At 60.7% G+C, this 56,374-nt stretch carries 55 protein-coding genes and 3 tRNA genes (2 of these 58 cut by a window edge); 39 read left to right on the top strand and 19 right to left on the bottom strand.

Annotation, left to right across the window (positions count from 1 at the left end):
• The 3 genes in view from ftsH to glmM are tightly spaced (at most 49 nt apart) and all read left to right on the top strand, a layout consistent with a single transcriptional unit that may run on beyond the window.
• Positions 1-985, top strand: partial view of an ATP-dependent zinc metalloprotease FtsH gene (gene ftsH, locus V7714_RS03220; RefSeq protein WP_335388063.1) — the 3' portion only. Its footprint begins 923 nt before the window's first position; only the last 985 of its 1,908 coding nucleotides appear in the window; its start codon lies off the left edge, out of view; it ends in the stop codon at positions 983-985.
• Positions 986-1,034: 49 nt separating this feature from the next.
• Entirely contained in the window at positions 1,035-1,883 is an 849-nt protein-coding gene (gene folP, locus V7714_RS03215; protein WP_335388060.1) for a dihydropteroate synthase, read from the top strand.
• Between the two features lie 43 nt (positions 1,884-1,926).
• Complete coding sequence (gene glmM, locus V7714_RS03210) at positions 1,927-3,276, top strand: phosphoglucosamine mutase (RefSeq protein ID WP_335388058.1); 1,350 nt, start codon at positions 1,927-1,929, stop codon at positions 3,274-3,276.
• A 94-nt stretch (positions 3,277-3,370) separates the two neighbouring features.
• Here glmM and pstB read toward each other — a convergent pair whose 3' ends face one another.
• The 4 genes from pstB to pstS form a co-directional block, all read right to left on the bottom strand.
• Complete coding sequence (gene pstB, locus V7714_RS03205; protein WP_284194705.1) at positions 3,371-4,141, bottom strand: phosphate ABC transporter ATP-binding protein PstB; 771 nt, start codon at positions 4,139-4,141, stop codon at positions 3,371-3,373.
• Between the two features lie 38 nt (positions 4,142-4,179).
• Entirely contained in the window at positions 4,180-5,025 is an 846-nt protein-coding gene (gene pstA, locus V7714_RS03200; RefSeq protein WP_284194704.1) for a phosphate ABC transporter permease PstA, read from the bottom strand.
• Positions 5,026-5,042: 17 nt separating this feature from the next.
• Positions 5,043-6,041 (bottom strand): phosphate ABC transporter permease subunit PstC, encoded by a 999-nt coding sequence (pstC, locus tag V7714_RS03195; protein WP_335388055.1) that lies wholly within the window; start codon positions 6,039-6,041, stop codon positions 5,043-5,045.
• A 106-nt stretch (positions 6,042-6,147) separates the two neighbouring features.
• Positions 6,148-7,185 (bottom strand): phosphate ABC transporter substrate-binding protein PstS, encoded by a 1,038-nt coding sequence (pstS, locus tag V7714_RS03190; protein ID WP_335388051.1) that lies wholly within the window; start codon positions 7,183-7,185, stop codon positions 6,148-6,150.
• Positions 7,186-7,418: 233 nt separating this feature from the next.
• Between pstS and tpiA the strand changes: the two genes are divergently transcribed.
• The 28 genes from tpiA (at position 7,419) to V7714_RS03050 (ending at position 31,685) form a co-directional block, all read left to right on the top strand.
• Positions 7,419-8,144, top strand: a complete 726-nt coding sequence (gene tpiA, locus V7714_RS03185) for a triose-phosphate isomerase (protein WP_335388048.1) — start codon at positions 7,419-7,421, stop codon at positions 8,142-8,144.
• A 6-nt stretch (positions 8,145-8,150) separates the two neighbouring features.
• Entirely contained in the window at positions 8,151-8,519 is a 369-nt protein-coding gene (gene secG / locus V7714_RS03180; protein WP_335388045.1) for a preprotein translocase subunit SecG, read from the top strand.
• 39 nt (positions 8,520-8,558) lie between these two features.
• Positions 8,559-8,643 (top strand) — tRNA-Leu (locus V7714_RS03175).
• A gap of 106 nt (positions 8,644-8,749) precedes the next feature.
• Positions 8,750-9,118 (top strand): NADH-quinone oxidoreductase subunit A, encoded by a 369-nt coding sequence (locus V7714_RS03170; protein WP_284194699.1) that lies wholly within the window; start codon positions 8,750-8,752, stop codon positions 9,116-9,118.
• Positions 9,109-9,603, top strand: a complete 495-nt coding sequence (locus V7714_RS03165; protein ID WP_284194698.1) for a NuoB/complex I 20 kDa subunit family protein — start codon at positions 9,109-9,111, stop codon at positions 9,601-9,603. Before V7714_RS03170 ends, V7714_RS03165 begins: the two co-directional genes overlap by 10 nt.
• A gap of 14 nt (positions 9,604-9,617) precedes the next feature.
• Positions 9,618-10,211 (top strand): NADH-quinone oxidoreductase subunit C, encoded by a 594-nt coding sequence (locus tag V7714_RS03160; protein ID WP_335388042.1) that lies wholly within the window; start codon positions 9,618-9,620, stop codon positions 10,209-10,211.
• Positions 10,204-11,457: an NADH-quinone oxidoreductase subunit D gene (locus V7714_RS03155; RefSeq protein ID WP_335388039.1), complete on the top strand. Its 1,254-nt coding sequence runs from the start codon at positions 10,204-10,206 to the stop codon at positions 11,455-11,457. The genes V7714_RS03160 and V7714_RS03155 overlap by 8 nt, the downstream gene beginning before the upstream one ends.
• Positions 11,457-11,930: an NADH-quinone oxidoreductase subunit NuoE gene (gene nuoE / locus V7714_RS03150; RefSeq protein ID WP_335708644.1), complete on the top strand. Its 474-nt coding sequence runs from the start codon at positions 11,457-11,459 to the stop codon at positions 11,928-11,930. Before V7714_RS03155 ends, nuoE begins: the two co-directional genes overlap by 1 nt.
• A gap of 17 nt (positions 11,931-11,947) precedes the next feature.
• Positions 11,948-13,237: an NADH-quinone oxidoreductase subunit NuoF gene (gene nuoF, locus V7714_RS03145; RefSeq protein WP_335388037.1), complete on the top strand. Its 1,290-nt coding sequence runs from the start codon at positions 11,948-11,950 to the stop codon at positions 13,235-13,237.
• Between the two features lie 100 nt (positions 13,238-13,337).
• Positions 13,338-15,665: an NADH-quinone oxidoreductase subunit NuoG gene (gene nuoG, locus V7714_RS03140; RefSeq protein ID WP_335388034.1), complete on the top strand. Its 2,328-nt coding sequence runs from the start codon at positions 13,338-13,340 to the stop codon at positions 15,663-15,665.
• A 10-nt stretch (positions 15,666-15,675) separates the two neighbouring features.
• Positions 15,676-16,749: an NADH-quinone oxidoreductase subunit NuoH gene (gene nuoH, locus V7714_RS03135; protein WP_335388030.1), complete on the top strand. Its 1,074-nt coding sequence runs from the start codon at positions 15,676-15,678 to the stop codon at positions 16,747-16,749.
• A gap of 10 nt (positions 16,750-16,759) precedes the next feature.
• Positions 16,760-17,248: an NADH-quinone oxidoreductase subunit NuoI gene (nuoI, locus tag V7714_RS03130; protein WP_335388028.1), complete on the top strand. Its 489-nt coding sequence runs from the start codon at positions 16,760-16,762 to the stop codon at positions 17,246-17,248.
• 19 nt (positions 17,249-17,267) lie between these two features.
• Entirely contained in the window at positions 17,268-17,912 is a 645-nt protein-coding gene (locus V7714_RS03125) for an NADH-quinone oxidoreductase subunit J (RefSeq protein WP_335388025.1), read from the top strand.
• A 23-nt stretch (positions 17,913-17,935) separates the two neighbouring features.
• The gene (gene nuoK / locus V7714_RS03120; RefSeq protein ID WP_284194690.1) at positions 17,936-18,238 is read left to right on the top strand and encodes an NADH-quinone oxidoreductase subunit NuoK; all 303 of its coding nucleotides are present in this window, start codon (positions 17,936-17,938) and stop codon (positions 18,236-18,238) included.
• Between the two features lie 49 nt (positions 18,239-18,287).
• Complete coding sequence (gene nuoL / locus V7714_RS03115; protein ID WP_335388022.1) at positions 18,288-20,318, top strand: NADH-quinone oxidoreductase subunit L; 2,031 nt, start codon at positions 18,288-18,290, stop codon at positions 20,316-20,318.
• A gap of 48 nt (positions 20,319-20,366) precedes the next feature.
• Entirely contained in the window at positions 20,367-21,863 is a 1,497-nt protein-coding gene (locus tag V7714_RS03110) for an NADH-quinone oxidoreductase subunit M (RefSeq protein ID WP_335388019.1), read from the top strand.
• A gap of 33 nt (positions 21,864-21,896) precedes the next feature.
• Positions 21,897-23,351 (top strand): NADH-quinone oxidoreductase subunit NuoN, encoded by a 1,455-nt coding sequence (gene nuoN / locus V7714_RS03105; RefSeq protein ID WP_335388016.1) that lies wholly within the window; start codon positions 21,897-21,899, stop codon positions 23,349-23,351.
• Positions 23,348-23,650 carry a DUF2818 family protein gene (locus tag V7714_RS03100; RefSeq protein WP_284194686.1) on the top strand — a complete coding sequence of 101 codons (303 nt, stop codon included), beginning with the start codon at positions 23,348-23,350 and terminating at the stop codon, positions 23,648-23,650. Before nuoN ends, V7714_RS03100 begins: the two co-directional genes overlap by 4 nt.
• Positions 23,651-23,758: 108 nt before the next feature.
• Positions 23,759-23,835 (top strand) — tRNA-Val (locus V7714_RS03095).
• 200 nt (positions 23,836-24,035) lie between these two features.
• Positions 24,036-25,943 (top strand): threonine--tRNA ligase, encoded by a 1,908-nt coding sequence (gene thrS / locus V7714_RS03090; RefSeq protein ID WP_335388014.1) that lies wholly within the window; start codon positions 24,036-24,038, stop codon positions 25,941-25,943.
• Positions 25,944-26,006: 63 nt separating this feature from the next.
• A complete protein-coding gene (infC, locus tag V7714_RS03085; protein WP_284194684.1) occupies positions 26,007-26,543 on the top strand; it encodes a translation initiation factor IF-3 in 537 nt (178 codons plus the stop codon).
• 146 nt (positions 26,544-26,689) lie between these two features.
• Positions 26,690-26,887, top strand: a complete 198-nt coding sequence (gene rpmI / locus V7714_RS03080; protein WP_072429375.1) for a 50S ribosomal protein L35 — start codon at positions 26,690-26,692, stop codon at positions 26,885-26,887.
• Between the two features lie 23 nt (positions 26,888-26,910).
• Positions 26,911-27,270, top strand: a complete 360-nt coding sequence (gene rplT, locus V7714_RS03075) for a 50S ribosomal protein L20 (RefSeq protein ID WP_284194683.1) — start codon at positions 26,911-26,913, stop codon at positions 27,268-27,270.
• 109 nt (positions 27,271-27,379) lie between these two features.
• Positions 27,380-28,378 carry a phenylalanine--tRNA ligase subunit alpha gene (gene pheS, locus V7714_RS03070; protein ID WP_284194682.1) on the top strand — a complete coding sequence of 333 codons (999 nt, stop codon included), beginning with the start codon at positions 27,380-27,382 and terminating at the stop codon, positions 28,376-28,378.
• An 88-nt stretch (positions 28,379-28,466) separates the two neighbouring features.
• On the top strand, positions 28,467-30,830 hold the full coding sequence (gene pheT, locus V7714_RS03065; protein ID WP_335388009.1) for a phenylalanine--tRNA ligase subunit beta: 2,364 nt from the start codon (positions 28,467-28,469) through the stop codon (positions 30,828-30,830).
• A 36-nt stretch (positions 30,831-30,866) separates the two neighbouring features.
• Positions 30,867-31,181, top strand: coding sequence for an integration host factor subunit alpha (locus V7714_RS03060; RefSeq protein WP_308446991.1), 315 nt, complete (start codon positions 30,867-30,869; stop codon positions 31,179-31,181).
• A complete protein-coding gene (locus V7714_RS03055; protein WP_284194679.1) occupies positions 31,150-31,563 on the top strand; it encodes a MerR family transcriptional regulator in 414 nt (137 codons plus the stop codon). The genes V7714_RS03060 and V7714_RS03055 overlap by 32 nt, the downstream gene beginning before the upstream one ends.
• Positions 31,564-31,608: 45 nt before the next feature.
• Positions 31,609-31,685, top strand: a tRNA-Pro gene (locus tag V7714_RS03050).
• Between the two features lie 156 nt (positions 31,686-31,841).
• On the opposite strand, the gene V7714_RS03045 is transcribed toward V7714_RS03050, so the two are convergent.
• Positions 31,842-32,927 carry a DUF3616 domain-containing protein gene (locus V7714_RS03045; RefSeq protein WP_335388007.1) on the bottom strand — a complete coding sequence of 362 codons (1,086 nt, stop codon included), beginning with the start codon at positions 32,925-32,927 and terminating at the stop codon, positions 31,842-31,844.
• Between the two features lie 78 nt (positions 32,928-33,005).
• On the opposite strand from V7714_RS03045, the gene mutY reads away from it, so the two are divergent.
• A complete protein-coding gene (mutY, locus tag V7714_RS03040; protein WP_335388005.1) occupies positions 33,006-34,082 on the top strand; it encodes an A/G-specific adenine glycosylase in 1,077 nt (358 codons plus the stop codon).
• A 70-nt stretch (positions 34,083-34,152) separates the two neighbouring features.
• On the opposite strand, the gene V7714_RS03035 is transcribed toward mutY, so the two are convergent.
• Complete coding sequence (locus V7714_RS03035) at positions 34,153-35,328, bottom strand: NAD(P)/FAD-dependent oxidoreductase (RefSeq protein ID WP_335388003.1); 1,176 nt, start codon at positions 35,326-35,328, stop codon at positions 34,153-34,155.
• A gap of 238 nt (positions 35,329-35,566) precedes the next feature.
• Between V7714_RS03035 and V7714_RS03030 the strand changes: the two genes are divergently transcribed.
• The gene (locus tag V7714_RS03030; RefSeq protein ID WP_335388001.1) at positions 35,567-37,897 is read left to right on the top strand and encodes an autotransporter domain-containing protein; all 2,331 of its coding nucleotides are present in this window, start codon (positions 35,567-35,569) and stop codon (positions 37,895-37,897) included.
• A 101-nt stretch (positions 37,898-37,998) separates the two neighbouring features.
• Here the strand turns inward: V7714_RS03030 and V7714_RS03025 are convergent, their stop codons facing one another.
• Positions 37,999-40,023 (bottom strand): M3 family metallopeptidase, encoded by a 2,025-nt coding sequence (locus tag V7714_RS03025; protein WP_335387999.1) that lies wholly within the window; start codon positions 40,021-40,023, stop codon positions 37,999-38,001.
• 140 nt (positions 40,024-40,163) lie between these two features.
• Here V7714_RS03025 and V7714_RS03020 point away from each other — a divergent pair, with 140 nt between their 5' ends.
• A complete protein-coding gene (locus tag V7714_RS03020) occupies positions 40,164-40,694 on the top strand; it encodes a gamma carbonic anhydrase family protein (protein WP_290332134.1) in 531 nt (176 codons plus the stop codon).
• Positions 40,695-40,766: 72 nt separating this feature from the next.
• Positions 40,767-41,663, top strand: coding sequence for an acyltransferase (locus tag V7714_RS03015; protein WP_335387997.1), 897 nt, complete (start codon positions 40,767-40,769; stop codon positions 41,661-41,663).
• Between the two features lie 349 nt (positions 41,664-42,012).
• Here V7714_RS03015 and V7714_RS03010 read toward each other — a convergent pair whose 3' ends face one another.
• The 5 genes from V7714_RS03010 to V7714_RS02990 all read right to left on the bottom strand — a co-directional run bounded on the left by V7714_RS03010 (position 42,013) and on the right by V7714_RS02990 (position 46,579).
• Entirely contained in the window at positions 42,013-42,783 is a 771-nt protein-coding gene (locus V7714_RS03010; protein ID WP_335387995.1) for a LytR/AlgR family response regulator transcription factor, read from the bottom strand.
• A 10-nt stretch (positions 42,784-42,793) separates the two neighbouring features.
• Positions 42,794-43,855, bottom strand: coding sequence for a sensor histidine kinase (locus V7714_RS03005; protein ID WP_335387993.1), 1,062 nt, complete (start codon positions 43,853-43,855; stop codon positions 42,794-42,796).
• A 9-nt stretch (positions 43,856-43,864) separates the two neighbouring features.
• Positions 43,865-43,993, bottom strand: a complete 129-nt coding sequence (locus tag V7714_RS03000; RefSeq protein ID WP_290332131.1) for a hypothetical protein — start codon at positions 43,991-43,993, stop codon at positions 43,865-43,867.
• A 112-nt stretch (positions 43,994-44,105) separates the two neighbouring features.
• Positions 44,106-44,906: a DUF3025 domain-containing protein gene (locus V7714_RS02995; protein ID WP_335387991.1), complete on the bottom strand. Its 801-nt coding sequence runs from the start codon at positions 44,904-44,906 to the stop codon at positions 44,106-44,108.
• Positions 44,907-45,562: 656 nt separating this feature from the next.
• Positions 45,563-46,579, bottom strand: coding sequence for a zinc-binding alcohol dehydrogenase family protein (locus V7714_RS02990; RefSeq protein WP_335387989.1), 1,017 nt, complete (start codon positions 46,577-46,579; stop codon positions 45,563-45,565).
• Between the two features lie 123 nt (positions 46,580-46,702).
• Here V7714_RS02990 and V7714_RS02985 point away from each other — a divergent pair, with 123 nt between their 5' ends.
• Positions 46,703-47,653 (top strand): LysR family transcriptional regulator, encoded by a 951-nt coding sequence (locus V7714_RS02985; RefSeq protein ID WP_335387988.1) that lies wholly within the window; start codon positions 46,703-46,705, stop codon positions 47,651-47,653.
• Between the two features lie 56 nt (positions 47,654-47,709).
• Here the strand turns inward: V7714_RS02985 and tpx (V7714_RS02980) are convergent, their stop codons facing one another.
• The 7 genes from tpx (V7714_RS02980) to aroQ all read right to left on the bottom strand — a co-directional run bounded on the left by tpx (V7714_RS02980) (position 47,710) and on the right by aroQ (position 53,858).
• A complete protein-coding gene (gene tpx, locus V7714_RS02980) occupies positions 47,710-48,210 on the bottom strand; it encodes a thiol peroxidase (protein ID WP_335387986.1) in 501 nt (166 codons plus the stop codon).
• 167 nt (positions 48,211-48,377) lie between these two features.
• A complete protein-coding gene (tpx, locus tag V7714_RS02975; protein WP_290332127.1) occupies positions 48,378-48,887 on the bottom strand; it encodes a thiol peroxidase in 510 nt (169 codons plus the stop codon).
• A 112-nt stretch (positions 48,888-48,999) separates the two neighbouring features.
• Entirely contained in the window at positions 49,000-50,331 is a 1,332-nt protein-coding gene (locus tag V7714_RS02970) for a DUF3426 domain-containing protein (protein ID WP_335387983.1), read from the bottom strand.
• A gap of 88 nt (positions 50,332-50,419) precedes the next feature.
• Complete coding sequence (gene prmA / locus V7714_RS02965; RefSeq protein ID WP_335387981.1) at positions 50,420-51,304, bottom strand: 50S ribosomal protein L11 methyltransferase; 885 nt, start codon at positions 51,302-51,304, stop codon at positions 50,420-50,422.
• A 118-nt stretch (positions 51,305-51,422) separates the two neighbouring features.
• Entirely contained in the window at positions 51,423-52,772 is a 1,350-nt protein-coding gene (gene accC / locus V7714_RS02960) for an acetyl-CoA carboxylase biotin carboxylase subunit (protein WP_335387979.1), read from the bottom strand.
• Positions 52,773-52,860: 88 nt separating this feature from the next.
• On the bottom strand, positions 52,861-53,316 hold the full coding sequence (gene accB, locus V7714_RS02955) for an acetyl-CoA carboxylase biotin carboxyl carrier protein (protein ID WP_290332122.1): 456 nt from the start codon (positions 53,314-53,316) through the stop codon (positions 52,861-52,863).
• Positions 53,317-53,369: 53 nt separating this feature from the next.
• Complete coding sequence (aroQ, locus tag V7714_RS02950; RefSeq protein ID WP_335708643.1) at positions 53,370-53,858, bottom strand: type II 3-dehydroquinate dehydratase; 489 nt, start codon at positions 53,856-53,858, stop codon at positions 53,370-53,372.
• Between the two features lie 212 nt (positions 53,859-54,070).
• Here aroQ and queA point away from each other — a divergent pair, with 212 nt between their 5' ends.
• The 3 genes from queA to tgt all read left to right on the top strand — a co-directional run.
• The gene (gene queA / locus V7714_RS02945) at positions 54,071-55,087 is read left to right on the top strand and encodes a tRNA preQ1(34) S-adenosylmethionine ribosyltransferase-isomerase QueA (protein ID WP_335387976.1); all 1,017 of its coding nucleotides are present in this window, start codon (positions 54,071-54,073) and stop codon (positions 55,085-55,087) included.
• A gap of 29 nt (positions 55,088-55,116) precedes the next feature.
• Entirely contained in the window at positions 55,117-55,923 is an 807-nt protein-coding gene (locus tag V7714_RS02940; RefSeq protein ID WP_290332120.1) for a metallophosphoesterase, read from the top strand.
• 77 nt (positions 55,924-56,000) lie between these two features.
• Positions 56,001-56,374, top strand: the start of a protein-coding gene (tgt, locus tag V7714_RS02935) for a tRNA guanosine(34) transglycosylase Tgt (protein WP_335387974.1). Its footprint extends 754 nt past the window's final position; the window shows 374 of its 1,128 coding nt (coding positions 1-374); it begins with the start codon at positions 56,001-56,003; its stop codon lies beyond the right edge, outside the window.

The following is a 56,374-nucleotide window of genomic DNA, read 5'->3' as shown; positions in this document are numbered from 1 at the left end:
TGTGCTGGACCCGGCGCTGTTGCGCCCCGGCCGTTTCGATCGCCAGGTGGTGGTGCCGCTGCCCGATATCCGTGGCCGTGAGCAGATACTGGCCGTACATATGCGCAAGGTGCCTATTGCCAGCGATGTGGATGCTGCCGTGCTGGCCCGTGGTACCCCGGGCATGTCGGGTGCCGATCTGGCCAACCTGGTGAACGAGGCGGCATTGTTTGCTGCCCGTGGCAACAAGCGCCTGGTGGACATGAATGACTTCGAGCAGGCCAAGGACAAGATATTCATGGGGCCGGAGCGCCGCTCCATGGTAATGACCGAGGACGAGAAGCGTGCCACGGCCTACCATGAGTCGGGCCATGCGGTGGTTGCCAAGCTGCTGCCGGGTACCGACCCGGTACACAAGGTCACCATTGTGCCGCGTGGTCGTGCCTTGGGCTTGACCTGGCAGTTGCCTGAGCGCGATGCTATCTCGCTGTACAAGGACCAGATGCTGAGCCGCCTGGCTATTCTGTTTGGTGGCCGTATCGCCGAGGATTTGTTCGTGGGCCGTATCTCCACCGGGGCGTCCAACGACTTTGAGCGTGCCACCAGCATTGCCCGCGACATGGTTACCCGTTATGGCATGTCGGACAAGCTGGGCCCCATGGTCTATGGTGAAAACGAGGGGGAGGTGTTCCTCGGCCGCTCGGTGACTACCCACAAGAATCTGTCGGAAACCACCATGCAGCAGGTGGATTCGGAAATCCGCCGCATCATCGACGAGCAGTACGCGCTGGCGCAGCGCCTGCTGGAAGAAAACCGCGACAAGGTCGAGGCCATGACGGCAGCCCTGATGGAATGGGAAACCGTTGATGCCGAGCAGGTGGAGGACATCATGCAGGGCAAGCCACCGCGCCCGCCCCGGCCTTCGGCGGGCAGCAAGCCGCCGGCAGGCGACAGCCCTAGCGGTTCGGCCCCCCAGCCAACCACGACGCCCGCACAAGAACTCTAATACCAAGCAAATACAACAGCGGGCATGTCCCGCTGTTGTGCTTTCTGCCATGTCCACACTGCTCCACGCCGGACGCTTCCGGCTTACCCTGAACCGCCCCTTGGTCATGGGCATCGTTAATGTGACGCCTGACTCCTTCTCGGATGGTGGACGCTACGACACCTTGCCTGCCGCCTTGGCGCACGCCCGGCAATTGCTGGATGAGGGGGCGGATATCCTGGATATCGGGGGGGAATCCACCCGCCCAGGGGCGCCCCAGGTTGGCGTGGAGGCGGAGCTTGCGCGAGTGCTGCCGGTACTGCACGAGCTGGTGCAATGGCAGGTGCCACTTTCCATCGATACCCGCAAGACCGAGGTGATGCGTGCGGCGCTGGCGCTGGGGGTGGATATGGTCAACGATATCGCCGCGCTGGAGGCACCCGGTGCGCTGGCAGCGGTGGTCGACAGCGCCGCTGCAGTCTGTTTGATGCACAAGCAGGGCGAACCGCAAAGCATGCAGGCCGAGCCGCAATACCAGGATGTGGTGCAGGAAGTCAGCGACTACTTGCGTCAGCGCAGGGCGTTGGCGCTGGCAGCAGGCATGGCGCCCGAGCGTATCGTGCTGGACCCCGGTTTTGGCTTTGGCAAGACGCTGGACCACAATATTGCGCTGTTCCAGGCCCTGCCAACATTGGTGGGGCTGGGTAGCCCGCTGTTGGTGGGGGTGTCGCGCAAGTCCATGCTGGGCAAGCTACTGGGCGACAAGCCGGCCGATCAGCGCGATGCGGCCAGTGTTGCGGCGGCGCTGCTGGCCGCCCAGGTAGGCGCAGCTGTCTTGCGGGTACACGCAGTACGCGATACGGTGGATGCGCTAACGATAGCGGCGGCGCTGGCGCCCAACCCTGGCGCCCAACCATAAACCATGCCATGACGAACATGGCGGACCAAAGCAGGGAGTGAGCATGAGCAGGAAATACTTCGGCACGGATGGCGTGCGTGGCCGCGTGGGTGACTACCCGATTACCCCGGACTTTGCCATGCGGCTGGGCTATGCGGCCGGTAAGGTGCTATCTGCCCGCCGGGGCGGTGGTATCCATGCTGCGGTGCTGATAGGCAAGGACACCCGGATATCGGGTTATATGCTGGAGTCTGCGCTGCAGGCGGGCCTGTCGGCTGCCGGCGTGGATGTACATCTGACGGGGCCCTTGACTACCCCGGGCGTAGCTTACCTGACCCGCGCCCTGCGCCTTTCGGCCGGCGTGGTGATCTCGGCCTCGCACAACCCCTTCGAGGACAATGGGATCAAGTTCTTTGGTGAAGGCGGGCTCAAGCTAGACGATGCGGTGGAGCTGGAGATCGAGGCTGAGCTGGACAGGCCGCTCAACTGCGTGGCGGCTGACCAACTGGGCAAGGCGTGGCGGGTAGTGGATGCGGCAGGTCGCTACATTGAATTCTGCAAGAGCACCTTTCCCAATGACTACGACCTGCGCGGAGTCAGGATCGTGGTCGATTGCGCCCATGGCGCCGGCTACCAGATTGCGCCGCATGTGTTCGATGAGCTGGGCGCGGATGTCATTGCCATGGGCAACCAGCCCAACGGCCTCAATATCAACGAGGGCGTGGGGGCTACCGAGCCGGAGGCCATGCGCCAACGGGTGCTGGCCGAGAAAGCCGATTTCGGCATTGCCCTGGATGGTGATGGTGACCGTCTGATGATGGCAGACAGCGAGGGGCGCCTCTACGACGGCGACCAGCTGCTCTATGTGATGGCACGCTTCCGCCAGGAGCAGCAGCTGCTGCAGGGGGGCGCCGTCGGGACGCTGATGTCCAACCTGGGGCTGGAGCATGCGCTGGCACGGCTGGATATCCCGTTTGCCCGGGCCAAGGTGGGTGACCGCTATGTGCTGGAAGTGTTGAAGGAAAAAGGCTGGCAACTGGGTGGTGAGAATTCCGGCCACCTGCTGTGCCTGGACAAGCACAGCACCGGGGATGGCATAGTCTCTGCCCTGCAGGTGTTGGCTGCTGTGCGGCTGTCGGGCCGCAGTCTGGCGGAGTTCTGTGCCGATCTGACGATCTATCCGCAGATACTGCGCAATGTGAAGATACAAAAAGGCTTTGATTTCCGCGACAGCCTTACCATACAGGCTGCACTGGTCGAGGCGGAGTGTGAGTTGTCGGGTCGGGGCAGGGTGTTGCTGCGTCCTTCGGGTACTGAGCCGGTGCTACGGGTGATGGTAGAGGCTGATGATATGGCGCTGACCGAGCGCTGGGCGGAGCGCTTGTCTGAAGTGGTGGCTCAGGCTGCCTTATAGCGTGGTGCGCGGTAGCTAAATCAAAAGGCGACGGTTGCAACCGTCGCCTTTTGTTTGGCAGGGAGGGCGCAAGGCGCCCTCTGCGGCATACGGCCTAGCCGAATTTGCCGGTGATGTAGTCTTCTGTTTCCTTACGCGCCGGCTTGGTGAATATCTGGTCGGTGCCACCCACTTCGACCAGCTCGCCCAGGTACATATAGGCGGTGATATCCGAGACCCGAGCGGCCTGCTGCATATTGTGGGTCACCATGGCGATGGTGTAGTCCTGCTTGAGCTCGTGCACCAGCTCCTCGATATGGGCGGTGGAGATGGGGTCCAGCGCCGAGGTAGGTTCATCCAGTAGAAGCACTTCGGGCTTGACGGCCACGGCGCGAGCGATACAGAGGCGCTGCTGCTGACCGCCGGACAGGCCCAGGCCCGATTGCCGCAGCTTGTCCTTGACCTCGTTCCACAGCGCAGCCTTTTGCAGCGCCCATTCCACCCGGTCGTCCATCTCGGCGCGGCTCAGCTTTTCGTAGAGCTTCACGCCAAAGGCGATGTTGTCGTAGATGGACATGGGGAAGGGGGTGGGCTTCTGGAACACCATGCCGACCTTGGCACGCAACATGTTCAGATCGGTCTGGCTGTTCAGCACATTCTCGCCATTCAGCAGGATTTCCCCCTCGGCGCGGAGCTTGGGGTAGAGATCGTACATGCGATTGAAGGTGCGCAGCAGGGTGGACTTGCCGCAGCCGGAAGGGCCGATGAAGGCGGTGACTTTCTTCTCGGGGATGTCGAGATGGATGTTCTTCAGCGCATGGAAGTTGCCGTAGTAGAAGTTCAAGCTACGGACAGCCAATTTGGGCGTGGAGGAGGTCGCGGTCATGGTGTTGGACTTTCTTGCAATGTCATCAGTCGGCCGGCTTAGGCTTGGTCTTTCTTGAGCAGCACGCGGGCAATAATATTGAGCGCCAGTACTGCCAGGGTCACGATCAGGGCCGCAGCCCAGGCCAGCTTGATCCAGTTGTCGTGCGGGCTCATGGCAAAGCGGAAGATCACCACCGGCAGGTTGGCCATCGGTGCGTTCATGTCGGCGCTGAAGAACTGGTTGTTAAGCGCGGTGAACAGCAGTGGCGCGGTCTCGCCGGAGATGCGCGACACGGCCAGCAGGATGCCGGTGAGCACGCCGGCCTTGGAGGCGCGCAGGGTGACGGCAGTCACCACCTTCCAGCGCGGTGCGCCCAAGGCATAGGCGGCCTCGCGCATGCTGTGTGGCACCAGCCGCAGCATGTTTTCGGTGGTGCGCAGTACCACAGGTATCACCAGCAGGGCCAGGGCAAAGCTGCCGGCCCAGGCGGAGAAGTGGCCCACATGCTGCACATAGGCAATCCATACAAACAGACCGATCACAATGGATGGGGCTGACAGTAGGATGTCGTTGATGAAGCGGGCTGTTGGGGCCAGCCAGCCACGCTGGCCGTACTCTGCCAGGTAGATGCCGGCCATGATGCCTATCGGTGTGCCGATGGCGGTGCCGCCGGCTGCCATCATAAGGCTGCCGAAGATGGCATTGCGCAGGCCGCCGCCTTCGCTATCGGGCGCTGGAGTATCGTGCAGGAATACATCCAGATTGATGGCGGACAAGCCATTGCTGAACAGGGTAAAGAGTATCCACGACAGCCAGAACAGACCGAACAGCATGGTCAGGGTGGACATGGTGAGATTGAAGCCGTTGATGAGGCGACGGCGCAGGTAGAGTGACTGGTTCATATCTAGTATCCCCGTGCTCAGCTATGGCTGCCATCGCCCTTTTGCAGGCGCAGCAACAGCAGTTTGGAGCAGGACAGCACCACGAAGGTGATGAGGAAGAGTATCAGGCCCATCTCGATCAGCGCGCCGTAGTGGAGTGCCGCGCTGGCTTCGGCGAACTCGTTGGCCAGGATGGAGGCGATGGAGTTGCCGGGGTGGAATAGCGACTCGATGGCGTCGTAGGAGTTGCCAATGACGAAGGTGACGGCCATGGTTTCGCCTAGCGCCCGTCCCAATCCCAGCATGATGCCGCCGATGACGCCGCTACGGGTGTAGGGCAACACCACGTTCCACACTACCTCCCAGGTCGTGGCGCCCAGGCCATAAGCCGATTCCTTCAGCATGGCGGGGACGATCTCGAATACGTCGCGCATTACCGATGCAATATAGGGAATGATCATGATGGCCAGGATCAAGCCGGCCGTGAACATGCCTATGCCGAACGGTGGGCCGTCAAACAGCTTGCCGATAAGCGGAATGCCGGCCGTGGCTTCGGTCAGCCAGGGTTGTATGGGTGGTATGGTGAACAGTACAGTCTCGCCCAGCTTGATGGGCAGGCCATCCATCAGGATGGGGGCGACGACGAAGAGGCCCCAGATGCCGTAAATGATGGAGGGGATGCCCGCCAGCAGTTCGATGGCGATGCCCAGCGGGCGACGGAGCCAGGCGGGTGCCAGTTCGGTCAGGAACAGGGCAATGCCGAAGCTCACCGGCACGGCGATCAGCAGTGCGATGAAGGAGGTGATCAGGGTGCCCTGGATGGGCCGCCAGGCACCAAAGTCCTCGGCAACCGGATCCCAGGATGAGGAAAAGATGAACTTGTAGCCGAAGTGGGTAATGGAATCCCAGCTGCCATGCACCAGCGACAATATGATGCCGGTCAGCAGCGCCAGAACCAGGAAGGCTGCGCCACGGGTCAGATTGAAAAATACGGCATCAGCCAGTTGGAAGCGCGGTGGTCGGGCTTTTTCGGGCATGGGCATCTCGCGTTGTTACGAACAAAGCGGCAGGCATTGATGAACGTCATCAATCCCTGCCGTGGCTTGCGATTCCGCACCCAGGGATGCGGAAAGGGCGCTGAGTTTACTTCAGAACGATGGTTCCGGCTGTGTCGGTCATCTGCTTCCAGGAGGCCTTGATCTGGGCAACGACTTCATCCGGCATGGGGATGTAGTCCAGATCCAGGGCCATCTTGTCGGCTTCGGCGCTATAGGCCCAGTCAAAGAACTTCAGCACTTCCTGGGCGTTGGCAACCTTGTCCTGCTTCTTGTGCATCAGCACAAAGGTGGCGCCGACGATGGGCCAGGAATTCTTGCCGGGCTCATTGGTGAGGATTTCGTAGAAGCCAGGGGCGTTCTTCCAGTCTGCATAGGCGGCGGCAGCCTTGAACGACTCTTCGCTCGGGTGTACGTAGGCGCCATCCTTGTTCTGCAGGGCAACGTGGCTCAGCTTGTTCTTCTTGGCATAGGCGTACTCCACGTAGCCTATGGCGCCCTTGAGGCGCTGGACGTAGGCTGCCACCCCTTCATTGCCCTTGCCGCCAATACCGGCGGGCCAGGCCACGGCCGTGCCTTCACCGACCTTGGATTTCCAATCCGGGCTGACCTTGGACAGGTAGTTGGTGAAGATAAAGGTGGTGCCCGAACCATCTGCACGGCGGACGATGTTGATGGCCAGGGCTGGCAGGGTGACGCCCTTGTTCAGTGCGACGATGGCGGGGTCGTTCCAGGACTTGACCTTACCCAGGTAGATATCTGCCAAGACGGCCGGGGTCAGCTTGACCTGGCCGGCGGCAATGCCGGGCAGGTTGTAAACCGGTACTACGCCACCCATGACGGTGGGGAACTGCTGCAGGCCATGCTTGCTCAGCTCTTCGGGCTTCATCGGGGCGTCGGAGGCGCCAAAGTCTACGGTCTTGGCCTGTATCTGCTTGATACCACCGCCTGAACCGATGGACTGGTAGTTGAGGCCGTTGCCGGTCTTCTGCTTATAGACCTCGGCCCACTTGGAGTACAGTGGATACGGGAAGCTGGCACCGGCACCGGTGATGTCGGCAGCGTGGGCAACACCCAGGCTCATGATGGCGATGGCGACCATTTTGCGGCCAAGGGACTGGTACATGGTGACTCTCCGTTTGATTTGACTGTTCCGATAGTGCGGTAACTCGCGAAGCCGGCGGCTGGGTGAGGCCCTGTACTGCTACCTAGGCTCTGCAAACGGAAGTGATGATAATCATCGTATATTTCAGCCACATTACAACTTTTGCGGCGGGGTGGGCGATGTCGCGCCGGTTTGACGCGCTACCGGGCAGCCCTGTAGAATGCGCGGCCTTTGCTGGGTGTGGATAGGTACCGATGATGCGCAAGCAGGTGGTCGGCAACTGGAAGATGAATGGCTCGGCTGCTGTGATGGGCGAGGTCCTTGATCAGTTGTCTGTGGAGCGCTTTTCCGCCGACGTGTCGGTTTGCGTGCCGGCACCTTATCTGTCTGCTGCGGTGGATAGGTTGGCCGCATCGCCCATCCGGGTGGGGGCGCAGAATGTCAGTGAGTATGGTGATGGTGCCTACACTGGCGAGGTGTCTGCCCGCATGCTTAAGGATGTGGGCTGCAGTCTGGCGATTGTGGGTCACTCGGAGCGCCGTCGGTATTTTGCCGAGACGGATGCTGCGGTGATTACCAAGCTGGCGCGGCTGCTGGAGGTGGGCCTGTTTGGCGTATTCTGCGTGGGCGAGACCCTGGCGGAGCGCGATTCGGGCGGGGCTGAGGCAAGAATAGAATCGCAACTCGCGCAACTGCATACGTTGATGGCGCGGGGGGCGGGTCCGGAGCGGTTTTGCGTGGCTTACGAGCCGGTCTGGGCGATAGGTACGGGGCGGGCTGCTTCGAATGAGCAGATTTCGTCCATGCATGAGTTTATCAAGCGCTGCCTGGGTCCCGCGTATGCGGTGCTTTATGGTGGTAGTGTCAAGGCAAGCAATGCTGCTGACATCATGGCTCTGACGGCTGTGGATGGTGTGTTGGTGGGTGGTGCTTCGCTGGATGCAAGAGAATTCGGCGCGATATGTCGCGCTGCGGGTTGAGAGGGTATGGAAGACTTACATTTGTGGAAAAGCCTGATCCAGGTTGTCAATTTGTTGGCGGCTGTGGGCGTTATCGTGCTGGTGTTGCTGCAGCAGGGTAAGGGTGCTGATGCGGGTGCGGCTTTTGGTACTGGCTCTGCGGGTAGTTTGTTTGGCTCCAGTGGTTCGGCAAATTTCCTGAGTAGGGCTACCAAATACTGTGCTATAATCTTTTTCGCTTCTTTGATTGGTTTGGTTTTGATTGAATCCAAGCCGATGGGCAAGGCGGATGCAGGTGTGATGTCGACTGTGGTGGGTGATAAGCCTGCTGCCGACAAGCAGGCTGCGCCGGCTGCTCCAGCGCAAGACAGCAAGCAGGGTAGTATCCCGAACTGATTGTTGTTCAAAAAAGCTGTTCAAAAAATTTGGTCCGCTGCCGACATGGTGAAATTGGTAGACACGCTATCTTGAGGGGGTAGTGGCGCAAGCTGTGTGAGTTCGAGTCTCACTGTCGGCACCAAATTCAAAAATCCATGGTTAACCGTCTATTGTGGTTGCCATGGTGTCAATGGAAGCTAGACTTCCATCACGTCTAATAAACTTGTAAACCGTACCTGGGAGCTTCCATGCTCGAGAACTACTTCCCGGTCCTGCTATTCATGGTGGTGGGTCTGCTGGTTGGTGTTGCCCCTATGGCGCTGGGCAAGGTGGTTGGCCTGCTGCTGGGCACCAATCGTCCTGACTCGGAAAAGCTCTCTCCCTACGAATGCGGCTTTGAGGCGTTCGAGGATGCGCGCATGCAGTTTGATGTGCGTTACTACCTCGTGGCCATCCTGTTTATCCTGTTTGATCTTGAAGTGGCCTTCCTGCTGCCTTGGGCGGCTGTCATCAAGGAAATCGGCTTTCCCGGTTTCCTGGCGATGATGGTATTCCTCGGTATTCTGGTGGTTGGCTTCATCTATGAGTGGATGAAAGGTGCGCTGGAATGGGAGTAGCCGAGAATCCCGTCACCCAAGGGGTGATGGAAAAGGGCTTCGTGACGACCACGGTGGACACGGTGGTCAATTGGACGCGTACCGGCTCGCTCTGGCCCATGACCTTTGGTCTGGCCTGTTGCGCGGTTGAGATGATGCATGCGGGCGCGGCCCGTTATGACCTTGACCGTTTTGGTATCGTGTTCCGGCCCAGTCCGCGTCAGTCCGACCTGATGATTGTTGCGGGCACCCTCTGCAACAAGATGGCACCTGCCTTGCGCAAGGTGTACGACCAGATGCCTGAGCCCCGCTGGGTGCTCTCCATGGGCTCGTGCGCCAACGGTGGTGGCTATTATCACTATTCCTATTCCGTGGTGCGTGGTTGCGATCGCATAGTGCCGGTCGATGTCTACGTGCCGGGCTGTCCGCCGACAGCTGAGGCCTTGCTTTATGGCCTGATACAGCTCCAGAACAAGATCAAGCGCACCAATACCATCGCGCGTTAACCAAGATACGCATCATGGCGACCAAACTCGAAGCGCTGCAACAATCGCTGCAAACGGCCTTGGGTGACAAGGCCGTTTCCTTGACAGAGGCACTGGGTGAACTGACCCTGGTAGTCAAGGTGGCCGACTGGCCGGCGATTGCCCGTACCCTGTGTGATCATGAATCGCTGCAGCTCAAGAGCTGTATCGATCTTTGTGGTCTGGACTACAGCACCTATAAGGAGGGTGGCTGGGATGGCGCACGCTTTGCTGTCGTCTACCATCTGCTGTCGCTGGTGCATAACGTGCGCCTGCGCGTCCGCGTCTTTTGTGGCGACGACGAGCTGCCGGTGATGCCTTCCATGATTGATGTCTGGCCTGGCCTCAACTGGTTTGAGCGCGAAGCGTTCGACCTGTACGGCATCGTCTTCACCGGCCATCCGGACCTGCGCCGCATTCTGACTGACTATGGTTTCGTCGGTCATCCCTTCCGCAAGGATTTCCCCCTGTCCGGTCACGTCGAGATGCGCTACGACCCGACCCAGGGGCGGGTGATCTACCAGCCTGTGACCATCGAGCCGCGCGAAATCACGCCGCGCATCATCCGCGAGGAGAACTACGGTGGCTGAGATCAAGAACTACACGCTGAACTTCGGTCCCCAGCATCCTGCCGCGCACGGCGTGTTGCGCCTGGTGCTAGAGCTGGATGGTGAAGTGGTGCAGCGTGCCGACCCGCATATCGGCCTGCTCCATCGCGCTACCGAGAAGTTGGCCGAACACAAGACTTTCATCCAGTCGGTGCCGTATATGGACCGTCTGGACTATGTGTCCATGATGTGCAACGAGCACGCCTATGTCATGGCCATAGAGAAGCTGATGGGCATAGAGGTGCCTATCCGTGCCCAGTATATCCGCGTCATGTTCGACGAGATCACGCGTGTGCTTAACCACCTGATGTGGATAGGCGCGCACGGTCTGGATTGTGGCGCCATGACGGTGTTCCTGTATGCGTTCCGCGAGCGGGAAGACCTGATGGATTGCTATGAGGCGGTGTCTGGCGCCCGTATGCATGCGGCCTATTACCGCCCCGGTGGCGTGTATCGCGATCTGCCCGAGACCATGCCGCAGTACCAGGCATCCAAGGTGCGCAACGCGGCGGCCATCAAGCGGTTGAACGAAAACCGCCAGGGTTCGCTGCTGGATTTCATCGAGGACTTCACTCGGCGTTTCCCCACCTATGTGGATGAATACGAGACCCTGTTGACCGACAACCGTATCTGGAAGCAGCGTACGGTAGGTATCGGCGTGGTGTCGCCTGAGCGTGCCGTGCAACTGGGCCTGACCGGCGCCATGCTGCGTGGCTCCGGCGTGGAATGGGACCTGCGCAAGAAGCAGCCCTATGAGGTCTACGACAAGCTTGATTTTGATATTCCGGTGGGTGTCAACGGCGATTGCTACGACCGTTACCTGTGCCGTGTCGAGGAAATGCGTCAGTCCAACCGCATCATCAAGCAGTGCGTGGACTGGTTGCGTAAGCATCCTGGCCCGGTCATCACCGACAACCATAAGGTGGCGCCGCCCAGCCGTGTCGACATGAAGTCGAACATGGAAGAGCTGATCCACCACTTCAAGCTGTTTACCGAGGGCATGCATGTGCCTGAGGGCGAAGCCTATGCTGCAGTCGAGCATCCCAAGGGGGAGTTCGGCATTTATCTGGTGTCGGATGGGGCCAACAAGCCCTACCGTCTGAAGATACGCGCACCAGGTTTCGTGCACTTGTCCGCGCTCGACGAAATGGCGCGCGGCCATATGATTTCGGATGTCGTGGCCATTATTGGTACGCAGGACATCGTGTTTGGGGAGATAGACCGATGATGTTGACGCCGGAATCCCTCGCGCAGATAGATCGCGAAGTGGCCAAGTATCCCGCCGACCAGAAGCGTTCCGCAACGATGTCCGCCCTGCGCATCGCCCAGGTGGAAAAAGGTTGGTTGTCGTCCGATACCATCAAGTTCGTGGCCGAATACCTGGGTATAGCGCCCATGGCCGCCCACGAAGTGGCGACCTTCTACAACATGTATGACCGTGCCCCGGTGGGCAAGTACAAGATCACCGTCTGTACCAACCTGCCGTGCGCGCTGTCTGGTGGTGTCGATGCCGGTGAGTACCTGCAGAAGAAGTTGGGTATCCACTTCAACGAAACTACCGCGGATGGCAAGTTCACGCTCAAGGAAGGCGAGTGCATGGGTGCATGCGGCTACGCCCCGGTGCTGCTCGTGAACAACCACACCATGTGCAACCATATGACGCCAGATGCGATTGATCGCAAACTGGCCGAACTCAACTAAGGCCGGGGACGAAGCGTATGACCGTTTACGTCAAAGGCGTTGTATTCGACGGCGTCGATTTTGATGATCCGAACTCCTGGAACATCGATGCCTACATCCAGCGCGGCGGCTATGCCGCTCTGAAGAAGATCATTGCCGAGGGCATCACCCAGGATGCCATCATCGCCGAACTGAAGACCTCGTCCCTGCGTGGGCGCGGTGGTGCGGGCTTCCCTACCGGCCTGAAGTGGTCCTTTATGCCGCGCAGCTTTCCGGGTCAGAAGTACCTGGTCTGCAATACCGACGAGGGCGAGCCGGGTACGTTCAAGGATCTCGACATCATCGTCAACAATCCGCATGCGCTGATTGAGGGGATGATCATAGGCGGTTACGCCATGGGCATTACCGTCGGTTACAACTATATCCACGGTGAAGTGTTCGAGGCCTATCAGCGCTTCGAGGCTGCCTTGGAAGAAGCACGTCGCGCCGGCTTCCTGGGCGACAATATCCTGGGCAGCGAGTTCTGCTTCCAGTTGCACGGCCACCATGGCTATGGCGCCTATATCTGTGGCGAGGAAACTGCCTTGCTGGAGTCGCTGGAGGGCAAGAAGGGCCAGCCGCGCTTCAAGCCGCCGTTCCCGGCCAGTTATGGCTTGTATGGCAAGCCCACCACGATCAACAACACCGAGACCTTTGCCTCGGTGCCCTATATCGTGCGTGAAGGTGGTCAGAAGTTCCTGGAGCTGGGCAAGCCCAATAATGGCGGAACCAAGCTGTTCTCCATTTCTGGCCATGTCAATCGCCCCGGCAACTATGAGATCCCGCTGGGTACGCCGTTCGCCGACCTGCTGGAAATGGCTGGCGGCATGCGTGGTGGCAAGAAGATCAAGGCTGTGATACCGGGCGGTTCGTCTGCGCCCGTACTGCCTGGTCATATCATGATGGAAACCACCATGGACTACGATGCCATTGCCAAGGCCGGCTCCATGCTGGGCTCGGGCGCGGTCATCGTGATGGACGAAACCGTCTGCATGGTCAAGGCGCTGCGTCGCCTGTCCTATTTTTACTATGAAGAATCCTGCGGTCAGTGCACCCCGTGCCGCGAAGGTACGGGTTGGCTCTACCGTGTGGTGGATCGCATCGAGCGCGGCCTGGGCCGCCCGGAAGACCTTGATCTGCTTGAATCGGTGGGCAAGAACATCGCGGGCCGCACCATCTGTGCCCTGGGTGATGCTGCCGTGATGCCGGTACAAGGCATGCTCAAGCACTTCCGCGATGAGTTCCTGCACCACATCGAACACAAGAAGTGCTTAGTGCCGGGCTTTTGATCGCCCACGACGTGGCGGCCTGAAGCTTGGGCCGCTCGCCTGCAGTCTGTGAAATAACCGGCATCCGCCAGCTAGAAACGAAAGTTCGGGCAGCCCGACCATGCTTGAAATCGAAATCGACGGTACCAAACTGACAGTCCCCAATGGCACTACGGTCATTGAGGCTGCGCGTTCTATCGGTACGCACATCCCGCACTTCTGCTACCACAAGAAGCTGTCCATCGCGGCCAACTGCCGCATGTGCCTGGTGCAGGTTGAGAAGGCGCCCAAGCCGCTGCCTGCCTGCGCCACGCCGGTGAATGATGGCATGAAGGTGTACACCCATTCGGATATGGCAGTGAAGGCTCAGCAGGGCGTGATGGAGTTCCTGCTGATTAACCATCCGCTGGACTGCCCCATCTGTGACCAGGGCGGTGAGTGTCAGTTGCAGGATATCGCCGTGGGTTATGGCGGTTCCAGCTCGCGCTATGAAGAAGAAAAGCGTGTCGTGCCCAATAAGGATCTGGGCCCGCTGATTTCCACCGACATGACCCGCTGCATCCATTGCACCCGCTGCGTGCGCTTCACTGAAGAAGTGGCCGGCATGCAGGAGATAGGCATGGCGGGTCGGGGCGAACATTCCGAGATCATGTCCTTTATCGGCATGACGGTGGATTCCGAAATTTCCGGCAACGTGATCGATCTGTGCCCAGTGGGTGCCTTGACCTCCAAGCCGTTCCGCTATACCGCCCGTACCTGGGAGCTGTCGCGCCGCAAGAGCGTGAGCCCCCACGATGGCCTGGGTGCCAACTTGGTGGTGCAGGTGAAGGCCGACCGCGTCATGCGTGTCCTGCCGCTGGAAAACGAAGCCATCAATGAATGCTGGATCGCCGACCGCGACCGTTTTGCCTACGAGGCGCTCAATAGCGAGCAGCGCCTGACCAAGCCCATGGTCAAGCAAGGAGGTGTCTGGCTGGAGACCGATTGGCAGACCGCCCTCGAATACGTCGGCAATGGTCTCAAGTCCATCAGCCGTGATTACGGTGCCGATACCGTGGCCGTGATGGCGACGCCGCATTCCACCGTAGAAGAGCTGTTCCTGCTCAACAAGCTGAGCCAGGCATTGGGCGCCGGTAGCGCCAGCGTAGGCGGCCGCTATGCCGATGAGCGCCTGGCAACTGCGCAGCAAGGTGCCGCCTGGCTGGGCCAGCCCATTGCCGACGTGGCGCAAGCCAAGGCCGTGCTGGTGGTGGGTTCGACCCTGCGCAAGGAGCAACCGCTGTTGGCCCAGCGTCTGCGCCAGGGTGTCAAGCGTGGCCTCAAGCTGGCCATACTGAATCCGGCGGATGATGAGTTGTTCAGCGCCATTGCCGCCAAGCTGATCAGCCGCACGGACCAAATGGTCGAGGCGCTGGCTGGCGTTGTCAAGGCTGCGGCAGAACTCAAGCAGGCAGCCGTGCCGGCCGATGTGGCTGCGGCTGAACCCTGTGATGCTGCCCGCAGCATTGCACAGATGTTGGTGGATGCCACCGCCGCCGAGGGCGACCGCGCTACGGTGCTGTTGGGTAACCTGGCAGCTCACAACCCCCGTGCTGCCGAACTGGCCGCACTGGCAAACCAGCTCGCCGCCATTACTGGCGCAACCGTGGGCTGGCTGAGCGAAGCCGCCAACACCGTCGGCGCGCAGGTCTTGGGCCTCAAGAGTGGCAATCTGTTGAGCAAGCCACGCAAGGCCGTGCTGCTGTTCAACAACGAAATCGAATTCGACAGCCATGACGGCCAGGCTGCGCTGGCTGCGGTGAAGCAGGCCGAGATGGTGGTGGCCTTCTCCGCATTCAAGCACGGCGCCGTGGACTACGCTGACGTGTTGCTGCCCATTACGCCGTTCTCTGAAACCGCTGGCAGCTTCATCAATATGGAAGGCAAGCTGCAGACCTTCAACGGCGTGGTGAAGCCGCTGGGTGATAGCCGTCCGGGCTGGAAGGTGCTGCGTGTGCTGGGTAATCTGCTGGCCAGCGAAGGCTTTGATTTCGACAATGCGGAAGCCGTGCGCAAGGCGGCCCTGCCGCAGGGCGAGGCTGGCATTGCTGCCAAGCTGGACAATGCAGTCAACGGCGTGGCCGTGACGTTGCAGGCACCCGCTACGGGCCTGGTGCGCATGGGTGAAGTGCCTATCTACCAGGCTGATGCGCTGGTCCGCCGCGCGCCGTCTCTGCAGAAGACCCGCGATGCCGCTGCACCGCTGGCAGGCTTGTCGCCAGCCACAGCCGGACAGCTGGGTGTCGCCGAAGGCGATACCGTCAAGGTTCAGCAGGGCGAGGCGCAGGGTAGCTATACCGCCACCATCATGGCCGGTTTGGCTGATGGTGTGGTACGTCTGGCTGCCGCCCATCCGACCACGGCCCAGCTGGGTGCCATGTTCGGTTCCATCCAACTGACGCGCGCCTGAGGAGAGAAGCATGATCGACGCGCTGCATAATGGTTTTCTGAGTCTGCTGGGCCCCATGCTGGGTACCCTGGCCTGGACCTTGTTCAAGATAGTCCTGATCATTCTGCCGGTGTTTGGTGCAGTGGCCTATCTGACGCTCGCCGAGCGCAAGGTGATTGGTTATATGCAGATCCGTATCGGCCCGAATCGTGTGGGTCCTTACGGCTTGCTCCAGCCTATCGCCGACGGTGTGAAGCTGCTGCTGAAGGAGATCATCTCTCCCAGTGCCGCCTCTACCGGCCTGTTCTTCTTTGCGCCCATCATGGTGCTGGCGCCGGCGCTGGTCGGCTGGGCGGTCATTCCCTTTGCACCTGGCCTGGTGCTGGCAGATGTGAATGCCGGCCTGCTGTATGTGATGGCGATCACCTCGCTGGGTGTCTACGGCATCATCGTCGCTGGTTGGGCGTCCAACTCCAAGTATGCCTTCCTCGGGGCATTGCGTGCCTCGGCCCAGGTGATCTCCTACGAACTGGCCATGGGTTTCGCCCTGGTCGGCGTGCTGATGGTGTCGAGCAGCCTGAACCTGAGCGATATCGTGAACCAGCAAGGGCATGGTCACTTCGGTGGCTCCGTCTTGTCGTGGAATTGGATACCGCTGTTCCCGCTGTTCCTGGTCTACCTGATCTCGGGCGTGGCAGAAACCAACCGCGCACCGTTTGACGTGGCTGAAGGTGAATCCGAGATCGTGGCTGGTCACATGATCGAATACTCGGGCATGAGCTTTGCGCTGTTCTTCCTGGGCGAATACGCCAATATGTGGTTGATCGGCGCCATGACCTCCATCATGTTCCTGGGGGGGTGGTTGTCGCCGATACCTGAATCGACGCCAATTATTGGTTCGGTGCTTGGTGCGCCCAGCATCTTCTGGCTGCTGGCCAAGATGAGCTTCGTGATGTTCCTGTTCCTGTGGTTCCGCGCCACCTTCCCACGCTATCGCTATGACCAGCTGATGCGTTTGGGCTGGAAGGTGTTCATCCCCGTGACCCTGATCTGGATCGTGGTGGTGGCTGCTTGGATGCAAACCGATTATTCGCTCTGGAAATAAGCTGGGCATCATGGAAAAGATTCAGAACTTCTTCAAAACCTTCCTGCTGCTGGAACTGGTCAAGGGCATGTTGCTCACGGGCCGGCATTTCTTCCAGCGCAAGATCACCGTGCAGTTCCCGGAAGAGAAGACGCCGTATTCGCCGCGCTTCCGTGGCCTGCATGCCCAGCGTCGCTACGCCAATGGCGAGGAGCGCTGCATTGCCTGCAAGCTGTGCGAAGCGGTTTGCCCGGCCATGGCCATCACCATCGAGTCTGAAGTACGTGATGACGGCACCCGCCGTACCTCGCGCTATGACATCGATCTGACCAAGTGCATCTTCTGCGGTTTCTGCGAAGAGGCCTGCCCGGTTGATGCCATCGTCGAGACCCATGTACTGGAATATCACGGCGAAAAACGTGGTGACCTGTATTACACCAAGCCCATGCTGCTGGCAGTGGGTGACAAGTACGAAGCCGAGATCGCGAAGAATCGCGAAGCCGACGCCAAGTATCGCTAAACGGAAAGCCCCGGTAGCCATGACTCTGACCACCGTCATCTTTTACATATTCGCGGCCATCCTGATTGTGTCCGCCCTGCGCGTGATCACCGCCAAGAACCCGGTACATGCCGCATTGAGCCTGGTGCTGTCCTTCTTTACCGGCGCTGTGCTGTGGATGCTGATCGAGGCCGAATTCCTCGCCATCTCGCTGGTGCTGGTGTATGTCGGCGCCGTGATGGTGCTGTTCCTCTTTGTGGTGATGATGCTGGACATCAACTTCGAGGAGTTGCGTAAGGGCTTCTGGGGTTTCTTTCCGGTCGCTGCCATCGTGGCCACCATCATGGCTGCCGAGATGGTGCTGATCCTGCTGGCCAAGGGAAACGGTCTGGAGAGCTTTACCACGGTGGCGCCGCTGCCTGAGGGCATCTCCAATATCAAGCAGCTGGGCATCCCCATCTATACCGATTACCTGTTGGCTTTTGAACTCGCCGCAGTGTTGCTGCTGGTAGCCATCATCGCTGCTATCTCGCTGACCCTGCGTCGCCGCAAGAACACCAAGTACATCAACCCGGCCGATCAGATCGCCGTGAAGCGCAATGATCGCCTGCGCATTGTGAAGATGCAGGCCGAAGTGGAAGTGCCGGAAGCGCCTGCCGTTGCTGACGACAAGCCGGCCGCCTGAACCGAAAGACGAGATAGACAGCCATGACCCTGACTCATTACCTCGTACTGGCCGCGATCCTGTTCGCGATTTCGGTATTCGGCATCTTCATGAACCGCAAGAACGTGATCGTGCTGCTGATGGCCATCGAACTGATGCTGCTGGCCGTGAACATGAACTTTGTCGCCTTCTCCAAATACCTTGGCGATACGGCGGGCCAGATCTTCGTGTTCTTTATCCTGACCGTGGCCGCCGCCGAGTCGGCGATCGGCCTCGCCATACTGGTCGTGCTGTTCCGTAACAAGCGTTCGATCAATGTGGAAGACCTCGACAGCCTGAAGGGCTAAGCCCGGCCATCGAGCCTGACGACTCAACAAGAAACAGCCCGCGCGAAAAATGGATAAACCTACGCTCTACCTGCTGATAGCCCTGTTCCCGCTCTTCGGTGCCATTGTGGCCGGCCTGTTTGGCCGCGTCATAGGCCGTGCCGGTGCGCATTGGGTCACCATACTCGGCGTGGCGGCCTCCTGCGCTGGCTCGTTCTATGTATTGTTCGACCTGCTCAACGGCGGCGAAGCCTACAACGGCAATGTCTACACCTGGCTGACGGTGGATGGCCTGGATGTGGCTGTCGGCTTCCTGGTCGACAAGCTGACCGCCATGATGATGGTGGTGGTGACCTTCGTGTCCCTGATGGTGCACATCTACACCATCGGCTATATGGAAGAAGACCCTGGCTACCAGCGCTTCTTCAGCTATATCTCGCTGTTTACCTTCTCCATGCTGATGCTGGTGATGAGCAACAACTTCATCCAGCTGTTCTTCGGCTGGGAAGCTGTGGGCCTGGTGTCCTACCTGCTGATTGGTTTTTGGTTCAAGCGTCCTACCGCCATTTTCGCCAACCTCAAGGCATTCCTGGTCAACCGTGTTGGTGACTTTGGCTTCCTGCTGGGTATCGGCCTGGTGCTGTCGCACTTCGGCTCGTTCTACTACGCCGATGTGTTTGCCAATGCACCTGCGCTGAAGGACGCCACCATCTCGCTGCTGCCCGGCACCCAGTGGTCGCTGCTGACCGTGACCTGCATCCTGCTGTTCATCGGCGCCATGGGTAAGTCGGCGCAGTTCCCCTTGCATGTATGGCTGCCCGATTCGATGGAAGGCCCGACCCCGATTTCGGCGCTGATCCATGCGGCCACCATGGTGACTGCCGGTATCTTCATGGTGTCGCGCATGTCGCCGCTGTTCGAATTGTCGGACACTGCGCTCAACTTTATCCTGGTGATCGGTTCCATCACCGCGCTGTTCATGGGCTTTCTGGGCATCATCCAGAACGACATCAAGCGCGTGGTGGCTTATTCCACCTTGTCGCAGCTGGGCTATATGACTGTTGCGCTGGGCGCTTCGGCTTATTCGGTGGCGGTGTTCCACCTGATGACCCACGCCTTCTTCAAGGCGCTGCTGTTCCTTGCTGCCGGCGCAGTGATCATGGCCATGCACCATGATCAGGATATCCGCCGCATGGGTGGCCTGAAGAAGTATATGCCTGCCATCTACTGGACATCGCTGCTGGGTTCGCTGGCACTGATAGGCACGCCTTTCTTCTCCGGCTTCTATTCCAAGGATTCCATCATCCTGGCGGTTGAGGCATCCAAGTTGCCGGCAGCAGGCTTTGCCTACTTCGCTGTATTGGCTGGCGTGTTCGTCACGGCCTTCTATTCCTTCCGCATGTTCTTCCTGGTGTTCCATGGCAAGGAGCGTTTCGGCCAGGCCGATGAGCACCATGGCCACGACGATGAGCATGGCGATGACCATCATCATGGTCTGGCGCCCGGTGAAAAGCCCCACAGCCCTGGCCTGGTGGTGACCGGTCCGCTGATGCTGCTGGCCATTCCTTCGGTGCTGATCGGTGCCTTTGCCATAGGCCCCATGCTGGCAGGCGACTTCTTCAAGGATGTGCTGTTCGTCAATCTGCAAGCTCACCCTGCCATGGAAGCCGTGATCCATCACGCACACAACGCCGTGGCGATGGGCCTGCATGCCTTCGTGACCCTGCCGTTCTGGCTGGCACTGAGCGGTGTGGCGCTGTCGGCCTATTTCTATCTCAAGCGCCCGGATATTCCGGCCGCCATCAAGACACGCGTGCAGCCCATCTACACGCTGCTGGAAAACAAGTACTACATGGATCACCTCTATATCCAGGGTTTCGCGGCGTTTGGCCGTGGCCTGGGCAAGGTGCTCTGGAAGGTGGGTGATACGGTCATCATCGACGGCATCGTGGTCAATGGCACTGCCAAGCTGGTTGGCGCCGTTGCTGGCCTGGTGCGTCGCGTACAGACCGGCTACATCTATCACTACGCCTTTGCCATGATTATCGGTGCGCTGCTGCTGCTGACCTGGTGGCTGGGCCGTTTTGTTATCCCGCATTGATCGCGTTTACGCGTTTATAGAAAACACATTCAGTAGGTAAGGGTGGATATGTCTGAACATCTGTTGAGTCTGGCGATCTGGGTGCCGATCGTGGCCGGCCTCTTCGTGCTGGTGACCGGTGGCGACCAGAATGCTGGCTGGGCACGCAAGATTGCCCTGGTGGGGGCCTTGCTGGGCTTCCTCGTCACGATTCCGCTCTACACCCGGTTTGCACCCATGCATGGCGGCATGCAGTTCGAGGAGATGCGTCCCTGGATCGAGACCTTCAATATCAACTACCATCTTGGTGTTGACGGTCTGTCCATGTTCTTCGTCATCCTCAATGCCTTTACCACGCTGCTGGTGGTAATCGCTGGTTGGGAAGTGATACAGAATCGTGTGGCACAGTACATGGCAGCCTTCCTGATCATGTCTGGCTTGATCAACGGCGCGTTTGCCGCGCTGGATGCCATGCTGTTCTATGTGTTCTTCGAAGCCATGCTGATCCCGCTGTACCTGATAGTCGGCGTGTGGGGTGGACAGAATCGCGTTTACGCTGCCATCAAGCTGTTTCTCTACACCCTGATGGGTTCGCTGCTGCTGCTGGTGGCCTTTATCTACCTGTATTTCCAGACCGGTCGCAGCTTCGAGATCGCCGACTTCCAGCGCGTGGCGCTGCCCCTGGCAGTTCAGGGCTACCTGATGATCGCGTTCTTCTTCGCCTTTGCGGTGAAGGTGCCCATGTTTCCGGTGCATACCTGGTTGCCGGATGCCCACGTTGAGGCGCCTACCGGCGGCTCCATGGTCCTGGCCGCCATCACCTTGAAGCTGGGTGCCTATGGTTTCCTGCGGTTTGCCCTGCCGATTTCGCCCGATGCCGCCCGTGAGTGGGGCATGATTATTGTGGTGCTGTCGCTGATCGCGATCGTCTACATCGGCCTGGTGGCCTTGGTGCAGACCGATATGAAGAAGCTGGTGGCCTATTCGTCCATCTCGCACATGGGTTTCGTCACCCTGGGCTTTTACATGCTGGTGGATGGTGCACCGACAACCTATGGCGTGGAAGGTGCGTTGGTACAGATGATCTCGCACGGCTTTGTGTCGGCCGGCATGTTCTTCTGCATCGGTGTGATGTACGACCGTGTGCATAGCCGCAAGATTTCGGACTACGGCGGCGTGGCCAATACCATGCCCAAGTTCGCGGCCTTTGCCCTGCTGTTTGCCATGGCCAATTCCGGCCTGCCGGCTACTTCCGGCTTTGTCGGTGAGTTCATGGTCATCATCGGTGCCGTCAAGGTCAATTTCTGGTATGCCTTCCTGGCTGCCACCACCCTGGTGTTTGGCGCCAGCTACACCCTGTGGATGTACAAGCGGGTGATCTTCGGCGACGTCGCCAATGAAAACGTGGCGGCTTTGAAGGACATCAATGCCCGAGAGTTCGCCGTGCTGGCAGTATTGGCGGTGGCGGTACTGGGCATGGGTCTGTATCCGCAGGCCTTTACCGAAAAGATGCACGCCAGCGTGGATACGCTGATTACCCATGTCAAAACATCCAAGCTGCCTTGATAAGCGCCGATACGAATACGGGATTGAACAAGAATGACGCTCGCTAGTTTGAATCTGGTCGCGGCCCTGCCGGAAATTTGGTTGCTGTGTGCTACCTCGGCCATCCTGCTGATCGACCTGTTTATCAAGGACGAGAGGCGTGATATCACCTACGCCTTGTCCATGGTGACGCTGCTGGGTGCTGCCTTCCTTACCATCAACGGCTTTGCCTGGACGCCACGGGTGGCGTTCTCCGGCATGTTCGTGGCCGATGCCATGTCGGATGTGCTCAAGTTGGGCATGTACGGCGCCGTGGGTCTGATGCTGGCCTATAGCCGCAGCTACGCTGCCGATCGTGGTATGTACCGTGGTGAGCTGTTCACCCTGTCGCTGTTTGCCCTGCTGGGCATGATGGTGATGGCTTCCAGCACCAATCTGCTGACCCTGTATGTCGGCCTGGAGCTGCTGTCGCTGTCGCTGTACGCCCTGGTGGCGCTGCCGCGTGATTCCCAGCCGGCTACCGAGGCGGCCATGAAGTACTTCGTGCTGGGCGCACTGGCGTCAGGCATGCTGCTGTACGGCATGTCCATGGTGTATGGCGCTACCGGTTCGCTCGATATCCACACCATCGCCGCCAAGGTGGCAGATGGTTCGGCCAATCACACCCTCATGGTGTTCGGCCTGGTCTTTATTGTCACGGGTATCGGCTTCAAGCTTGGCAATGTGCCTTTCCATATGTGGGTGCCCGACGTTTATCAGGGTTCGCCTACGGCAGTCACCCTGCTGATCGGTTCGGCCCCCAAGCTGGCCGCCTTTGCCTTCGTCATGCGTCTGCTGGTGCAGGGCATGCCTGGCCTGATGGCCGATTGGCAAGGCATGCTGATCGTGCTGGCAGTGCTGTCCATCGGTGTGGGTAATCTGGTCGCCATTGCCCAGACCAACCTCAAGCGCATGCTGGCCTATTCGACCATCTCGCATATGGGTTTCCTGCTGCTGGGTGTCCTGGCGGGCACCGTGCAGGGCTATTCGGCGGCCATGTTCTACGCCATCGTCTATGCGATCACTGCCGTGGCCGGTTTCGGCGTGGTGCTGCTGATGTCGCGCCAAGGCTTCGAGGCAGAGCGTTTGGCTGATCTCAAGGGCTTGGCCAAGCGTAGCCCCTGGTTTGCCTGGATGATGCTGTTCGTCATGTTCTCCATGGCGGGTATCCCGGTATTTGTTGGCTTCTTTGCCAAGCTGGCAGTCATCCAGGCCATCGTTGAGGCGCAACTGGTGTGGTTGGCCGTGGTGGCGGTGCTGTTCTCGCTGATTGGTGCCTTCTACTACCTGCGTGTGGTCAAGCTGATGTTCATGGATGAACCCAGCGATGAGAGCCCGATCGCAGTGAAGCTGGATATGCGCATACTGCTGTCGGTCAACTGCCTGGCCATGCTGGTACTGGGCTTGATGCCCAACCGCCTGCTGGTGCTGTGCTACCAGTCGGTGGGTCATAGCCTGGGTGTGATGTGAATACGACTTTGATCGTTTTTATCGGATTGGCGGCCTTGGCCGCCAATTTGCCGTTTATGCTGGAGTCCATCCTGTTCGTGCGTAAGCCGGCCAGTGGGCGCAAGGCGTTGGGCTGGCGGCTGCTGGAACTGGTGCTACTGTATTTCATCGTAGGTGGGCTGGGTTTGTGGCTGGAAAGCCGTTACGGCCCGGTGCACACCCAGCGTTGGCAGTTCTATGTCACCACCTTTGCCTTGTTCGTGGTGGCGGCCTATCCCGGTTTTGTTGCGCGTTATTTTTGGCGCAAGCCTGGTATGTAAGTATCTGTTTTATCTGCATGTATGGTGTCGTAGTAAAAAATCTGCAAAATTCTTTGTTGAAAAGCTTGCCAGAACAGCAATACATCCCTAGAATGCGCAGCTCTTTGCAGGCGCGTAGCTCAGCTGGTTAGAGCACCACCTTGACATGGTGGGGGTCGTTGGTTCGAGTCCAATCGCGCCTACCAACACGGAGCAAGCGAATCATGTCATTCCGAACTACTACTACCGGCACTCTCTACTTGGGCTGAGTCGGCTTTCGGAAATTCGTTTGTTCAAAAGAAAAGTGCGACTTAGGTCGCACTTTTTTTTCGTCCTTACTCTACGCATATGCATCGTCAACTGGCTGAAAGGCCAACCGGCAACCTCAACCGCAAAGGTGAATGAAATGCCCATCGTTACGCTTCCCGACGGCTCGCAACGTAGTTTCGATCAGGCAGTGCGCGTCGCTGATGTCGCCGCCAGCATAGGCGCAGGCCTGGCCCGTGCCGCGCTGGCCGGCAAGGTGGACGGCAAGCTGGTCGATACCTCCTACTTGATCGATCGCGATGTGCAACTGGCCATCATCACCGAGAAGGATGCCGAGGGGCTGGAGGTGATACGCCACTCCACGGCGCACTTGCTGGCGTTTGCCGTGAAGGAGCTGTTCCCGGACGCCCAGGTGACCATAGGTCCGGTCATTGAGCATGGCTTCTTCTATGACTTCAGCTACAAGCGCGCCTTCACGCCTGAGGATCTCGAGGCCATAGAGAAGAAGATGGGCGAGCTGGCCAAGCGTGATATCCCGGTGGAGCGCTATGAGTTGAGCCGCGACGATGCTGTGGCCTACTTCAAGAGCATAGGCGAGCACTACAAGGCCGAGATCATCGAGAGTATTCCGGCCAACGAGGCGCTGTCGCTGTATCGCGAAGGCGAGTTCACCGACTTGTGCCGTGGCCCGCATGTACCGTCCACGGGCAAGCTCAAGGTGTTCAAGCTGATGAAGCTGGCGGGTGCCTATTGGCGCGGTGATAGCCGTAATGAGATGTTGCAGCGTGTCTATGGCACGGCCTGGGCCAAGAAGGAAGATCTGGAGCAATACCTGCACATGCTGGAGGAGGCCGAGAAGCGCGACCACCGCAAGCTGGGCAAGCAGCTGGATCTGTTCCATATGCAGGACGAGGCGCCTGGCATGGTGTTCTGGCATCCCAAGGGTTGGAGCCTGTGGCAGTCGGTCGAGCAGTACATGCGCAAGCGTCTGTCGGCTGCGGGCTACCAGGAAGTGCGCACGCCCATGGTGATGGACAGGGTGCTGTGGGAGAAGTCTGGTCACTGGGAAAACTATCGCGAGAACATGTTCACGACGGAGTCGGAAAAGCGTGACTACGCGGTGAAGCCCATGAACTGCCCGGCCCATGTGCAGATCTTCAATAGCGGCCTGCGTTCGTATCGCGACCTGCCCATGCGCTTGGCTGAGTTTGGTGCCTGCCACCGTAACGAGCCGTCTGGCGCCTTGCACGGCATTCTGCGGGTGCGCGGCTTTGTGCAGGATGATGCACATATCTTCTGTACCGAAGAGCAGATCGTGGAGGAGTCGCGCGCGTTCAATGAGCTGGCGATGTCGGTCTACCACGACTTCGGCTTTGACAAGGTGGCGGTCAAGCTGAGTCTGCGGCCAGAGAAGCGTGCTGGCACGGATGAGACCTGGGATAAGGCGGAGAATGGCCTGCGTGATGCCTTGCGGGCCTGCGGCGTGGAGTGGGAGGAGCTGCCGGGCGAAGGGGCCTTCTATGGCCCCAAGGTGGAATACCACATCAAGGATGCGCTGGGTCGATCCTGGCAGTGCGGCACCCTGCAGCTGGACTTTGTGCTGCCAGAGCGCCTGGATGCCGAGTATGTCAGCTCTGAGGAGAGTGCCCGCAAGCGGCCGGTAATGTTGCACCGTGCCATACTCGGTTCGCTGGAGCGTTTCCTCGGTATTCTGATCGAGAACCACGCTGGTGCCTTCCCACTTTGGCTGGCGCCAACCCAGGCAGTGGTCATGAGCATCAGCGAGCACCAGGCCGATTATGCTGCTGAAATTACGGCAAGCCTCAAAAAACAGGGATTTAGAGTCGGGTCGGACTTGAGAAGTGACAAGATAGGCTTTAAAATACGCGAACATAGCTTGCAGAAGCTACCTTATCAGGTGGTTGTTGGGGATAAGGAAAAAGCTGCTGGATTAGTTGCCGTGCGTTCCCGCGGTGGTGAAGATCTGGGTCAGATGACGCTGGCGGCGCTGGTTGAGCGCTGGAATGCAGAGATGATCAAGGTCTGAGTCCGACGGTCCCGTTGAAATACGGGGCCGTTTCGTTCGGGTCGCGCGGTTTTCGTTTTTTACTTGGGAGTAAGCGCTATCGCTCAGGATAAAGAGCCGCGGATCAATGGTGAAATCACCGCCCGCGAAGTGCGTCTGAACGACGAGGAAGGCGAGCAGCTCGGTATTGTGAGCCTTGCCGAAGCATTGCGTATGGCAGAAGAGCGCGAGGTTGATCTGGTTGAGATCGCCCCGAATGCTGTTCCGCCTGTCTGTCGCTTGATGGACTACGGCAAGTTCAAGTACCGCGAGAGCAAGAAGCGCCACGAGCAAAAGCTCAAGGTCAAGCAGGTACAGATCAAGGAAGTGAAGTTCCGTCCGGGTACCGACGAGAACGACTACCAGGTTAAGCTGCGCAATGTAACGCGCTTCCTGGAAGAGGGTGACAAGGCGAAGATCACCCTGCGCTTCCGCGGTCGCGAGATGGCCCACCAGGAAATCGGCATGGCGCAGCTCAAGCGCATTGAAACCGATCTGGGTGAGCTGGCTTTGGTGGAGCAGTTCCCCAAGCTGGAAGGCCGTCAGATGATCATGATGCTGGCGCCCAAGAAGAAGGTCTGACCTTTCTTGGCAGAATAAAGGGTGGCAACAAGCCCTGCCCGGGTGTGAATCCGGGTGCCTTGTTGTAATAACCGTGGTGTTGGGTATTAAGTGCGTGCAAGCGCCGCCCTGTGCCAAATCTAACTAAGGCAAAAACGGAGTACGTCATGCCGAAGATGAAGACCAAATCGAGCGCCAAGAAGCGTTTGAAGGTGTTGGGTAATGGGGGCGTCAAGCGCTCCAAGGCGTTCAAGCGCCACATCCTGACCAAGAAGACCACCAAGAACAAGCGCCAACTGCGCGGCACGACCATGGTCCACCCGACCAATATGGCCTCCGTGCGCGCCATGTTGCCGTACGCTTAATCTTCTCGGGAAAGGAATAAACCATGCCTCGCGTCAAACGTGGTGTAACAGCCCGCGCTCGCCATAAAAAAGTCCTCGCTCTCGCCAAGGGCTATCGTGGTCGTCGTAAGAACGTCTATCGCATCGCCAAACAGGCGGTGATGAAGGCCGGTCAATACGCCTACCGTGACCGCCGTCAGCGGAAGCGTCAATTCCGTCAGCTGTGGATCGCCCGTATCAACGCCGCATCGCGTGAACTGGGTCTGAGCTACAGCAAGTTCATGAACGGCCTGAAGCGCGCTTCGATCAATGTCGATCGTAAGGTGCTGGCCGATCTCGCCGTGTTCGACAAGGCCGCGTTTGCGCACATTGTTGCGCAAGCCAAGGCTAGCCTCGCGGCCTGAGCTACCGGTAGCTGAAAAAGGGAGGCGAAAGCCTCCCTTTTTTTGTCGCCCCACTCGCCATGGGTTTTCGCCTAGAGAATCCATCGCCAGTGATGAGGAGCGATGCAAGATGGACAATGTTCAAGCGATAGTCGATGAAGGTCTGGCCGCCCTGGCGGCCACCCACGATCCAGTCGAGCTGGAGAACGTGAAGGCGCGCTACCTGGGTAAATCCGGGGCGTTGACCGACCTGCTCAAGCAACTGGCTGCGCTGCCGCCAGAAGAGAAGCGGGCGCAGGGTGCGGTGATCAACCAGGCCAAGACAGCTTTTGAGCAGGCACTGAACGGCCGCCGCGAAGCCATGGCCGCCGAGAAGCTGGCGCAACAGCTGGCCGCCGAGGCACTGGATGTGACCCTGCCTGGGCGTGGTCAGTTGGCGGGTGGCCTGCATCCGGTGACCCTGGTCAAGGAGCGCATCGTTGCACTGTTCCAGTCCATGGGCTTCGAGGTGGCTGACGGCCCAGAGATCGAGGATGACTGGCATAACTTCGAGGCGCTGAATACGCCCAAGGGTCATCCTGCCCGTTCCATGCAGGATACCTTCTACGTGGAAGGTGGCCGTGATGGCGAGCCGCTGGTATTGCGTACCCACACCAGCCCCATTCAGGTTCGCTATATGCAGAACCATCAGCCGCCCATCAAGATCGTGGCCCCTGGCCGTGTCTACCGGGTGGATTCGGACGCAACCCATTCTCCGATGTTCCATCAGATGGAGGGTTTGTGGGTGGCCGAAGGCGTCAGCTTTGCCGACCTCAAGGCGACGTTGATCGACTTCCTGCGTCGCTTCTTTGAGCGCGATGACCTGCAGGTACGATTCCGTCCCTCGTTCTTCCCCTTCACCGAAACCTCGGCCGAGGTGGATGTGCTGGGCGAGCGCGGCTGGCTGGAAGTCGGTGGCTGCGGCATGGTGCATCCCAATGTGCTGCGCAATGTGGGCATAGACCCAGAGCAATACACCGGCTTCGCTTTCGGTATCGGTCTCGATCGTTTCGCCATGCTGTATTACGGCGTCAACGACCTGCGCCTGTTCTTCGATAACGATCTGACCTTCCTGAACCAGTTCCGCTAAGCCAACTGGGCCAGCCCATCTGTGGGCTGGCGGTAATGCATACGGGGCCGTGCCGGCCCCAACCGACAAGATACTGAGGGATCAAGCCATGAAATTCTCTGAATCCTGGCTGCGCGAGCTGGTTAACCCCGCGCTGGATAATGCCCAACTGGCCGAACTGCTCACCATGGCCGGCCTGGAAGTGGAAGAAAACGACCCCGCTGCACCGGCTTTTGACAAGGTGGTGGTGGCGCAGGTGCTGGAAGTGCGCAAGCACGAGAATGCCGAAAAGCTCAATGTCTGCAAGGTAGACGCAGGGCAGGGCGGCGAGCCGCTGCAGATAGTCTGCGGTGCGCCCAATGTCGCCGTGGGGGTGAAGGTGCCTTGCGCGCTGGTGGGTGCCAGCCTGCCCGGCGATTTCAAGATCAAGGAAGCCAAGCTGCGTGGCGTGGAGAGCTTTGGCATGCTGTGCTCGGCCCGGGAGCTGGGCGTCAGCGAGGAGAGCGATGGCTTGCTACTGTTGCCCGCCGATGCGCCGGTAGGCCAGTCTTTCCGTCAGTACTTTGATCTGGACGACCGCATCCTCACGCTCAAGCTCACCCCCAATCGTGCCGATTGCCTGAGCCTGAGCGGGATAGCCCGTGAAGTGGCTGCGCTGACCGGTAGCAGCTACCAGGCCGTTGCCATCAAGCCAGTCGCGCCGGTATTGGACGACAAGCGCGGCGTGAAGCTGGATGCCGCCACGGCTTGTCCGCGCTATGCCGGCCGCGTGATACGCGGGGTGAATGCGGCCGCAGCGACGCCGGACTGGATGAAGCGCAAGCTGGAGCGTAGTGGCCTGCGTTCCATCTCAGCCCTGGTCGATATCACCAACTACATCCTGTTGGAGCTGGGCCAACCCATGCATGCCTTCGATAACGCCAAGCTGCAGGGCGATATCGTGGTGCGCTTCGCCCTGGCGGGCGAGCAGCTTGAGCTGCTCAACGGCAAGCAACTGACGCTGGAGCCGGACATGCTGGTGATTGCCGATGGCAATGGCCCGGTTGCGCTGGCTGGCATCATGGGCGGCATGCCCACCTCGGTGCAGGCTGGTGAGACTCAGGATGTGTTCCTGGAGTCGGCCTTCTTTGCGCCGGAAATCATCGCCGGCAAGGGCCGTCGCCTGGGCTTCAGCTCGGATTCCAGCCACCGCTATGAGCGTGGCGTGGACTTTGGTAACTGCCGCAATGCGCTGGAGCGCGCCACAGAGCTGGTATTGGCCATTTGTGGCGGACAGCCGGGTGGTGTGACCGAGGCCTTGGCGGCGCTGCCGGCGCGCCCAGCCGTGGCCCTGCGCGTAGCGCGGGTGGCACGGGTGCTGGGGGTGACGGTGGCTGCTGATGAGATCGTGGCCATGCTGCAGAAGCTGGGCTTGGCGGTGGTGCGCAATGGCGAGACGCTGGCAGTGACACCGCCCAGCTACCGCTTCGATATCAATATCGAGGAAGACCTGATCGAGGAAGTGGCCCGCATGTACGGCTACGACCAGATACCCACTCGCCCGCCGGTATCCGGCCAGGCCATGCTCAAGCAGGATGGCAAGCTGCGTCCGTCCTTGCTGGTTAAGCAGGCGCTGGCTGCACGCGATTACCAGGAGGTGGTGAGCTACGCCTTTGTGGAAGAGAAATGGGAGGCGGACTTCGCTGCCAACCTGCAGCCGGTGCGCCTGCTCAACCCGATTGCCAGCCAGATGAGCGTGATGCGCTCTACCTTGATAGGCGGTCTGGTCAGCACCCTGGTGGCCAATCTCAACCGCAAGCATGAGCGTGTGCGCCTGTTCGAGGTAGCCCGGGTGTTCCACGGCGTGGAGGCAAACCAGCAGCCAGAGAAGGTAGCGGGTCTGGCGCATGGGCCGCGTTTGGCCGAGCAGTGGGGCAGCAAGGCGGCCAGGGTGGATTTCTATGATGTGAAGGCCGATGTGGAGGCACTGCTGGCACCGCGTGTGGCGCGCTTCGAGCGGGCCGAGCACCCAGCCTTCCACCCCGGCCGTTGCGCCCAGATCGTTCTGGACGGCGCCATCATAGGCGTGATGGGCGAGCTACACCCCAAGTGGGTGCAAAGCTACGATCTGAATGCCGCTCCGGTGCTGTTCGAATTGGACCTGGGGGCGCTGACTGGCCGTGAACTGATACGGTCGCAGCCGATTTCCAAGTTCCAGCCGGTACGCCGTGACCTGGCTTTTGTGGTGGATGACGCAGTGCAGTACCAGCAGGTGCTGGATGCCATGGCGAGCGCCAGGCAGCCCTATGTCACTGCCATAGAAGGCTTCGATGTCTATCGTGGCGCAGGGGTGCCTGAAGGGAAAAAGAGCCTTGCATTCAAGGTGATATTGCAAGATACTCAGAAAACGCTTTCGGACGCGGACATCGATTCCGCCGTCTCCCAGCTCGTCGCCGCGCTGCAACAACACGTCCAAGCCCAGCTCCGAAGCTAGGTTTTCGCGACGAAATCCGCATCAAAAATCATGACATTGACACTGACTAAAGCCGAACTCGCCGACCTGCTATTTGACAAGGTTGGCTTGAACAAACGTGAAGCCAAAGACATGGTGGAAGCCTTCTTCGAAGAGATCCGCCAGTCGCTTGAATCCGGGGAGAGTGTGAAACTGTCCGGTTTTGGTAACTTTCAGCTGCGTGACAAGCCGCAGCGTCCTGGCCGCAACCCTAAAACGGGCGAAGAGATACCCATCTCGGCCCGCCGCGTGGTGACGTTCCACGCCAGCCAAAAACTGAAGGGCATGGTGGAAGACAACTATGCAGACGGAAAGCTCGTTACCGAGAGCTGAGCTGCCGCCCATCCCCGCCAAGCGCTACTTCACCATAGGTGAAGTGAGCGAGTTGTGTGGGGTGAAGCCACATGTGCTGCGTTACTGGGAGCAGGAATTCACCCAGTTGCGGCCGGTGAAGCGGCGCGGCAATCGGCGGTACTACCAGCACCATGAGGTGCTGCTGGTTCGTCGCATCCGTACCTTGCTGTATGAAGAAGGATTCACCATCAGCGGGGCACGCAATCGCCTGGAGCATCAGGCGCTGGATGCGGCGGAACATGGAGAAACCAGCTTGGCTGCGGCCCTCGAACACGAGGCCGAAGCCGAGACTGCCGCAGCGGCCTCCTTGGCCCGCCTGCGGCATGACTTGGAAGATTTGCGAGATTTTCTTGCAAACTAGCTTGCCAGAGGGAAAAAGACCGGTATAATTCGGCCTCCTTCGAGTCGGAGCGTGGCGCAGCCTGGTAGCGCACTTGCATGGGGTGCAAGGGGTCGGAGGTTCGAATCCTCTCGCTCCGACCAGTAATACCAAAGGGCTTACAAGCAACAGCTTGTAAGCCCTTTTCGTTTTGGTGCTTGGCCGGCAGGGTTTTCAGGGGGGTGGATCCCCGCCCTTGGTCGGGGTGCCGGGGTGTGCCGCATTGCCCCTGGGGGTGCCAGCGTTGTCGTCTGCCTGGCTCAGATATCCTCCAGCAGGTCTCCAAAAACCGCAGCCTCTCCCTCGCGCCGATTCTTGCCCGGCGCGTCGTACAGCGCCAGCCAGCTGGGCCGGCGGGCGAGGCTCATGGGAACGGCGCAGAACGCCTCGGCACGGTTGCAGCCACGGCCATGGGGCAGGGTGGCGCAGGTCTCGAACTCGCTCCAGAACACCGCGGCCTCCTGGTTGCTGGCCAACTGCTTGCGGGCATCCTTCCAGCGATAGAGTCGTATCTCGCCATCCAGCACCATGGTGGGGCCGGCCAGCAGGTAAAGGTCGTCGCCGGCCAGATGCAGGTCGCGTATGCCCAGCCCTTCCAGATCGAGAAAATGCTTGCGCAGCAAGGGGGCATCATCGCCCAGCGGAGCCAGGCATAGTTGCTCGCCATCGGCTACGATGCGCAGTTCCAGTAGGCCTGCCCAGCCACGCAATACCGGGCCGCGCAGGCCCAGCAGCAGCCTGTCGCCCAGTACGGCCAGCCCTTCGATGTCGAAGCCATTGTCCTTGCCAGGCAGGTGCAGATAGGGGCCATAGTGTGGATCACGCGCCAGGGCATCGGTCAGCTGGTTGTCGCGGGCATTGCCGCCCAGGCGGGCGGCCTGGCGGCCATCCGGGGTGGTGCGCTGCAGGGTGGGGCGGCCCTTGCTGTCTTCGGCCAGTGGCAGCCTTGCCAGCAGGCGGCGGTTACCATCCAGGCTCAGCTTGGCCAGGCGGCGTGCATTGTCGACATGGCTGCGGCCCTGCTTGGGGCTCTTGCGCTTGAGGCCGTGCGAACCCACTACCCACAGATAACCGCCTGCCAGTGCCATGCCTTCCAGGTCGGCTTCTTCATCTGGCTCACCAGGCAGGTCCAGCAGCTCGGCCAGCCTGAAGCTGGTGGACTGGCCAAAACGCAGTGTCTCGGCACCTTGCCGTGGCAGCAGTTGCAGTCGCTCTACCGCGCAGGATTCGTCACCCGCCACCCATAGCCACTCGCCAGTGAAAACGGCACCAGACAGATTGTCGTGGGCCATGGCCTGGGCGGAGAATTCCAGCCTGACGGCCTTGGGGTGTAGGGTGTAGCTCATGCTGCATTCCGTTTACAGGGTTGACGCGGGGGATATCCAAGCGTATCACGCAGCCGACCTTCCCGGATTTGTCACGCCATGCCCCCAGAGCTCCTACCCTTTGCCGAACGCTTGACCCGCTGGCAGCGCAGCCATGGTCGCCATGATCTGCCCTGGCAGGTGGCCGACCCTTATCGGGTCTGGCTGTCTGAGATCATGCTGCAACAGACGCAGGTTGCGACGGTCATTCCCTATTACCAGCGCTTTACCGAGTCTTTCCCTGACGTAGCCAGCCTGGCGGCGGCACCCCTGGATGCGGTGCTGGCCCATTGGGCCGGGCTGGGCTATTACACCCGTGCGCGCAATCTGCATGCGGCGGCAGGCAAGGTGATGAGTGCGTTTGGCGGTACCTTCCCGGCCACGGCGGCAGAGATGGAGACGCTGCCTGGCGTGGGGCGTTCCACCGCAGCGGCCATTGCCGGATTTTGCTTTGCCGAGCGCAGTCCCATACTCGATGGCAATGTCAAACGGGTACTTAGCCGCTGGGCAGGCGTGGCGGGATTCCCTGGCGAGAAGAAAGTGGAGCAGCAGCTATGGGCCTTGGCCGAGGCGCTGCTGCCCGAGCAGGCCGCAGATATGCCGGCCTATACCCAGGGCATGATGGACCTGGGCGCGACCCTTTGCACACGTAGCAAACCTCGCTGTCAGGTCTGCCCCTTGCGGGAGGACTGCCGTGCACATATCGAGGGACGCCAGGCGGAGTTGCCCACCCGCAAGCCGCGCAAGGCCATACCTGAGCGCCAGACTGTCATGCTGCTGCTGGAGCACGAAGGGCGCTTGCTGCTGGAGCGGCGCCCGCCTAGCGGTATCTGGGGGGGCTTGTGGAGCCTGCCGGAAGTAGCGGCGGCGGCCGAGGCGCAGTTGCTGTGCCGGCAGCGTTTCGGCCTGGAGGTGGCGCTGACCGAGACGCTACCTGCCCTGGTGCATACCTTTACCCACTTTCGCCTGACCATTACCCCGCTGCGCCTGCAGGTGACTGGCGAGCAGCACAGGGTGGCCGATGCTGATCTGGCGTGGTTGAGACGTAGCGAGGCACTGAAGGCCGGCATTCCTACGCCGGTACGCAAGTTGCTGCAGGCCAAGGCCAGGCCGCAGGGGGAGTTGTTCGAGCAGTAAGCGCCCCTTGTTCAGGCAGTGCGGGCCGACTGGATGCTGCCGGCCGCGACACTGTTGCGTACTAGGCGTACTAGGCGTGCTGGCCGGCTACCCAGCCCGATGACCAGGCCCACTGGAAGTTATAGCCGCCCAGCCAGCCTGTCACGTCCACCACCTCGCCCACAAAGAACAGGCCCGGCACCTTGCGCGCCATCATGGTCTTGGACGACAGCGCGTCGGTATCCACACCGCCCCGTGTCACTTCAGCCTTCTTGTAGCCTTCGCTACCGCTGGGCTTGACCCGCCAGCCATGTAGCTGGCTGGCCAGCAGTGCCAGCTCGGCTGGGGTGTACTGCTTCATGGGCTTGATGGCCACATGGGCGGCGCAGAAGGCCTGGGCAAAGCGCTTGGGCAGCCAGTCGGCCAGCACGTTGGGTAGCAGGGCATCGGAGCGCTTGGCGTCCTCGAACAATTCGGCAACGTCACGGCCTGGCAGCAGGTCCAGGGTGATTTCACGGCCGGGTGTCCAGTACGATGAGATCTGCAATATGGCAGGCCCCGATACCCCACGATGGGTAAACAGCACGTTTTCGCGGAAATGCGGGCCCTCGCCGCCATGCGCGTCGCAATCCAGCGATACCCCGGCCAGCTCACCGTACAGATCCTTGGGTTCGAAGGTGAGGGGTACCAGGCCTGCAGCCAGTGGTGTGATGGGCAGGCCAAACTGCTTGGCAATCTCGTAGCCCAGGCCGGTCGCACCGATGGGGGGGATAGATAGCCCACCTGAGGCGATGATCAGGCTCTGGCAGCGCCAGGTTTCGCGGCTGGTTTCCACCAGGAAGCCGGTATCGGTCTGGCTGACGCCGAGAACCTGGGTACCCATGCGCCATTCGATACCGACCAGGTCGCACTCGCTCTTCAGCAGGTTGATGATGTCTTGGGCGGAGTGGTCGCAAAACAGTTGGCCAAGCTTCTTCTCATGCCAGTCTATGCCGTAGCGGTTGACCAGGTCGATGAAATCCTGCTGGCTGTATTGGGCCAGTGCCGACTTGCAGTAGTGGGGATTTCGCGACAGATAGCGGTCGGGCGCGCAGTGAATATTGGTGAAATTACAACGCCCACCGCCCGAGATGCGAATCTTCTCGGCCAAGCGCTCGCTATGGTCGACCAGCGCAACACCGCGTCCACGCTGGCTTGCGCTGGCTGCTGCCATCATGCCGGCTGCACCTGCGCCGATGATGACCACGTCTATGTCTAGGATAGGCATCTAGTGTAATAACTCTGAAATGTCTTATAGTGGCGGCGGAATGCCTTGGAAGCGAGTAAGGACGCGGCTTGTGGCCAGAAGCCCTGCATGCGCCACCGCAACCTGACAAGCGCTTGACCAAGCGTTACTGCCGTTTCAACCGAATTCTAAAGCACACCGGGCAATTACCCTGCATTTCCCCTTGAGGAATGGCGGGGTTCTGGGCCCCTGATATCACACCCGGAGAGAGAAAAATCCCATGAAGCGCTTTGGCCTTGCCCGCACCCTGATTACATCCGCTCTGGTAGCCGCTGCCTTTGCCCCGGCAGCCCAGGCGGCCGGCAATTACTCCAACATCTATTTCTTTGGCGACAGCTTGACCGATACCGGTGCGTATTTCGGCCTGCCTGGCGTGCCGCAGAACAATCGCTGGACCACCCGCAAGCCGGATGGTTCGGTCAACGACTTGTATGCCGACATCCTGGCGCGCCACTATGGCTTTACCCTGAAGCCTGTATTGGCGATAGACCTGGGACAGGGCAAGGTTACGGCTGGCGGCAACAACTTTGCTGAAGGTGGCGGCGTGGTGCTGCCGGGCAGCCTGGCTGCCAATGATCCAGTGCAGACCAAACTGGTGCCCAACCAGATTGGCGCCCATCTGGCGAGCAACACCGGCAAGGCTGATCCCAATGCGCTGTACATGGTCTGGGTAGGCAATAACGACCTGGCTGCTGCCCTGGCCAACCCGGCTACTGCCAGCACCAATGGTGCCCTGGCTGCCGAGGCCGTGGTGGCGCAGGTAAAGCGCCTCAAGGCAGCTGGCGCCAAGCACATCATCGTCGGTAATGCCGTGGATATCAGCCGCACTCCCAAGCTGACCAGCCAGGTTTATGGCCAGGTGACGGCAGGCGTGGCCAGCGCGCTGTACGGTGGCGTCAACAATGCCACTACGGCCAATACCATCGCTGGTGGCCTGGCACAGCAAATGGGCCAGGGTAGCAATGTTGCCCTGATAGGCCTGATGAGTGGCGCTATCCAGGCTGCCAATGGCCAGGCTACTACCCTGACGGGTATGCAGACTGCCGGTGCAGGTGCAGTCAAGACTACCCTGAATGGCAGCAGCACTACGCTGGCCACCTATGCCGTAGCGGCGACCAATGCCGAGAATGCTATTGCCACCAGCTACGCCACCACCGCCGTGAACGCGGCCGTGGATGCCCTGGTGGGTGCCGGTTTGATCAACGCCACCGTGGCAGCACAGCTGCGTGCTGCGGCTCCTGCCGCAGTGGCCGCTAATCTGGTTACACCTATCCAGGGCAAGGTGGGTTCTACTGCCTCCGCCGCGCTGGCCTCGGCCAATTCGTTGGCCGGCAGCGTGTTCAACAACACCCTTAATGCTGGCCTGGGCCAGGTGGGTGATGTGGTCGCCATCGATGCCTTCCGCATGATGACTGAGGTGCTGGCCAATCCCACAGCCTTTGGCTATAGCAATGTCACAGGCACGGCTTGCGCCGATGCCAGCAATTGCGTGCAGGGCGCGGCCGGCTTTACCCCGGGTGCCGAGAACTTCTTCTTTGCTGATGGCTTCCACCCCACGCCCAAGACGCATGCCCTGCTGGCGCAGGTGCTGATGTCCACACTGGATGCGCCTTACTACGCTGCCCAGTTGGCACATACCCAGCCCATTGCCCGCAATGCCGCACAAGGCGTGCTGGATGAGCGTGTGGGCCAAGCCCGTTCGGTTGGGGTGCTCGACACCTTTGCCCGCATTACCCGCTTGAGCAATGACCATGATGCCAACAGCCTGGGCATGCAGAGCAATGGCCGCAATGCCGCCCTGACTGCCGGCCTGGATTTCCAGTTCGATGCAAGTACCTCGATCGGTATGGCCTTCACCCAGGCCAACAGCGATACCGATTTCGGCAACAAGGCCGGTGGTTTTGATACCAACACCCGCTTGCTGACCGGCTTTGTCCGCTACGAAAGCGGCCCCATCAGCGTGGCGGCCGATGCCTCCTTCGGCTCGGCCCGTTTCCGCGAGATCCGCCGCAACATCCAGCTGGGTACCCTGAGCCGTACCGAAAAGGGTGATACCACGGGTAGCCAGGCTGCGTTGCGCGTAGTGGGTGGCTATCAGCTGTCGCTGGGCGATTACAGCGTCACGCCCACGGTGAGCCTGGCCGTCAGTGAAACCAGCGTCGGTGGTTATGCCGAAAAGTGCGGTGACATCGCCAATGCGACCTCCTGCAGCACCTCCATGCGCTATGACAAGCAGCGCATCGATTCCATGCTGCTGGGCGCTGGCGTCAAGCTAAACGCCGACTGGGGCACCTTCAAGCCCTACGCCTCGGTGATGGCCTATAGCGAAGGCAAGGACGAAGACCGTACCGTGCGCGCGGCCCAGATCGGCCAGCAAGCCAGCTTCTCCACTGAGGTCTACACCCCGGACACCAGCTATGCGGTGATCAACGTCGGTACTTCGGCCAGCTTGAGCAAGTCGGTGAATGCCTACTTCAGCTACAGCTACACGGCTGGCTTGAGCGATGAAAAGCGCGCTGCCATGTCGGTGGGTCTGCAAGCTGCTTTCTAAGCCTTTCTCTGCGGCAACAAAAAACCCGACACGCGTGTCGGGTTTTTTGTTGCCGGTATGAACTTACCCGGCCTCTGGCGCCGCCAGCAAAAAAACAGCGCCTAACCTGCCATGCCATAGTGACGCAGCAAGGCGTCTATCTTGGGTGCCCGCCCGCGGAATGCCTTGAAGCTGTCGATAGCCGGACGACTGCCGCCTACGGCCAGGACTTCCTGGCGGAAGCGCTGGCCGGTCAGGCTGATCTGCGTCGGTGCTTCTTCAAAAGCCGCATAGGCGTCGGCGCTCAACACCTCGGCCCATTTGTAGCTGTAATAGCCCGCTGCGTAGCCTCCGGCAAAAATATGGCTGAACAGATTGGGAAAGCGATTCCACTCGGGCGGCAGGTTGACGGCGACTTCCTCGCGTACGCGCTGCAGCAGTTGCAGCACGGTCTCTTGGCTGGCGCTTTCGCGGCTGTGCAGGGCCATGTCGAACAGGCCAAACTCCAGTTGGCGAACGTTGCCCATGCCGCTCTGGAAATTCTTGGCTGCCAGCATTTTGTCGAACAGCTCGCGCGGCAGGGGCTCGCCGGTTTCGGCATGCTCGGTCATGGCCACCAGCCGTTCCCATTCCCAGCAGAAGTTCTCCATGAACTGGCTGGGCAGTTCCACCGCATCCCACTCCACGCCATTGAGGCCTGCCACACCCAGTTCATTGACCTCGGTCAGCAGCAGATGCAGGCCATGGCCCATTTCGTGGAACAGGGTGATGACTTCATCGTGGCTGAAGGTGGCCGGCTTGCCGTCGGCGCCGCGACCAAAATTGCAGGTCAGGTAGGTGACCGGGGTTTGCAGGCCTTCAGACTTCAGCCTGCGGTTGCGGCAGTCATCCATCCAGGCGCCGCCACGCTTGCCTTCGCGGGCGTAGAGGTCGAAGTAGAACTGCCCCACCAGCTTGCCAGCCTGATCGACCAGGCGGTAGACGCGTACGTCTTCATGCCATACCGGCGCCGTGTCCGCTTCTGCCTTCAGGCCAAACAGGGTCTCTATCACGTTGAACAGGCCGGCCAGCACCCGGGGCTCGGTGAAGTATTGCTTCACGGCCTGTTCGGAGAAGCTGTAGCGGGCTTCCTTCAGCTTCTCGGTGGCATAGCCCAGATCCCACATCTGCAGGTCGGCCAGGCCCAGGTGCTCTCGGGCGTAGGCTTCCAGCTCGGCGCGGTCGCGCTGGGCGTGCGGCTTGGCACGGGCGGCCAGGTCTCGCAGGAAGGCCAGCACCTCGTCCGGTGTGTCGGCCATCTTGGTGGCGACCGAATACTCAGCATAGTTGGCAAAGCCCAGCATGGCGGCCAGCTCGCCACGCAGGACCAGGATGCGGTCTATCAGTGCGCTGTTGTCCAGTTCGGGTGGGCCAAACTCAGCCGCACGGGTGCTGTAGGCGCGGTAGAGCTGGGCACGCAGTTCGCGATTGTCGCAGTAGCTTTGCACCGGTAGATACACGGGCATGTGCAGGCTTAGCTTGTAGCCGGGCTTGCCATCCTTTTCGGCGGCGGCACGGCACATGGCCTTGATATCCTCGGGCAGCCCAGCCAGTTCGGCCTCGCTGTCCACATAGAGGGCAAAGGCATCGGTGGCATCCAGCAGGTTCTGTTCGAACTTGGCCGACAGATTGGCCAGCTCCTCCTTGATGGCGCTGAAACGCGCCTTTTGCTCATCGGCCAGCTCGGCACCGCCCAGACGGAAGTCGCGCAGGGCGTTTTCGATGATGCGCTTTCTGGCGGTGTCGTAGCCCGCATACTCGGGGCTTTGTGCCAGCAGCTTGTACTGGGCGAACAAAGCCAGGTTTTGCCCCAGCTCGGCACCAAACTGGCTCAGCTTGGGCAGGTTGGCATTGTAGGCTTCGCGCAGTGCAGGGGTATTGACCACGGCATTGAGATGGCTCACCTGTCCCCAGGCACGCCCCAGGCGCTCATTGGCATCATCCAGCGGGCGTACAAAGTTTTCCCAGCTGACTGGGTTGACGGTCTCTGCCGCTCGCACGGCGGCGCGGGCGTCGGCCAGCAACTGATCAATGGCGGGGGTGATGTGTTCGGGCAGGATATCGCCAAACCGCGGCAAGGCAGAGAAATCGAGTAGAGGGTTGGTCATGGCGTGGGCTAGGTCCGGTAACGATAGGAAGTCTGATTGAGGCTAGATGGGGGCGATATGCCGCCAGGGCAAGGGCTGGCATGGGCTAGCACAGGGCTCTCGGCTATACTCGGGCGCTTGTATTGGATAGGAGTTTAACCATGGCTGTACGTCCGTTCAAAGGCATCAAGCCTGTTGTGCCCGACTCTGCCTATGTCGATGAAGCTGCCGTGGTGGTGGGTGAGGTGGTGCTGGGCGAGAATGCCTCTATCTGGCCGGGCGCCATCGTTCGTGGCGACGTCAATCATATCCATATCGGACGGGATTCCAATGTACAGGACCTAGCCTGCCTGCATGTCAGCCACAAGCGGCCGGAAGACCCCTTGGGTGCGCCGCTGATCATAGGCGAGCGGGTCACCATAGGCCACCAGGTGACACTGCATGGCTGCACCATAGGCGACGAGTGCCTGATCGGCATTGGCACCATCGTGCTCGATCGCGCCGTGATCGAGCCTCGGGTGATGATAGGTGCGGGCTCGTTGGTGCCGCCTGGTAAGGTGCTGCGTTCCGGCCATCTCTACCTGGGCCGTCCGGTCAAGGAAGTGCGGGCGCTGACCGACGAGGAGATCGCCCACTTTGCCTACTCGGCCCAGCATTATGTGCGATTGATGCGTGGGCACCAGGAAAGCTGACCGGCATCAACCGAAAGCGCCGCCGTATTGGCTTACAATGCGGCGCATTATCAAGCAGTAGATAGGTTCGCCATGCTGAACTTCCTTCCCGCCTTTCTGCGCGGCCTGATTTCCTCCTTGCTGCTGGCGCTGAATGTGCTGGTTTACGGGTTCATGATACTGACCCTGGCCATCATCAAGTTCGTGCTGCCGTTCACCGCCATCCGCAAGGCGGTGGATAGGGTGCTCAATACCCTGGCACAGGGTTGGGTCTACAACAACAGTGTCTGGATTGCCCTGGCGCAGAAGATCAGCTGGCGGCTGGAAGGGCTGGAGAAGCTCAACCCCAAGGGCTGGTATCTGGTCAGTTCCAATCACCAGAGCTGGGTCGACATCTTTGTCCTGCAGCAGACCCTCAAGGGCCATATTCCCTTCCTCAAGTTCTTTCTCAAGCAACAACTGATTTTTGTGCCTGTGATAGGCCTGGTCTGGTGGGCGCTGGATTTCCCCTTTATGAAGCGCCACAGCGAGGCCTATCTCAAGAAGCACCCGGAAGCCCGTGGCCAGGATCAGGAGACCACCCGCCGCGCCTGTGAGAAGTTCGCCCTGGTGCCGACTTCGGTCATCAACTTTCTGGAAGGCACCCGCTATACCGCTGCCAAGCATGCGCAGCAGCAGTCGCCCTACACCCATTTGCTCAAGCCCAAGGCCGGCGGCATTGCGCTGGCCATGAATGCCATGGGAGAGAAGTTTCAGTCACTGATCGATGTCACCATCTATTATCCCGATGGCCCACCCAGCTTCTGGGATTTCCTGGCTGGCCGGGTCAAGCAGATTGTGGTGCTGGTGAAGGAAAGGCCTATTCCGGCCGAGCTGACCCGTGGCGACTACGGTGGCGATGCAGTGTTCCGCGCCAAGGTGCAGGCCTGGGTGCACGAGATGTGGCAGGACAAGGACAAGCTGCTAGCCAGCCTGCACCGCGGCGCCTGATACCTGGGCGTGCCGCGTATGGAACAGCCGCTACCTTGGGTAGCGGCTTTTTTGCGCCCGCCGGGTGGCTTAGAGCCTGTTCACGATCTTTTCACCCCGTCGCAGGACCGGAAAAGGGTTAGGTACAAGGCGGGCGACGCAGGCAATAACCGGTTATTACCAAGGAGTCCAACGCAGTACATGACCCTTTTCCGGTCCAGCCCTACGGGTTCCGGTTCGGTTCCGTGCATTGCCGGCAGCGGCCAGCGTTACAAGCCGCTTACGGTACCGGTACCGCGGCGCGGCTTGCGCCTTGTCCGCTATCCGGCACTGCCCGGAACGACGGGGCGAAAAGATCGTGCACAGGCTCTTACATCTGCTTGAACAGATGCGCATAGGCGCGGCTGACGGCCACCTTCTCCTGGCGGGACTTCAGGGTCAGCGTGACCTTGCCGGTGAAGTCGCGGCTGGCCTCTGCGATGTCGCGCACATTGACCAGGGTGGCGCGATGCACCTGCCAGAACTGGTCGGCGTCCAACTGCTCCAGCAGCTCCTTCAAGGAGGTGCGTATCAGGTACTCGCCCTCGCGGGTCACCACCGTGGTGTATTTGTCGGCGGCGTGGAAGTAGCAGACGTCGTCTACCGCGATCAGCTTTACTTCGTTGCCTTGACCGGCCCGTATCCAGGTCAGCCGGTGGCTGCCGGGAGTGATGGGCAGGCCACCACCCAAGGCCGCACGCAGGCTATCGAGCAAGGCGCCATTATTGGCCGGGCGCTGGCTGGCCAGCTTGTCGCGCAGCTTGGTGACGGTGCGACTGAGCCTGTCGTCGCTGAAAGGCTTGAGCAGGTAATCAATGGCATCGCGCTCGAAAGCCTCGACGGCATATTGATCGAAGGCCGTGACAAACACACAGTGGCAGCCATCGGCCGAACGGGCCACCTCCAGGCCGGTCAGGCCGGGCATCTTGATATCCAGAAAGGCCACGTCGGGTTCGTGCTCGCGCATGGCGGCAGCGGCTTCAAGGCCATTGCGGGCCACCGCGATGATGTCCAGCTCGGGCCATAGCTGGCCCAGCTTGATCCTGAGATAGTCGGCCAGCAGGGGTTCGTCGTCGGCGATCAGGGCGGTGGGTGTTTGCATCGGCATGTCTTTATCCGTGATTCAGCGGCAGTTCCAGCTGTGCTGTTACGCCACCCGCTGGGTTGGACTGCAATGACAGCCCGGCAGCGCTACCGTACAGTGTAGCCAGTCTGGCGCGCACATTGCTCAGCCCCACCCCCTGGCCACGGACTTCTTCTGGCAGGCCCAGGCCGTTGTCGATGACGCTGGCGACCAGTCGGCCGCCGTCGACATCCAGAGTGACCTGTACCGTGCCGCCTTCCACCTTGGGCTCCAGCCCGTGGCTGACGGCGTTTTCCACCAGGGGCTGCAGCAGCATGGGGGGAAGGTGGGCATCCAGCAGCGGCTCAGGGCAGCTCAGGCTGAAATCCAGGCGCTCGCCCATGCGTATCTTGAGTATGCCCAGATAGGCCTGCAGCAGGTCCAGCTCCTGCCTGACCGTGCTGTGCTCATTGCGGGTACGGGCCAGAGAGGCACGCAGATAGTCGTTGAACAGGCCCAGCATCTGCTTGGCGCGATCTGGCGCAATATCGATCAGGCTTTGCACGCTGGCCAGGGTATTGAACAGGAAGTGCGGCTCTATCTGCGCCTGCAGCATGCGTAGCTGCGACTGTATCAGCAGCTTGTCCTGCTCGGCACGCTTGGCTTGCTCCAGGTGGTAGGCCGATTCCATCCGGCTGGTTTTCTCCCGGCCCCACAGGATGCTCCCTATGACGCCGGCAGCCAGCAGAAAGAAGAACAGGCTGAAAGCCAGGTAGTGCGGGTACTTGCTGATGACATCGGCCAGCTCGTCCACCCGCGCCACCCAGTTGAAGGCCAGCCCCACCAGCGCACCAATGAACACGGCGGCGGCGAAGTACCAGGGCTCGCGCGCGGGCGCAGGCTTGATCACCGAAAAGGTGAAGGTAATGGCAGCAAAAACCGAGAAGCCGATGACCTGTATGGTCAGCATCACCCGCCAGGTGGGCGAGTCGCTGGACAAGGCAAAAAACACCCCGGCCAGGGTGTTGAACAGCAGGGTGACCAGGAGGTTGCGCCAGAGTGAACGGCGCACCTCACCGGTAGCTAGCGTGGTGTGGGCTGCGGTGGGCATGCCTCGAGCTTAGGCGATTCGCACCGCCGGGTCACGTATGGGTTTGCTGGGCTGGGGCGTGCGCAACGGTACGACCTTGCCTTGCAGCGTGCTGGGTACGGCTGGGGCACGGCGGCCCAAGGTAAACGGACTGAACATCTTTCTCTCCCCCTAAAGCCGGCTGACTGGCTGGCGAGGCGAAAGTTAGCGCGTCTGATCGAGGTCGCGCAGTGCTTTGCGATGAAATGCGCTTTAGGCGGGCGAAATGCATTCAGGGTTGATGAACGACGCTGCGCTTGCGACGAAAATGCGTCTCGTCAGCGTAGAAATCGGCGGTCTGCTCCGGCCACCAGCCGGGTATACCCAACACAGGCAGGGGCGGCAAGGCGCGTGGGTCCTGCAACTGGCCGCGGCTTATGGCCTCGGCCAGCCGGCTGTCCAGCCACTGTAGCCGGGTAGGGTGGTCGAGTTCGAACCAGTCGGCCGTGACCGCCACCAGCATGACCTTGGCCACGATGCCCTTGAATGGCGCCAGGCTTTTTTCCATCAGGGCATGGCCCACGCTCCAGGGCTCCATCAGCCGTCCCCAATCCCCTTGGCGGGCCTGGAAGAGCTGTGGCCAATCGTGTGCCCGCAGCGCCTCGGCCAAGCTGGGGTCTGCTACAGCCAGTACCAGCCCGGATTCATCGAACAGGGTGGCAGCATCACGAGCCCTGCTACGCAGCGACCCTGCCTGGCAGGCCAGCTCATCCACATGCTGCTGGTTCAGCGCCGCCTTGGTTTGCGGCCAGGCCAGCCAGCATAGTGCATTGAAACAGTCGTGCCAGTTGTCGGGCCGGGTAGCCACCAGACCTTGCTGGGCAATACGTAGCTCGTAGTTGCCATCGGCCAGCTCGGCAGGGTCGGCAAAGCCTATCGGTAGTCCGGCCTGGTTGCGTGCCTGCAAGGAGGGCGGCAGAGACTGCCAGTCGGCATGAGTGGGGAACTGCTGCCAATCCAGCTCGGACAGAATGCCACGCAGTGGCAGCAGCCAGGGAGAGTGCAACAGATGAGGCAGGGGCCAGGGCAGCATGACGGTGTCGCAACACAAAAGATCATGAGCTTAGCGCCTATGGCCTGGTAGGAAAAGTTGCTTGCCAAACAGGCGCTGACGCCAACTCAAACTGATAACGAGCGTCAGCGAGGCTCCCGCGCGGCGGCGCGGGCGGTGGGGGCAATAGGACAGGGGAGAGCCTAACGTATCAGGCTGCGCTACGGTTTAGCGCCAGGGTATCCCTGGCGCCTGCAATGACCGTAACACCCATCAATGACCGCTGTCTGTAAACAGGTGCTGACGCTAATTCAAGATGATGATGAGCGTCAGCGAAGCCCCCTCCACGCACCGTGCAACGTGGACTTCCGTCGCGGCGGCGAGGGAGTGGGGTGTGGATTCAATCAGGGGAGAGCCCGTCGGTTCAGATTCCGCCGACATCTAGCGCTAGGGTATCCCTAGCGCCTGCCATCCCCGTAACACCCATCAATGACCGCTGTCTGTAAACAGGCGCTGACGCTAATTCAAGATGATGATGAGCGTCAGCGAAGCCCCCTCGCGGCGGCGAGGGCGGGGGGTGTGGATTCAATCAGGGGAGAGCCCGTCGGTTCAGATTCCGCCGACATCTAGCGCCAGGGTATCCCTGGCGCCTGCCATGACCGTAACATCCATCAATGACGTGAGTTCATACCGGGCTCTCAAAAGCCAGTCAGCACCAGCTTGCCTATGACCTTGCCTTCTTCCAGCAGAGCATGGGCGCGACGCAGGTTGGTGGCATTGATACTGCCCAGTTTTTCGCCCAGGGTGGTCTTGAGCGTACCGTTGTCTATCAGCCTGGCCACCTCAACCAGTAGGCGATGCTGCTCTATCATGTCTGGGGTCTGGAACAGCGAGCGGGTGAACATCATCTCCCAGGCGAAGAAGGCGCTCTTGGCCTTGAGCTTCTCGATGTCATGCGGCTTGCCAGCTTCCACGATGGACACGATGCCACCTTGCGGTGCGACCAGTTCGGCCAGGGTGTCGAAGTAGGCATCGGTATCGCTGGTGCAGAATATGTAGTCCACCTGGGCAAAGCCCTCTGCACGTACAGCCTCCAGTAGCTCGCTGCCATGCTTGACCACATGGTCTGCACCCAGCGTTTGGCACCAGGCACGGGATTCCGGCCGGCTGGCCGTGGCAATGACCTTCAGGCCGGCCAGCTTGGCCAGCTGTATGGCGATGGAGCCCACTCCGCCGGCACCGCCGACGATCAGCAGGGTCTTGCCGGCATCCCGACCGTGACGATCCAGCCGCAGCCGTTCGAACAAGGCCTCCCAGGCGGTGATGGCCGTCAGTGGCAGGGCGGCGGCGGCACTGTAGTCCAGCGTGGTGGGCATGGGGCCGACGATACGCTCATCTACCAACTGGTACTCGGCGTTGCTGCCTTGGCGGGTGATATCGCCAGCGTAATAAACCTTGTCGCCCGGCTGGAACAGGGTAACGGCCTCGCCTACGGCTTCCACCACGCCAGCGGCATCCCAGCCCAGTATCTTGGGATTGGCTTCCACTGTGTCCTTGGGGGCGCGTATCTTGAAGTCCACCGGATTGACGGCGATGGCTTCGATACGCACCAGCAGGTCATGGCCGCTGGGTTGGGCTGGGCGGGGCAGCTCCATGTCCAGCAACGAGGAGGGGTGGCTGATGGGCAGGTATTGGGTCAGGGCGACAGCACGCATGATGTTCTCCATAAGGGTTCAGGGGCTGCAACCCGTGATTGAGTGGCAGCAACTTCGAGTGACTGCAGTGTAGATTCGTTCTTTTAGTTGATAAATATTCAAAAAAGAACAATATTGTTTCTTATGGAAGACAATAACATCAGCCCAGACGAGTTGGCTGGCATGGCACTGTTCGCCGCCGTGGTGGAAGCCGGCAGCCTGACGGCGGCGGCCGAGCGGCTGGCGCTGTCGAAGTCGGCGGTCAGCAAGGCCTTGGTGGCGCAGGAGGCAAGGTTGGCAGCCAAGCTGCTGCAGCGTACTACCCGCCGGCAGTCCCTGACTGAGGTGGGCATGGCTTATTATGAACACTGCCGCAGGGTGCTGCTGGAGGCCGGTGAGGCACGCAGGGCGGTGGACAGACTGCATGCCCAGCCGGTAGGTGTGCTGCGCATTACGGCGCCTATCAGTTTTGGTAGCGAGCATCTGTCACGCCATATGCCCGAGCTGCTGAAGCGCCACCCTGGCATGCAGGTGGAGATGCAACTGAGTGACCGGCTGGTGGATCTGGCCGAAGAAGGCTACGACCTGGCCATACGGGTGACAGACAAGCCTGACCCACTGCTGGTGGCGCGCGCGCTGGCGCCCATACGCTGGGTTGTCTGCGCCAGCCCAGCTTACCTGGCACAGCATGGCACCCCCATGCAGCCCTCAGACCTGGCAGGGCATGCCTGCCTTACCTATCCAGCCCTGACGCCGGGCGGAGCCTGGCCATTCCTGCTGCAAGGGCAGCCCTGGCAGCAGCCGGTCAGCGGCCCGCTACGCATGAACAACAGCCTGGCCCTGTTGCTGGCGGCATTGGGTGGCTTGGGTATCGTGCGCCTGCCGAGTTTCGCGGCTTCCGGGCAACTGGCCGACGGCAGCTTGTGCCCCCTGTTGCAGGACTACGCGGTATCGCCGCAGACCGCCCTGGCAGTCTACCTGCCCAATCGCTATCTCTCACCCAAGGTCAGGGCCTGCGTGGATTTTCTGCGCGAGCGGCTGGGGAATGGTGGCAGACCGTATTGGGATCACTGGCTGGATGGGGCTGTGAAATAAAACAGGCCACCTAGTGGTGGCCTGTGAACAGACTCGTAGTCCGTGCGTGGCTGTGTTTACTTCAACACGGCCAGCGCGGCTTCGTAGTTGGGCTCATCGGCAATTTCGCCCACCAGTTCGGCATGGATCACCTTGTTGGCTTCATCCAGCACCACCACAGCACGTGCGGTTACGCCGGCCAGCGGGCCGCCGGCAAGGTCGACGCCGTAGTCGGTAATGAATTCACGGCCACGCATGGTGGACAGCGTAACCACATTGCTCAGGCCTTCAGCACCGCAGAAGCGCTTCTGGGCAAATGGCAGATCGACCGAGATGCACAGCACCACGGTGTTGGCCAGCTTGTCGGCTTCGGCATTGAACTTGCGGGTGGACATGGCGCAGGTCGGGGTATCGATGCTGGGGAATATGTTCAGCACCTTGCGCTTGCCGGCAAAGGTCTCCAGCGTGGCGTCAGCCAGGTCGGCGCCGACCAGCTTGAAGGCTGGGGCGGTGCTGCCAACCACGGGGAAGGTGCCATTGACGGGGATGGGGTTGCCGCGCAGGGTAACGGTGGACATGGGGGACTCCTGGTTAGAAAAACGGGTAGGTCGGTGCCGGGCGGCGCAGCTTCCCGGTCGGGGAGGCGGTCGCACCAGCGGGATTCGGTGGCTTAGAAAACACCATTCCCGCCGGAGCGGGAATGGTGTCGTGCGATACGGTGAGCATGGGGCTCAATCGATGTCTGTCATTCCTGCGCCAGCATGGCTTCGGCCAGCTTGTCGTAGTTCGGTTCCGCGTTGACGTCCTGTACCAGCTCGGCGAACAGCACGGTATCGTTTTCGTCGAGACCAAACAGGGCGGTGGACATCATGCCCGACAGTGGTACATCGGTGATCATGACGCCGTAATCCTTGTGGAAGTCACGGCCGCGCAGGGTAGAGAGCAGGTGCACCTTGCGTATGCCCTCGGTGGCAATCACCCGGGCCATGGCATAGGGGGTATCAACCGATACCACGAAGGACTTGGTGTTGGGGAAGCCATCGGCAATGCTTTCCAGCCGGCGGGTGATCCTCAGGCCGATTTCGGCATCCACGCTGGGTACCACGGCGATGATCTTGCGCTTGCCGATGAACTTGGACAGCGGGACATCACCGAGGTTGGTGTCCACCAGCATAAAGCTGTGCGCGGTGTCGCCTACGCGCGGAAAGCGGCCGCCCACGCCTATCGGCTCGCCGTTGAGTAGCACAGTGGCCATGTTTGTTGTCCTCCGTTTGATGGCATCTACAGTATCGACAGCCACAGCCATGAAAGCAAGCCGCTTGCGTGGAATTCACGGGGCCGGTGCCGTGCAGGCTGGTGGTGCCCGGCTAGTGCCGTACCGGATAGAACCAGCTCAGGGTGTAGCCGCTGGAGCGCATATCGCCCAGGTCCAGTTGCAGGAAGGCCCGCAACTCGCCATTGGCAGCCAGGCTGGCCGGCAAGGGGGATGGGGTGCCATCGGCCAGCGGGGCCAGGTAGTCACGCGGGGAGAAGGCCTTGCGGGCGACGATACGGTCGTTATCGTCGGTCAGGGTCAGCTCCAGCATGGGTAGGGCCTGGGCGTAGCTGGCCTGGTTGCGCAGGGTGGCGTTCAGCTGGATCAGGTTGGGGTGTTCGGGTAGTGATACCAGCTCATTCCATTCGGTACGCAGGAATTCGGCTCGCGCTGGCAGGGTCATGGTGCAGCCTGCCATGGCGCAGAACCGCTGCAGCTTGGGGGCTATGCCAGGTAGCTGGATGGCCAGGTCGGTATGGTAGCGGTAGGCAACCTGGCCGCCCAGCGCAATGGCGGCCAGCAGGGCCGGTATGCTCCACAACCAACGCCAGGGCGAGGGGCCGCCTGGCACGCGCAGCATGGCTTCATCCTGCGCCGTCAGAATAGGGCGATAGGTGCCACTTGCTGTGTCGCCGGCCAGGGGTGATGCAGCTGCCATCACGGCGGGTTCAGGCTCGGGTGTCTCGGCCGGCGGCAGGGCAGCTTCCACACTGGCGCTGGTTGCGCTATGCCAGGCCTCGAAGTCGGCGCTGGAAAAGGCGGCTGCTGCTTCGGCCGGGGGGATTTCGATGACTTCTATGCCGCCGGCAGGCAGGTCATGCAGGCCGTGGTCGTCGCCCAGATGATCAGGGTCAGGCGTAGGCGGGATCGGTGCCTCATGTTCGGCTTCGCGGAAATTCAGGTCCAGCTCCAGCATTCCGTCCGGTTCGGCATGGGCTGCTGCTGCCTTGGGTGCATCGTCTGCCAAGCTGGCGGGCAGGCCGGCCTGGGACAGTACGCTGGCCAGGTGTTGCAGGCTCTGGCTGGCGAGCGAGTCATCCTTGCCGTCACGTTCTGCTTCGGCTGCTGCCTCCAGCTGGCTGGTGACGCTGTCCAGGCCGTAGGCCGCGTCTTCCTGTGCCTGGGTTTCGGCGGCGCTCGGCTTGGTCGGTTCGGGCTTGGGCTGCGCTACCTCGGGCACCGGCACCGGTGCGGCCTTGGGCGATGGGGCTGCGATCGCTGGCTTGGCTGCCTCACGCGGTCGCGATTCCCCTTGCAACTGGCTCAGGGCGTCGAAGACGAAAGCACATCGCCCGCAGCGCACCTTGCCATCAAAGGCACTGAGGTGGGCGTCGGTGACGCGGAAGCTGGTGCGGCAGTTGGGGCAGCGCGTGATGTGGTACATGGAGCCGGATTTTAGCCGCAGCTTCTGCGGGCGTGTCTAACTATCCGCATGAGGCGGGGCCGGGGTGTGCGTAAAGTGTCATGCCGACTTAGCTGCGTGTACCTGCAATCCGCACCCAACCCTCGCGCTCGGCGGATACCGCCAGCTCGAATGCGGGGGCGTAGAGGCTAATGATTTCGTCGGCTTGTTCCGCCAGGATGCCGGACAGCACCAGGCGGCCGCCACTGCGGCAGCGGCTGGCCAGCAGTGGCATCAGCATCTTGAGCGGGTTGGTCAGGATATTGGCGACAACCAGGTCGTAAGTGCGATCCGGGGCGGCATCGGGCAGGAAGAAATCGGCACTGACGTGATTCTGCTCGGCATTCTGCCGGCTGGCGGTCATGGCTTGTTCGTCTATGTCCACGCCATGGGTCTCGCCGGCCCCCAAAAGCTTGGCGGCGATAGCCAGGATGCCCGAGCCGCAGCCATAGTCGAGCACACTCTCGCCCTGGCGCACCTGGTGATCCAGCCACTGCAGGCATAGCCAGGTAGTGGGGTGGCTGCCGGTGCCAAAGGCCAGGCCAGGGTCCAGTGCGATATTGATGGCATTGGGCGTGGCCGCGTGCCAGGTGGGGGTAATCCACAGCCGGTCCGATACCTGTATGGGTTCGAACTGCGACTGGGTCAGCCGCACCCAGTCCTGCTCCTCCACCCGGCTGACGCTATGGCGCGGCAAGGGGATGCCGGCTGTGCCTGCGGCGGCCACCACCATCAGGGCAGCATCGCTGTCTTCTTCCAGCAGGGCCACTACCACGCTTTGTTCCCACAACTGCTCCAGCGGCATGCCGGGTTCGCCAAAAATGGGTTTTTCCAGCTCGGTGCCGGCGGTGGCGTCTTCGATGCTGACGCTGAGCGCACCCAGGTCAAACAGGGCGTCCGACAGGGCTTCGGCGTGGGTGGAATCGGCGTGGATACGCAGTTCTTGCCAGGGCATGGCGATACTCCAGGGGCAGCGTGAAATGACAGTGGCCGAGCATCAAGGCTCGGCCACTGTGGATTTTAACAGCTATTGCGCGCGGTCATGCGCTCAAGCCGCGTCGGCCTGGCGGTGTTCAGCCCTTGGCCTCGGCCAGCAGGTGCTCCAGGTAGTGGATGGAGGTGCCGCCCTTGACGAAGCCCTTGTCGGTAAACAGCATCTGGTGCAAGGGGATATTGGTCTTGATGCCCTCCACCGCCATCTCTGACAGGGCAATGCGCATGCGCGCCATGGCCTGCTCGCGGGTATCACCGGTGGCGATCACCTTGCCCACCATGGAGTCATAGTTGGGGGGGACGGTATAGCCTTGGTAGATGTGCGAATCGACCCGGATGCCAGGGCCGCCCGGTGGGTGGTAGGTGATGATCTTGCCAGGGCTGGGGATGAACTTGAACGGGTCTTCCGCGTTGATGCGGCATTCCATGGCGTGACCCTTGAGCACGATATCCTTCTGGCTGAAGCGGAGTTTCTCGCCTGCCGCAATGCGTATCTGTTCCTGCACGATATCGATGCCGGTGATCTGCTCGGTCACCGGGTGCTCCACCTGTACCCGGGTGTTCATCTCGATAAAGTAGAACTCGCCGTTCTCGAACAGGAATTCGAAGGTGCCGGCGCCACGGTAGCCGATGCGGCGGCAGGCCTCGGCACAGGCTTCGCCTACCCGCTTGCGTTGCTTGTCGGTAATGCCGGGGGCGGGGGCTTCTTCTATCACCTTCTGGTGGCGTCGCTGCATGGAACAGTCGCGCTCACCCAGGAACACAGCATTGCCGTATTCGTCAGCCAGCACCTGTATCTCGATATGGCGAGGATTCTCGAGGAATTTCTCCATATACACAGTCGGGTTGCCAAAGGCGGCGCCGGCTTCGGTGCGGGTCATTTCCACCGACCGGATCAGGTCTTCCTCCTGCCGCACCACCCGCATGCCACGACCGCCGCCGCCGCCGGCGGCCTTGATGATGACGGGGTAGCCGACGCGACGGCCTATCTTCAGCATCTCCTCGTTATCGTCTGGCAGCGCGCCATCAGAGCCGGGTACGCAAGGGACGCCGGAGGCTTTCATGGCGTCCTTGGCGCTGACCTTGTCGCCCATCAGGCGAATGGATTCAGGACGCGGGCCGATAAACACAAAGCCGCTTTGCTCCACGCGCTCGGCAAAATCGGCATTCTCGCTGAGAAAGCCGTAGCCGGGATGGATGGCCTGGGCGTCGGTGACTTCGGCGGCGGCAATGATGGCGGGGATGTTCAGGTAGGACTGCGGCGATGGTGCCGGCCCGATGCAGACCGATTCATCGGCCAGCTTGACGTACTTGGCCTCGCGGTCGACCTCGGAGTGGACAACCACGGTTTTGATGCCCATCTCGCGGCAGGCGCGCTGGATGCGGAGGGCTATCTCCCCCCGGTTGGCAATCAGGATTTTTTCGAACATGGATTAACTCCGTGAGGGGTGAGGAGCCGGGGATGGGGCGCGGGCGCAGTGGTAGCCTCGGGTCCTATCCCTCCAGCCTCACAGAATTTCAACCGATGATGAATAGCGGCTCGCCGTATTCAACGGGCGAGCCATTGTCGACCAGGATGGCTTTGACGACACCGGCGGTTTCCGCTTCGATCTCGTTCAGGAGCTTCATGGCTTCGATGATGCAGAGGGTATCGCCGACATTGACCTGCTGGCCCACTTCGACAAAGGCCTTGGCACCCGGGCTGGAAGCACGATAGAAGGTGCCCACCATGGGCGACTTGAGCGGCGTGCCTTCGGGCAGGGCGCTGGCAGCCGGGGCTTCCACGGCAGCGGGTGCAGCGGGGGCGCTGCTGGGCATGCTGTATTGCTGCATGGGGGCTTGTGCATACATCACCGGGGCGTTTTGCGATACGCGGGTGATGCGGACTTTTTCTTCGCCTTCGGTAACTTCAATCTCGGCAATGCCGGATTCTTCCACGAGGTCGATCAGCTTTTTGAGCTTGCGTAGATCCATGCCCGTTCCCTTTTTTAGGTATTGGTTTGTCTTGTCTGGCCTGAAGGCTTGCGTCAGGTCGACATTTGGCGATTCAGATAGTCAATCGCGTGCTGTAGCGCATAGCCATAACCGGCTGCGCCCAGCCCGCAGATAACGCCCACCGCGAGGTCGGAAAAATACGAGTGATGCCTGAACGGCTCGCGGGCGTGGACGTTGGAGAGATGAACTTCGATAAATGGCAACTTGACCGCCGCCAGCGCATCGCGCAGGGCGACGCTGGTATGGGTATAGGCGGCCGGGTTGATGATGACGAAGCCGGTGCCGTCGGTGAAGGCGGCGTGGATGCGCTCTATCAGCGCAGCTTCGCTATTGCATTGAAAGGTGGTGCAGGACAAGCCGGCAGCACGCGACTGCTCGATAAGACGAGCGTCTATGCTGGCAAGGGTGTCAGCGCCATAGTATTGTGGTTCGCGGCGGCCGAGCATATTGAGGTTCGGTCCGTGCATTACCAAAATGTCTTTGGGCTGTCCAGCCAAATTGTGCTGTGTCGGCTGAGTCATGGCGGCGAGTTTGCCGCAGATGCGCGCACGTTGTCTACAGATCGCCGAAAATTCGGTCAAGCGCCCGCTCGAAAATAGACCGTGCTTGTTGCGGAAATGTGCGCTGCGTAAGGGTTTACGCTGATGTCCTAGCGGCGGACGCCGGGTCGGGGCAGCGGCAGGCGGGCTGATATAATGGCGCGTTTTCCTGGTACATGCCGAATTTTTTAGCCATGCAGCTCTCCGATTTCGATTATTTCCTGCCCGATCACCTGATCGCCCAGTTTCCCCCTGCCGAGCGGGGCGGTAGCCGCCTGCTTCATTTGCCCGTGCAAGATGGGATGGCGGACAGGCGATTTGCCGAGCTGCCCAGCTTGCTTCGCGCGGGCGACCTGCTGGTGCTGAACGATACCCGCGTCATCAAGGCGCGCTTGCTGGGGCAGAAGGACAGTGGCGGCCAGGTAGAGGCCATGGTGGAGCGGGTGCTGAACGAGCACGAGGCGCTGGCCATGGTGCGCGCCAGCAAATCGCCCAAGCCCGGTAGCTGGTTGCACTTTGGTGGCACTTGGCGGGCGGAGATGCTGGCGCGGCAGGGCGAGTTCTTTCATCTGCGCTTTGAGCAACCGGTGTTGACGGTGCTGGACGCTGCCGGTGCCTTGCCCTTGCCGCCCTATATAGAACACGCGCCCGACGGTGCCGATGCGGAGCGCTACCAGACCGTATTCGCGCGGGAGCCCGGTGCGGTGGCGGCGCCGACTGCGGGCCTGCACTTTACCGATGCCATGTTGGCTACGCTGGCGGGGCAGGGTGTGGCGCATGCCCGTTTGACCCTGCATGTGGGGGCAGGTACTTTCCAGCCCGTGCGGGTGGAGAATCTGGCCGAGCACCGCATGCACCACGAGCGTTACAGCATACCTGCCGAAACACAGGCCGCCATACGCCGCACCCGCGAACAGGGTGGCCGTATCGTGGCGGTGGGTACCACCAGCTTGCGTGCGCTGGAGGCCTCGTGCCAGCATGGTGATATGGCCGAGCCCGTTGGTGATACCGACATCTTTATCACGCCGGGTTATGAATTCCGGCTGGTGGACGCACTCATTACCAACTTCCACCTGCCCAAATCCACCCTGCTGATGCTGGTGTCGGCCTTTGCCGGCTACGAGCGCATGCAACTGGCCTATGCTCATGCTGTGCGTGAGGAATACCGTTTCTTCAGTTACGGAGATGCAATGCTGCTGGAGCGGCGGTAAAACCTGCCGTCTGCTGCCATAATCCTGTCATGCCCGATACCGCCCCTGTGACGCCACGCGTCGCCTTCTTGCCGCGCAACGAAAAAGGTCGCGATTTTGTCGTGGGCGATCTGCATGGCTGCCGGCGGGATCTGGAGGTGTTGCTGGTGCTCTCGGGTTTCAATCCGGATAGGGGCGACAGATTGTTCGCCACTGGCGATCTGGTGGATAGGGGGCCGGATGCCATGGGCTGCCTCAAGCTGCTGGCCCAGCCCTGGTTCTATTGCGTGCTGGGCAATCATGAGCAGATGCTGCTCAATGCCCTGACCGGCGACGATGCTGCCATCGCCTTGTCGGTGGCGAATGGTGGCGGCTGGGCGCTGGGCTCCATACTCAAGCGTGACCCGGCCCTGCAGTCTGCCGCACGGGTGGTGGAGCGCTTGCCGCATGTGCTGGTGGTGGGGCCGGGCACCTCCGAGCGATTCAATGTGGTGCATGCCGCCTTGCTGCAATCGCCGGCCGATATGTCGCTGTACCGCGATGCGGATCTGGATGCCAAGCTCGACAGTGCCGACGACAAGGCGGTGGAGCGGTTGATCTGGAGCCGCAACCTGGCGGATGAGGCTGCCGTGGCGGCGCTGGAACACCGTGGCCCCAGTTGGCGGGAGGGGCTGTCGCTGACCTATTGCGGCCATAACCCGGTACCCTATCCGGTCATCCATCAGTCGCATTGCCATATCGATACCGGTTCGGGCTATGAGGGCAATGTGGATGTCAATCGGGTTGACAGCGGCGCGCCGATGCGCCTGACCATGGCCGAGCACAACGGCGGCAACCCTATCTTCTATACCCGCTGAGCATGGCTCGCGGTTTCCTGTTTTGCTAACACTGACGCGCGCCGGGCTGTGTACCCGGTGGTGCAAGGAGTCATACCATGCCGGACAACGGCCTGAGCTTTACCCTCAAGACCACCAGCCACGGCGCCCGCCGCGGTAGCGTGGAACTCAACCATGGGGTGGTGGAGACGCCTGTCTTCATGCCCGTGGGGACCTATGGCACGGTCAAGGCCATGGCGCCCAATGAGCTGGACGAGATAGGTGCGCAGATTGTGCTGGGCAATACCTTCCACCTCTGGCTACGGCCGGGTCTGGAGGTGATCGCCAAGCACGAGGGCCTGCATCGCTTCATGGGCTGGGACAAGCCCATCCTGACGGATTCGGGTGGCTTCCAGGTGTTCAGCCTGGGTGCCTTGCGCAAGATCAGCGAGGAGGGGGTCAAGTTCCAGTCGCCGGTCAATGGCGACAGGCT

Source organism: Chitinimonas sp. JJ19, assembly GCF_036961565.1.
Classification (GTDB): Bacteria; Pseudomonadota; Gammaproteobacteria; order Burkholderiales; family Chitinimonadaceae; genus Chitinimonas.
The sequence above is the reverse complement of the archived record's forward strand: the minus strand, read 5'-3'. Positions and strand labels throughout refer to the sequence as shown.

Bases quoted from the DNA above. Each gene is read 5' to 3' on its own strand.
- pstA (WP_284194704.1), bottom strand. From the start codon at position 5,025: ATGAACCAGTCACTCTACCTGCGCCGTCGCCTCATCAACGGCTTCAAT.
- V7714_RS03160 (WP_335388042.1), top strand. From the start codon at position 9,618: ATGGCGACCAAACTCGAAGCGCTGCAACAATCGCTGCAAACGGCCTTG.
- pheT (WP_335388009.1), top strand. From the start codon at position 28,467: ATGAAATTCTCTGAATCCTGGCTGCGCGAGCTGGTTAACCCCGCGCTG.
- secG (WP_335388045.1), top strand. From the start codon at position 8,151: ATGGAAGACTTACATTTGTGGAAAAGCCTGATCCAGGTTGTCAATTTG.
- V7714_RS02985 (WP_335387988.1), top strand. From the start codon at position 46,703: ATGGAAGACAATAACATCAGCCCAGACGAGTTGGCTGGCATGGCACTG.
- pstS (WP_335388051.1), bottom strand. From the start codon at position 7,185: ATGTACCAGTCCCTTGGCCGCAAAATGGTCGCCATCGCCATCATGAGC.
- tpx (WP_290332127.1), bottom strand. From the start codon at position 48,887: ATGGCCACTGTGCTACTCAACGGCGAGCCGATAGGCGTGGGCGGCCGC.
- nuoL (WP_335388022.1), top strand. From the start codon at position 18,288: ATGGATAAACCTACGCTCTACCTGCTGATAGCCCTGTTCCCGCTCTTC.
- nuoH (WP_335388030.1), top strand. From the start codon at position 15,676: ATGATCGACGCGCTGCATAATGGTTTTCTGAGTCTGCTGGGCCCCATG.
- tpiA (WP_335388048.1), top strand. From the start codon at position 7,419: ATGATGCGCAAGCAGGTGGTCGGCAACTGGAAGATGAATGGCTCGGCT.
- folP (WP_335388060.1), top strand. From the start codon at position 1,035: ATGTCCACACTGCTCCACGCCGGACGCTTCCGGCTTACCCTGAACCGC.
- pheS (WP_284194682.1), top strand. From the start codon at position 27,380: ATGGACAATGTTCAAGCGATAGTCGATGAAGGTCTGGCCGCCCTGGCG.
- nuoE (WP_335708644.1), top strand. From the start codon at position 11,457: ATGTTGACGCCGGAATCCCTCGCGCAGATAGATCGCGAAGTGGCCAAG.
- V7714_RS02940 (WP_290332120.1), top strand. From the start codon at position 55,117: ATGCCCGATACCGCCCCTGTGACGCCACGCGTCGCCTTCTTGCCGCGC.
- V7714_RS03000 (WP_290332131.1), bottom strand. From the start codon at position 43,993: ATGTTCAGTCCGTTTACCTTGGGCCGCCGTGCCCCAGCCGTACCCAGC.
- V7714_RS03010 (WP_335387995.1), bottom strand. From the start codon at position 42,783: ATGCAAACACCCACCGCCCTGATCGCCGACGACGAACCCCTGCTGGCC.
- V7714_RS03170 (WP_284194699.1), top strand. From the start codon at position 8,750: ATGCTCGAGAACTACTTCCCGGTCCTGCTATTCATGGTGGTGGGTCTG.
- prmA (WP_335387981.1), bottom strand. From the start codon at position 51,304: ATGCCCTGGCAAGAACTGCGTATCCACGCCGATTCCACCCACGCCGAA.
- accB (WP_290332122.1), bottom strand. From the start codon at position 53,316: ATGGATCTACGCAAGCTCAAAAAGCTGATCGACCTCGTGGAAGAATCC.
- nuoG (WP_335388034.1), top strand. From the start codon at position 13,338: ATGCTTGAAATCGAAATCGACGGTACCAAACTGACAGTCCCCAATGGC.
- V7714_RS03005 (WP_335387993.1), bottom strand. From the start codon at position 43,855: ATGCCCACCGCAGCCCACACCACGCTAGCTACCGGTGAGGTGCGCCGT.
- thrS (WP_335388014.1), top strand. From the start codon at position 24,036: ATGCCCATCGTTACGCTTCCCGACGGCTCGCAACGTAGTTTCGATCAG.
- V7714_RS02990 (WP_335387989.1), bottom strand. From the start codon at position 46,579: ATGCGTGCTGTCGCCCTGACCCAATACCTGCCCATCAGCCACCCCTCC.
- V7714_RS03015 (WP_335387997.1), top strand. From the start codon at position 40,767: ATGCTGAACTTCCTTCCCGCCTTTCTGCGCGGCCTGATTTCCTCCTTG.
- V7714_RS03030 (WP_335388001.1), top strand. From the start codon at position 35,567: ATGAAGCGCTTTGGCCTTGCCCGCACCCTGATTACATCCGCTCTGGTA.
- aroQ (WP_335708643.1), bottom strand. From the start codon at position 53,858: ATGACTCAGCCGACACAGCACAATTTGGCTGGACAGCCCAAAGACATT.
- pstB (WP_284194705.1), bottom strand. From the start codon at position 4,141: ATGACCGCGACCTCCTCCACGCCCAAATTGGCTGTCCGTAGCTTGAAC.
- V7714_RS03110 (WP_335388019.1), top strand. From the start codon at position 20,367: ATGTCTGAACATCTGTTGAGTCTGGCGATCTGGGTGCCGATCGTGGCC.
- V7714_RS03125 (WP_335388025.1), top strand. From the start codon at position 17,268: ATGACTCTGACCACCGTCATCTTTTACATATTCGCGGCCATCCTGATT.
- accC (WP_335387979.1), bottom strand. From the start codon at position 52,772: ATGTTCGAAAAAATCCTGATTGCCAACCGGGGGGAGATAGCCCTCCGC.
- V7714_RS03020 (WP_290332134.1), top strand. From the start codon at position 40,164: ATGGCTGTACGTCCGTTCAAAGGCATCAAGCCTGTTGTGCCCGACTCT.
- queA (WP_335387976.1), top strand. From the start codon at position 54,071: ATGCAGCTCTCCGATTTCGATTATTTCCTGCCCGATCACCTGATCGCC.
- rplT (WP_284194683.1), top strand. From the start codon at position 26,911: ATGCCTCGCGTCAAACGTGGTGTAACAGCCCGCGCTCGCCATAAAAAA.
- V7714_RS03165 (WP_284194698.1), top strand. From the start codon at position 9,109: ATGGGAGTAGCCGAGAATCCCGTCACCCAAGGGGTGATGGAAAAGGGC.
- V7714_RS03035 (WP_335388003.1), bottom strand. From the start codon at position 35,328: ATGCCTATCCTAGACATAGACGTGGTCATCATCGGCGCAGGTGCAGCC.
- V7714_RS03025 (WP_335387999.1), bottom strand. From the start codon at position 40,023: ATGACCAACCCTCTACTCGATTTCTCTGCCTTGCCGCGGTTTGGCGAT.
- mutY (WP_335388005.1), top strand. From the start codon at position 33,006: ATGCCCCCAGAGCTCCTACCCTTTGCCGAACGCTTGACCCGCTGGCAG.
- nuoI (WP_335388028.1), top strand. From the start codon at position 16,760: ATGGAAAAGATTCAGAACTTCTTCAAAACCTTCCTGCTGCTGGAACTG.
- glmM (WP_335388058.1), top strand. From the start codon at position 1,927: ATGAGCAGGAAATACTTCGGCACGGATGGCGTGCGTGGCCGCGTGGGT.
- V7714_RS03055 (WP_284194679.1), top strand. From the start codon at position 31,150: ATGCAGACGGAAAGCTCGTTACCGAGAGCTGAGCTGCCGCCCATCCCC.
- nuoF (WP_335388037.1), top strand. From the start codon at position 11,948: ATGACCGTTTACGTCAAAGGCGTTGTATTCGACGGCGTCGATTTTGAT.
- rpmI (WP_072429375.1), top strand. From the start codon at position 26,690: ATGCCGAAGATGAAGACCAAATCGAGCGCCAAGAAGCGTTTGAAGGTG.
- nuoK (WP_284194690.1), top strand. From the start codon at position 17,936: ATGACCCTGACTCATTACCTCGTACTGGCCGCGATCCTGTTCGCGATT.
- V7714_RS03045 (WP_335388007.1), bottom strand. From the start codon at position 32,927: ATGAGCTACACCCTACACCCCAAGGCCGTCAGGCTGGAATTCTCCGCC.
- pstC (WP_335388055.1), bottom strand. From the start codon at position 6,041: ATGCCCGAAAAAGCCCGACCACCGCGCTTCCAACTGGCTGATGCCGTA.
- V7714_RS02995 (WP_335387991.1), bottom strand. From the start codon at position 44,906: ATGCTGCCCTGGCCCCTGCCTCATCTGTTGCACTCTCCCTGGCTGCTG.
- V7714_RS02970 (WP_335387983.1), bottom strand. From the start codon at position 50,331: ATGTACCACATCACGCGCTGCCCCAACTGCCGCACCAGCTTCCGCGTC.
- tpx (WP_335387986.1), bottom strand. From the start codon at position 48,210: ATGTCCACCGTTACCCTGCGCGGCAACCCCATCCCCGTCAATGGCACC.
- nuoN (WP_335388016.1), top strand. From the start codon at position 21,897: ATGACGCTCGCTAGTTTGAATCTGGTCGCGGCCCTGCCGGAAATTTGG.